The organism is Streptomyces sp. NPDC058665 (genome assembly GCF_042714995.1).
Lineage (GTDB): Bacteria > Actinomycetota > Actinomycetes > Streptomycetales > Streptomycetaceae > Streptomyces.
This window is the reverse complement of the sequence record NZ_JBHXRX010000017.1, coordinates 56489-111794: the sequence shown is the minus strand read 5'-3', so window position 1 is coordinate 111794 and position 55306 is coordinate 56489. Positions and strand designations below refer to the sequence as shown.

Genomic DNA, 55306 nt, shown 5'->3' with positions numbered 1-55306 from the left:
GCACTTCACGCGCGACGGTGGAACCCCGCTGGGATATATGGAAATACCGGTCGAGCCAGGACCGTCCGGCCGGGGGACGCGAGCCTGGGCCCGCGTCATCGGCGGTGGTCCTGGGCTGTACGGACTGCTGGGTCATGGTGCCTACTCCCAAGGTTCACAGGGGCACCCGCGTGAAGACTCCAGATGCGGGATTTGGGATGGTGCGTCGGCTGCACGACCCGGGGGACGGCCCGAGGCGAACTGGGGTTTTCCTGTGGCGGTGCCGTGTGTCAGGTGCCGGTGAGATGCTCCGGCCTGACCGGCGTCCTGTTCAGCTCCAGCCCCGTCGCGTCGCGGATCGCCGCGAGCACGGCGGGGGTCGACGACAGGGTCGGTGCCTCGCCGATGCCACGCAGCCCGTACGGCGCGTGCTCGTCGGCGAGTTCGAGCACGTCGACGGGGATGGTCGGCGTGTCGAGGATGGTGGGGATCAGATAGTCCGTGAAGGACGGGTTGCGGACCTTGGCGGTCTTCGGGTCGACGATGATCTCCTCCATGACGGCCACGCCCAGGCCCTGGGTGGTGCCGCCCTGGATCTGGCCGAGGACCGACAGCGGGTTGAGCGCCTTGCCGACGTCCTGGGCCACGGCCAGCTCGATCACCTTGACCAGGCCCAGCTCCGTGTCCACCTCGACCACCGCGCGGTGCGCGGCGAACGAGTACTGGACATGGCCGTCGCCCTGCCCCGTACGCAGGTCGAAGGGCTCGGTGGGGCGGTGGCGCCATTCGAGTTCGATGTCGACCGACTCGCCCTCCAGGACATCGGCCAGATCGGCCAGGACCTCGCCGCCGTCGGTGACGACCTTGCCGCTTTCGAGCAGCAGCTCGGCCGTGGCCCAGGCGGGGTGGTACGTACCGAACTTGGCGCGGCCGATCTCCAGGACCCGCTCGCGGACGTGCTCGCAGGTGTTCTTGACGGCGCCGCCCGTGACATACGTCTGACGGGACGCGGAGGTCGAACCGGCGGACCCCACACGGGTGTCGGCCGGCTGGATCGTCACCTGTGCGACACCCAGCTCGGTGCGGGCGATCTGCGCGTGGACGGTGACGCCGCCCTGGCCGACCTCCGCCATCGCGGTGTGCACGGTGACGACCGGCTCGCCGCCCACGACCTCCATCCGCACCCGGGCGGTGGAGTAGTCGTCGAAGCCCTCGGAGAAGCCGACGTTCTTGATGCCGACCGCGTAGCCCACACCCCGTACGACGCCTTCGCCGTGCGTGGTGTTGGAGAGACCGCCGGGCAGCGCCCGTACGTCAGCAGCCTCGCCCGCCGTGAGCCACTGCCGCTCCGGCGGCATGGGACGCGCCTTGACGCGGCGCAGCAACTCGGCGACGGGGGCGGGCGAGTCGACGCGCTGGCCCGTGGGCAGGAGCGTGCCCTGCTCCATGGCGTTGAGCCGGCGGAACTCCACCGGATCCATGTCGAGCCGGGCGGCGAGCTTGTCCATCTGCGCCTCGTAGGCGAAGCACGCCTGTACGGCTCCGAAGCCGCGCATCGCCCCGCAGGGCGGGTTGTTGGTGTAGAGCGCCAGTGCCTCGATGTCGACGTCGTCGACGGCGTAGGGGCCGACGGAGAGCGACGAGGCGTTGCCGACGACGGCGGGGGACGCGGAGGCGTACGCGCCGCCGTCCAGCACGATCCGGCACTTCATGTGCGTGAGCTTGCCGTCCTTGGTGGCCCCGTGCTCGTACCAGAGCCTCGCCGGGTGCCGGTGCACATGCCCGAAGAAGGACTCGAAGCGGTTGTAGACGATCTTGACGGGCTTGCCGGTGCGCAGCGCGAGCAGACAGGCGTGGATCTGCATCGACAGGTCCTCGCGGCCCCCGAAGGCGCCGCCGACACCGGAGAGCGTCATCCGGACCTTGTCCTCGGGCAGTCCGAGGACGGGCGCGATCTGGCGCAGGTCCGAGTGGAGCCACTGCGTGGCGACGTACAGATCGACGCCGCCGTCCTCGCCCGGCACGGCGAGGCCGGACTCCGGGCCGAGGAACGCCTGGTCCTGCATGCCGAAGACGTACTCGCCGGAGACGATCACATCCGCGCGCCCGGCCGCCGCGTCTGCGTCGCCGCGCACGATGGGCTGGCGGTGCACGATGTTCGGGTGCGGTACATGGCCGGCGTGGTGGTCGTCGCGGTTCTCGTGGACCAGCGGGGCGCCGTCGGCGGTGGCGGACGCCTCGTCGGTGACGACGGGCAGCTCCGCGTAGTCGATCCGGATCTTGGCGGCGGCGCGGCGCGCGGTCTCGGGGTGGTCGGCGGCGACGAGCGCGACTGGCTCGCCGTGGTGGCGGACCTTGCCGTGGGCGAGTACGGGGGTGTCCTGGAACTCCAGGCCGTACCGCTTCACCCCGGTCGGCAGGTCGTCGTGGGTGAGGACGGCGTACACGCCGGGGGTGGCCAGCGCCTCGGCGGTGTCGATCGAGCGGATCTCGGCGTGCGCGACGGTGCTGCGCAGGGTGTGGCCCCAGAGCATGTCCTCGTGCCACATGTCGGATGAGTACGCGAACTCGCCGGTGACCTTCAGGGTGCCGTCGGGGCGGAGCGTGGACTCGCCGATGCCGCCCCTGGTCGGGGTGCCCTGCGTGATGTCGGTGGGTGTACCGGTGGTTGCCATGGTCAGACCGCCTCGGACTGCCGGGCGGCCGCGAGGCGGACCGCGTCGAGGATCTTCTCGTAGCCGGTGCAGCGGCAGAGGTTGCCGGAGAGCGCCTCGCGGATGTCCGCGTCGGACGGCGAGGGGTTGCGCTCCAGCATCTCGTCGGCGGCGATCAGCAGTCCGGGGGTGCAGAAGCCGCACTGCACGGCGCCGGCGTCGATGAACGCCTCCTGGATGGGCGAGAGTTGGGCGGACTCGCCGCCCGGGTGCGCTTCGGCGCGGTGCTTCGCGTAGTCGGCCAGGCCCTCGACGGTGACCACGTCGCGGCCCTCGGCCTGCCCGGCGGCCACGAGGCACGCACAGACCGGCACACCGTCGAGGCGGACCGTACAGGAGCCGCATTCGCCCTGTTCGCAGGCGTTCTTCGAGCCGGGCAGGCCCATCCGCTCACGCAGGACGTACAGCAGGGACTCGCCCTCCCAGACGTCGTCGGCCTCCTGGGGACGGCCGTTGACCGTGAAGTTCACACGCATCGTTACGCAGCTCCTTCCAGCGTGGTGCCGGTGGCCCGGTACTGCTCCCAGGTCCAGCCGAGCGTGCGGCGGGCCATGATGCCCACCGCGTGACGGCGGTACTTCGCGGTGCCGCGCACGTCGTCGATCGGGTTGCACGCGCCGGACACGAGGCCGGCGAACCGCTTGGCGACCGACGGGGTGATGACCTTGCCGTTCTCCCAGAAACCGCCCTCCTCCAACGCCGCGTTGAGGAACTCCTCGGCGGCGCGGGCCCGCAGCGGGGTGGGCGCGGCGGAGCCGATGCCGGTCTTCACGGTGCGGGTGTCGGGGTGCAGCGCGATGCCGAACGCGCAGACGGCGATGACCATCGCGTTGCGCGTGCCGACCTTGGAGAACTGCTGCGGTCCCGACGCCTTCTTGATGAGGACGGCCCTGATCAGTTCGTCCGGGTCCAGGGCGTTGCGCTTCACGCCCGTGTAGAAGTCCTCGACGGGGATGCGGCGGACGCCCCGTACGGATTCCGCCTCCACCTCGGCGCCCGCCGACAGGAGCGCGGGGTGCGCGTCCCCGGCGGGTGAGGCCGCGCCGAGGTTGCCGCCGACGGATCCCCGGTTGCGGATCTGGGGCGAGCCGACGGTGTGCGAGGCGAGCGCGAGGCCCGGCAGCTCGGTCCGCAGATGTTCCATGATCCTGGTGTACGGGACGGAGGCGCCCAGCCTGACGTGCTTATCGCCGACCTCCCATTCGCTCAGTTCGCCGATGCGGCCCAGGTCCATCAGGTACTCGGGCCTTCGGTGGTCGAAGTTGATCTCGACCATGACGTCGGTGCCACCCGCGATGGGGACGGCGGCGGGGTGCTCGGCCTTGGCGGCGAGCGCCTCCTCCCAGCTCGCGGGGCGAAGGAAGTCCATGAGTGGCTCTCTTGTCCGGTTTGCTCGCGGATATTCACTAGGTCCTGTCCGGGCGATCTTCGCCGGGACAGGACCTAGCTGTTAACGCTGTGTGGCCCAAGTACACCGGCCGTGCCCCGTCCGGTGCAGTCACCGAAACCATGAAGGAGTTGTCTGGGCCGCTTCCGGGTCTTGTAGATTCGAACAAATGGCGACGCGGGGACGAGACAGATCGGCGGCGACGAGATGCGGCTGCGCGCACTGCTGGAGACCGACGCGCTGGGGCTGCGGCTGCTCGGCGGCAGGGACGAGCTCGACCGGACCGTACGGGGGGTGATGACCACCGACCTGCGGGACCCGAGCCGCTATCTGTCGGGCGGTGAGCTGGTCCTGACCGGTCTGGCCTGGCGGCGTACGCCCGAGGACTCAGAGCCCTTCGTACGGCTTCTCGTGGGCGCCGGGGTCGCGGGGCTGGCGGCCGGTGAGGCGGAGCTCGGCGCGATCCCGGACGATCTGGTCGCGGCGTGCCGGGGGCACCGGCTGCCGCTCTTCGTGGTGAACGAGTCCGTGGCGTTCGCGGCGATCACCGAGTACGTGGTGCGGCAGGTCTCCGGTGAGCGCGCCGGTGACCTGGCCGCCGTCGTCGACCGGCACCGCAGACTGATGACGTCGGGTCCGGCCGGCGGCGGGCCCGAGGTCGTGCTGGATCTCCTCGGGACCGACCTGGACCTGCGGGCCTGGGTGCTCTCGCCCACCGGGCGGCGGATCGCGGGCGCGAGCCGGCCGCTGCCCGCCGCGAAGGGCGCGGCGCTGGCGACGGAGCATCTGGCGGCGACGCGCGCGGGGCGGCGGGCGCCGCACCGGGTGGCCGTGGACGGGACGACGTACTCGCTGTTTCCCGTACGGCGGCCGGACCGTGGCAGGGCGACGACGGCGGGCGGCGCGGACGCGGACGTACGCGAGAGTGTCCTGTCCGACTGGCTGCTGGCCGTGGAGGCGGACGCCGGTGAGTGGGCCGCGCCCCGGCTGGATCTGCTCCAGGGCGTCACCCAGCTGATCGCGGTCGAACGGGAGCGGCGGGACGCGGCGCGTACGGTACGGCGCCGGCTGGCCCAGGAGATCGTGGAACTCGTCCAGGCGGGCGCCCCGCCCGCCGAGATCGCGGCGCGGCTGAGGGTCGCGGCGCCGGTGCTGCTGCCGGGGCAGGGGGCGGCCCCGCACTGGCAGATCGTGGTGGCGCGCGTCGACTGGCGGGACGGGAACGGCGGGGAAGGCGCAGGGGGTGCGGACGGCTCGCGGGGCGCGGTCGGATCGGGGGAGGTCGCGCGGTCGCTGCTGGAGGAGATCCTGGTCGATCCGGGGGCGGCGGGCATGGAGTGCGGCGACCGGATCGCGGTGGCGCACACGGACGGCGAGGCGATCGCGCTGCTGCCGACGGCGGCCCCAACCGCCGAGGGCGAGGGCGGCGGGGACGGGGACGCGGCCGGAGCCGGAGCCGGGGACGCGAAGCCGGCGGACGGGGGACTCCGGGCGGACGCGCTGCTGGCCGCCGTACAGGCACCGCTGGCCGCCGGTCTGGCCGACGACGGCCGGCTGACCCTGGGCGTCAGCGCCGCCGTGCACTCGGCCGACGGCCTGCGCGGCGCGCTGGAGGAGGCCCGGCACGCCCGCCGGGTGGCCGCGGCGCGTCCCGGGCGGGTGTGCGCGGCCGGGCACCACGAACTGGCCTCGCACGTACTGCTGCTGCCGTTCGTCCCGGACGACGTACGGCGCGCGTTCACCGCGCGGCTGCTCGACCCGCTGCGGGACTACGACCGCCGCCACCGCGCCGAACTGGTGACGACACTTGAGGCGTTCCTCGACTGCGACGGCTCCTGGACCCGCTGCGCGGCCCGGCTGCATCTGCATGTGAACACGCTGCGGTACCGGGTGGGGCGTATCGAGCAGCTGACGGGGCGCGATCTGTCCCGCCTGGAGGACAAGCTCGACTTCTTCCTGGCGCTCCGGATGAGCTGACGCCGAGCTGTGTGCCGGGCCCCGCTGTGCCGCGCTGTGCCGCGCTGTGCCGCGAACCGCGTCACCCGGTGCCAGGTTGACCGCCGTCACCCGTGGCGGTCACGGCGAGATCCAACTCCTTGACGTGGACAGGCCCATGGGCCGCCCGCGCGGTGAACTCCCCACCGTCAGGCGGCCTGACGGCCTCGCTGGTCAGCCGGGGTACGCGCACCGGCGAAGACCCTTCCGCGGTGCGCTCGCGGGCGGTTCGACGGGACGTCGAACGAGCCCTTGTCGACCCCTTGTTGACCAAGGCATTGTGAATTTTTTCACCTGAGCTATTGGCCCGGCGTGCCGATCCGTGCTGAGATGCGGGAGAACTCAACAGCACAAAGGCGCGCTCGGGGAGGGCAATGTGGCGGATACCGCCATGTCTGGTTCCGGATCCACTACCGGTGACGACCCACTCCAGACCGCGGTATGGCGGCTGCGCTCGCGCGGCTGTTGGACCGACGCGGCCGCCCTGCTCGCGCCCCATCCGGGGGCGGCGCCCTCGCTCCAGCGGGCGTCACTGCTGGTGGAGCGGTGCCTGTTCACCGGTGAGGGCTGGCCCGAGGCCGAGGACGCGCTCCGGGTCGCCGAGGCCACCGCGCGTGAGGACGACGAACGGGGCGGCGCGGCCAGCGAGCGCGGGCATCTCGCGTACGCGGCCACCATCCTCGGAGTGCGCGACCGCGCCGACGAGGCACGTGCGGCGCTCGGCCGGGCCGCCGCGCTGCTGGCGCCGACGGCGCTCGCCCGGCCGCTGCTGGACTTCCGGCGCGGGCTGATCGCCGAACACCTCTCGGACTCCCCGCAGTCGGCCCTGGCCGCCTACCGGCGCGCCCACGCGGGCGCCACCGCGCACGGACAGACCTTGCTGCTCTCCTTCACCTGGCGCCATCTGGCCGGACTCGCCCTGCGCGAGGGCGAGTTGGCAGAGGCGCGGCACGGCTTCGGCGAGTCCCTGCGGATCCGTGAGGAGCTGGGCTATCTGGTCGGTACGGCTCCGGCACTCGCCGCGCTGGCCGACGCCGAACCGGAGCCGGAGGCGACGCGCCTGCGCGCGGAGGCGGGACGGCTGTTCCGGCTGCTCGACGGCGTCCCGACGTGGCTGGCGGCGCAGCTCGCGCCGAGCCCGGCGGCCTGAGAGCCTGTCCGGTGGCCTTCGATCGGATAGTGGACGCGGTCTGGTGCGTGCGATTCCAAGGCGCCGGGATGCCCTTGTAGCGGAGCTACTTGGGCATTTCGGCAACGCGGGAAGCGTGCGTGCCAGGGCGTGGACGCCCGGTCAGAGGCCACCCGACAGGCTCTGAGCCGAGCCTGTCGGAGCCCCGCGGCTCACCGGGGCGTTGTCGGACCCGGCGCAGCCGCGTGGGGGCCTGGCCCCACGCCCGCCGGGTCCAGGTCACCCGCCGCCGGGCTCTTGCGCGCCTGCGGGCCGGCCCTGCGCAACAGCCGCTCCAGCGGGTGCTCCACCCACTGGTACGCCAGCCCCGCCACGGCCAGGCTGATCACGATCGCCAGCAGCCAGAAGCCCGCGGTGGTGGCCAGGGACTCCGTACGGCCGTAGCGGGCGAGCAGGGAGCGGATGACGATCTCGTGCACCAGGTACCAGGCGAAGGACCAGTGCCCCAGCCGTACCGCCCACGGCCCGCCAAGACCCGTCCGGCTGCCCCGCAGGTCCGCCTGGGCCGCCGCGCACACGAGCAGGGCGAAGATCGGCGCGGAGAGCAACTGCGAGGCACTGTACGGGCTGTACCAGAGACTGTCGGGAACGGCCTCGTGCCACGGCACCAGCGCCAGATGCCAGAGCACGACCAGTCCGATCGCCGCCGGAAGCCCGACCGGTGAGCTCCGGCCGCGCTTGACGGCGAGTCCGGCGGCCACACCGATCACGAACTGGAGCATGCGGGTCGGCGGGAAGTAGTCGAGCAGCCATACGCGGGTGGCGCCGGTCTCGATCAGGGCACTGGCGAACCAGACGCCGACGAGCGCGGCGCTCATCGTCACCATCACCCAGAGGCGGCCCCGGCCGGTTCGCAGCAGCGGCAGCATCATGAGCAGCGGGAAGACCAGATAGAACCAGGCCTCGTCGCTGAGCGACCAGGCCGCCGGGTTCGCGCCCTTCTGGATGACCGTGTCGGGGGACCAGGCGTGCACCATGAGCAGCGTGGCGAGCACGGCCTTGGCGGACACCTCCTTGCCGATCGCGATCCAGACGGCGACGGAGGCCGCCGACGTCACCGCGAGCAGGGGCCAGATACGGGCGAAGCGCCGCCACAGGAAGACCTTGGCGGGCACGCGCTGACCGTCGTAGGTCCAGGCGAGCACGAAGCCGGACAGGACGAAGAAGAAGGTGACGCCGCTGCGCCCGTACCAGGTGGCCTGGCTGAGCCCGGGGATCTCGCCGACCTGCCGGGACAGGTGGTAGAGCACCACGATCAACGCGGCCCAGAACCGCAGCCCGGTGAGGGACGGCAGCCGGTCCCGGCCGGAGAGACCTGACCGGTCGGCAGTGGTGGCTGGCTGACGAGCACTGCTGGCGCGCATGACGTCCCGTGGTGTGGATGATGACCGGAAGATGAAGACTGGGTGACGCTACCCGTACACGCGCGCGACGCCAAAGCGGGGACAGGAGGTCAGCCCGCGCCGCCCGTGAAGTGTTCGCGGACCAGCGTGCGCACGGCCGGCAGGTCCCCGGCGATCAGCGCGTCCAGGAGCGCGGAGTGCTCGGCCGCGTCCGCGACGAGCGCGGCCCTGATCGTCCTCGGTGCGCCGGCGAGGGGCCACTGGGCGCGGCGGTGCAGCTCGTCGGCGACCATGACGAGCTGGTGGTTGCCGGAGAGACGCAGGAGCGCGCCGTGGAAGGCGCGGTCGCGCTCCGCGTAGGCGGCGAGATCGCCGCACGCCGCCGCCTCTGTGGTGGCCTCGGCCAGCGGGCGCAGTTCCGCCCAGCGCTCGGCGGCGACGGTACGGGCCAGCCCCAGCATCACCGGGACCTCGATCAGCGCGCGTACCTCGGCCAGCTCGGCGAGGTCGCGGGCGGTGCGCTCGGCGACCCGGAAACCCCGGTTGGGCACGACCTCCACGGCACCTTCGAGTACGAGCTGCTGCATGGCCTCGCGTACGGGGGTCGCCGACACTCCGAAGCGCTCGCCGAGCGCGGGGCCGGAGTAGACCTGGCCGGGCGCCAGCTCGCCGCTGACGAGGGCGGTACGGAGCGCGGCGAGGATCTGGCCGCGTACGGAGTGACGCCGCACCGGGCGGCGCACGGCGGGCTCGGCCGAAGGAGCCGAGCCGTCCTGGCCGGTGCGGGGCGTGTCGTGCCCGTGCTCGTGTCTGTGCTCGCCGCGTGCCTGCTCGGGGACCCGCGGGGGACCGCCGGCCCGGGTCTCGCCCGGCGACGACGCCCGTTCCCGGGGCGCGGAGGGCCTGGCCGCGTCGTCGCGCGCTCTGCTCCGCTCCACGACGACTCCTCCTCCATCCGGCCCGGCTCGCGCATCAGGGGTCCCCGGAGCACCATAGGCGGACGGGGGAACAGTTCACACATCCATCGTGTCGGGTAAGGTAAGCCTCACCTTCAGACGAGCGCGATTCGGTGGTTCCAAGGATGTCTGTGCCCGCTCTGCTGCCCGGTCACCTCTCACCGGTCGCCGACGCCTACCGGCGTCTGACCGAGGTGTTCCCCTCCCTGGGCATCGACGAGCTCCCCGCCGGCGAACGGCCCGCGGCGGACGAGGGCTGGGTCGGCGCCACCGACCTCGCGGCGGGCGGCCCCGCGGTCGACGCCTTCCTCGCCTGGGACGACGCGCAGGTGGTGCGCGACTACGGACAGCGGGCCCGCCCCGATGTCGTCGCGACCTTCGGACTGCACCGGTACTCCTGGCCCGCCTGCCTGTTGATCACCGTGCCGTGGTTCATGAGCCGCCGGGTGCCGAGGGTGCCGGTGGAGAACGTCGCCTTCCAGAGGACGCGGAGCCGGATGGCCGTCCGCGTGGACGAGTTCGCCTGCCTGCCCGGTGACCCGGCCGCCGAACTGCCGGGCGCCCGGGTCGTGGCGGACGAGGAGGCGCTGCGCGCCGAGGTGCGCGACGCGGTGGCCGAGCATCTCGGCCCGGTGCTGGCCGCGTTCGGGCCGCGCATGCGGCGGCGTGACCGCGCGCTGTGGGGCATGGCGACCGACGAGATCGTCGAGGGCCTCTGGTACGTCTCGCATCTTTTGGGCGAGGAGCGTCGGGCGATGTCGGAGCTGGAACTGCTGCTGCCGGGCACGACGAAGCCGTACGTCGGTACGGCGGGCTTCCGTGAACTGCCGGGCCCCGGCGGCGAGTCGCTGCCGACCAGGGACCGGGCGAGCTGCTGCCTCTTCTACACGCTGCGGCCCGATGACACATGCGTGACCTGTCCGCGTACCTGTGACTCCGAGCGCGTCCGCCGGCTGAGCGCGAACAGCAACTGATCGCTCCGGTCTGGTTCGCCGGGCCATTCCACCCGTTCGGGTGGCTTAGTATCGAACGCAACTCGCGCTCCACAGGCATCCGTTCGAGCAGATCGCCCCTATTCGCGCGCCCTCGCGCCTCGTTGGCGTTCTCTTGTCCCGAAACCCCCTGAGCGCGGTCACGGTTCGGCCAATATGGCGCCCGAACCGCCCCACTGCGATGCAAGGGACACCGCATGCGACTGACCGACATATCCAACTGGCTGCTTCCGGGCGTCGTGATGCTCGTCGGAGTCCTGGTGGCGGTGGCAATGGTCACGCGCGGCAAGCGCGCCGGCGTCAAGACCGCGACCGAGGACTCCTGGGAACGCAGCGAGGAGCGCCGCAGACGGAAGGAAGCGGTGTACGGCACCGCCTCCTACGTACTGCTGTTCTGCTGCGCGGCCGTGGCCGCCGCGCTCTCCTTCCACGGGCTCGTCGGCTTCGGCCGGCAAAACCTCAACCTCACGGGCGGCTGGGAGTATCTCGTCCCCTTCGGTCTCGACGGGGCGGCGATGTTCTGCTCCGTACTGGCCGTGCGCGAGGCCAGCCACGGTGACGCGGCTCTCGGCTCGCGGCTGCTGGTGTGGACGTTCGCCGGTGCGGCGGCCTGGTTCAACTGGGTACACGCGCCGCGCGGTCTGGGCCACGACGGAGCGCCGCAGTTCTTCGCGGGCATGTCGCTCTCGGCCGCCGTGCTCTTCGACCGGGCGCTGAAGCAGACCCGCCGCGCCGCGCTGCGCGAACAGGGGCTGGTACCGCGTCCGTTGCCGCAGATCCGGATCGTCCGGTGGCTGCGGGCGCCCCGTGAGACCTTCGGCGCCTGGTCGCTGATGCTGCTCGAAGGCGTACGCACGCTGGACGAGGCGGTCGACGAGGTACGCGAGGACCGCAGGCAGAAGGAGCAGAACAAGCACCGGCGGCGTGAGCAGGAGAAGCTGGGCCGGGCCAGGATCAAGGCGCTCAACCGGCAGCACCGGGCCTGGGGGCGCGGCCGTGGCCGACAGGTCGAACTGCCTGCGGCGGCGGCCGTACCGGCCGTCGGCGGCTCTTCGAGCTCGCCGCCCGCCGTGGGTCCCGCCGCGCCGGAGCCTGTCATACCCGGTCTCCGCGAACCGGACCCGTTCCCCGTACCCTCCCGGCCCTCGCTTCAAGCGGTGAAGGGGTCGGAGGGCCGCACGGTCGACCTGACCGCCGAAGACGACACGATGGCGCTGCCGAGGCTCGACTCCCTGGAGCGCAAGCTCAAGGACCTTGAGCAGCAGTTCGGCTGAGCGTCTTCCCCGGGAACGACACCGTGGGTGCGCACACGACCGGCGTGACGGAGGGCCGTCGCGCCGGTCGGTCGTACGAGCGCCGCGGAAGGCGCCTCAGGCGGCCACCGCCGCCTCGCCGTCCAGCTCGAACCAGACCATCTTGCCCAGCCCCTGCGCCCGCACGCCCCACGCGTCGGCGAGCCCCTCCACCAGGACCAGCCCCCGACCGTGCGTCCCGTCGTCCACGTCGGGCTCGTTGGGTGTCGGCGGCGCGTCGACGAAGTCCCGCACCTCCACCCGTAGCCGCGAATCCGCGACAGTGGCCTTGACGACCGCTCCGTGGTCGGTGTGCACCAGCGCGTTGGTGACCAGTTCGCTCGTCAGCAGCTCGGCCACCTCGGCCGATTCACGCTCCTGCCAGTGGCTCAGCAGCTCGCGCAGCGCGTGTCTGACCTCGGGCACCGCCGTGAGGTCGGCGCCCTCCACTCTTCTGAGCAATTGTTTGCGCAGCAGTCGCGCCTGCTCCCCCGTGCCGTTCATGTCCCCCATCCCCCCATGCCGCTGCTGTCTTGGCGAGCTTCCCCTCGTGAACGCTCTCCCCGAGATGCATGCCCCGCACACCACCGGCCACGCATGACGATCCGGGAACGGTGTCACGGTGAGTGCCCGGTGCTCCTCCTGGGAAGTGAGGGGTTGCGAGATCCGCCGGACACCTGGAGTCTGCCGTTCCGGAAGGCTGAGCCGTAGAACTGAGGAGCCTTGATGCACGACGACCGCACCCTGGTGGAGGGCCGTCTGGAGCGCGCCCTGCGCCAGTTCATCCGCCCCGCGCAGTACGCGGCGAGGACGCCGCTGGCCCTCTCCGTCTGGGAGGTGCCGGGCGAGCCGGTGCCCGTGGGACAGGCTCTCCAGGGCACGTACACGCCGTTCGAGACGGGTACGCCGTGGGGACCGCCCTGGTCGACCAGTTGGTTCCGGCTGGAGGGAATCGTCCCCGACGAGTACGCGGGGCTGCGCGTGGAGGTCGTGATCGACCCCGGCTTCACCGGCGAGGGACCCGGCTTCCAGGCCGAGGGGATGGTGTACGACGCGGCCGGGGTGCCCATCAAGGGGGTGCACCCGCGGAACCGGCACGTCCCGGTCGGTGCCCCGGCCGCGGGCGGCGAGGCGATCCATCTGCTCCTCGAAGCGGCGGCGAACCCGTCGATGCCGGGCGACTTCATGCCCTCGGCCCTCGGAGACGTGCGGACGGCCGGTAACAGCCCGCTGTACACCTTCGCCACCGCCGACATCGCCGTGCTGGACGAGAACGTGTGGCATCTGGTACTCGACATCGAGGTGCTGTCCGAGCTGATGGCGGAGCTGCCCGCCGACCGGTCGCGGCGGCACGAGATCCTGCGCGCCCTGGAGAACATGCTGGACGCGCTCGACCTGCACGACGTGGCGGGCACGGCGGTGGCGGCCCGCGCCGAGCTGGCCGGGGTCCTCTCCCGCCCCGCCTCGCCCAGCGCGCACCGCGTCTCGGCTGCCGGGCACGCGCACATCGACTCGGCCTGGCTGTGGCCGCTGCGCGAGACGGTTCGGAAGGCGTCGCGCACGTTCGCCAATGTCACCGCGCTCGCCGGGGAGTACCCGGAGCTGGTCTTCGCCTGTTCGCAGGCCCAGCAGTACGCGTGGGTCAAGGAGCACCAGCCGCACATCTGGGAGCGGATCAAGAAGGCCGTGGCGGACGGCAACTGGTCGCCGGTGGGCTCGATGTGGGTGGAGTCGGACGCCAACATGCCGGGCGGCGAGGCGCTGGCCCGGCAGCTCGTGCACGGGACACGCTTCTTCCGGGAGGAGCTGGGGGTCGAGACGGAGGAGATCTGGCTGCCGGACTCCTTCGGCTACACGGCCGCCTTCCCCCAACTGGCCAAGCTGGCGGGCGTGAAGTGGTTCCTCACCCAGAAGCTGTCGTGGAACCAGACCAACAAGATGCCGCACCACACGTTCTGGTGGGAGGGCATCGACGGCAGCCGGGTCTTCACGCACTTCCCGCCGGTCGACACCTACAACGCGCAGTTCCACGCGTCCGAACTGGCCCATGCCGAGCGGAACTTCGCCGACAAGGGCCGGGCCTCGCGCTCGCTGGTCCCGTTCGGCTGGGGCGACGGCGGTGGTGGTCCCACCCGCGAGATGCTGGAGAAGGCGCGCCGGCTGAAGTCCCTGGAGGGCTCGCCGCGCGTCGACATCGAGAAGCCCGCCGCGTTCTTCGCCGCCGCCGAGCGGGAGTACGGGGAGAAGGCCCCGGTCTGGTCGGGCGAGCTCTATCTGGAGCTGCACCGGGCGACGTACACGACGCAGGCGAAGACCAAGCAGGGCAACCGCCGCAGTGAACACCTCCTGCGGGAGGCCGAGTTGTGGGCGACGGTCGCCGCGCTGCGGACCGCGTCGTACGCCTATCCGTACGAGGAGCTGGACCGGCTGTGGAAGACGGTGCTCCTGCACCAGTTCCACGACATCCTGCCGGGGTCGTCCATCGCGTGGGTGCACCGTGAGGCCAGGGACACCTACGCCCGGGTCCGCGAGGAGCTGACGGAGATCACGGCGGCGGCCGTCGCGGCGCTCGGTGGTGGCGGCAAGGCGGTGCTCAACACCTCGCCGTACGAGCGTACGGAGATCATCGAGGCCGATACCGCGGATATCCCGGAGGGCGCCGCGGCGCAGGCGCTGAACGGCGAGGGGCGCTCGGCGGTCGCGGTGCGGGTGCCCGCGCTGGGCGCGACGGGGCTGGCCGCCGCCGAACCGGCGGGGGCGGCCCCGGACGTGACGACGCGCTCCGCGGGCTCGGACGTGATCACCCTGGACAACGGGCTGCTGCGGGTCACCGTCGACCGTGACGGCCTGCTCACCTCGGTGACGGATCTGACGTCCGGCCGTGAGGTTCTGGCGCCGGGCAGCCGCGGCAATCTGCTCCAGCTGCACCCGGACCACCCCAACCAGTGGGACGCCTGGGACATCGACCGGCACTACCGCCGTCGGCACACCGACCTCACGGCGGCCGAGTCCGTGCAGTTGGTCGAGCAGGGCCCGCTGCGGGCGACGGTCCGTGTGGTGCGTACGTTCGGCAGGTCGTGGATCGTCCAGGAGATCCGGCTCGCGGCCGGCAGCCGGCGCGTGGACGTCGTCACCGAGGTCGACTGGCAGGAGTCGGAGAAGGTGCTGAAGGCGGCCTTCCCGCTGGACGTGCAGGCCGAACGGTCCACCGCCGAGATCCAGTTCGGGCATGTGCACCGCGCCACGCACGCCAACACCAGCTGGGACGCCGCCCGGTTCGAGATCTGCGCGCACCGCTGGCTGCGGGTCGCCGAGCCCGGCTACGGCGTGGCGGTGGTCAACGACTCGACGTACGGCCACGACGTGACCCGTACCGCGCACGACGAGGGCGTGGGGACGACCGTGCGGCTGACGCTGCTGCGGGCGCCGCACAGCCCCGACCCGGAGACGGACCTGGGGACGCACCGGTTCAGCTACGCGCTGGTGCCCGGCGCCGAGGTGACCGACGCGGTCCGGGAAGGTCTGGCGCTCAATCTGCCGCTGCGGGTCGCCGTCGCGCCGCCGACCGCGCCGCTGGTGGCGGTCGACCACCCGGCGGTCACGGTGGAGTCGGTGAAGCTCGCCGAGGACCGGAGCGGCGATGTGGTCGTACGGCTCTACGAGTCGGCCGGGAACCGCGCGTCGGCGATGCTGCGGACCGGCTTCCCCGTCGTACAGGCGCACGTCACGGATCTGTTGGAGCGTCCACTGCACGAGGCGGGAACGGGTGCGGACGGTCTGCGGGTCGCCCTGCGGCCGTTCCAGATCCTGACGCTGCGGTTCACGCCCGCGTAGGGGCGGGAGGGGTCAGGGCCGCGGCACGTTGCGCAGGTTGGAGCGTGCCATCTGCACCATGCGGCCCACCCCTCCGTCCAGCACGATCTTGCCCGCGGAGAGCGCGAAGCCCTGCACCATGTCCGCGCTGATCTTCGGCGGGATGGACAGGGCGTTCGGGTCGGTGACGACGTCCACCAGGGCCGGGCCCTTGTGCTTGAAGGCCTCCTTGAGCGCGCCCGCGAGCTGTTTGGGCTTCTCGACCCGGACGCCGAACGCCCCGGCGGCGCGGGCCATGGCGGCGAAGTCGGGGTTGTGGTTCGTGGTGCCGTACGACGGCAGGCCGGCCACCAGCATCTCCAGCTCGACCATGCCGAGTGATGAGTTGTCGAACAGGACGATCTTCACGGGCAGTTGGTACTGGACGAGGGTGAGGAAGTCGCCCATCAGCATCGCGAACCCGCCGTCGCCCGACATGGAGACGACCTGGCGCTCCCGGTCCACGAACTGCGCGCCGATGGCCTGCACCATGGCGTTGGCCATCGACCCGTGGCTGAACGAACCGATCACACGGCGGCGGCCGTTGGGCGAGAGATAGCGGGCGGCCCAGACGTTGCACATGCCGGTGTCGACGGTGAACACGGCGTCGTCGTCGGCGACTTCGTCGAGCACGGACGCGACGTACTCGGGGTGGATCGGGACGTGCTTGTCGACCTTGCGCGTGTACGCCTTGACGACGCCTTCGAGCGCGTCGGCGTGCTTCCTGAGCATCTTGTCCAGGAAGCGGCGGTCGTTCTTCACCCGTACCCGTGGCGTCAGGCAGCGCAGCGTCTCGCGTACGTCGCCCCAGACCGCGAGGTCCAACTGGGAGCGGCGGCCGAGGCGTTCGGGCCTGACATCGACCTGGACGATCTTGACGTCGGTGCCGTCGGGCAGGAAGGCGTTGTACGGGAAGTCGGTGCCGAGCAGGATGAGCAGATCGCACTCGTGCGTGGCCTCGTAGGCGGCGCCGTAACCGAGCAGTCCGCTCATGCCGACGTCGAACTTGTTGTCGTACTGGATCCACTCCTTGCCGCGCAGGGCATGGCCGATCGGGGACTTGATCCGCTCCGCGAACTCCATCACCTCGGCGTGCGCCCCGGCCGTGCCGCTGCCGCAGAAGAGCGTGACGCGGTCCGCGTCGTCGATCATGTCGACCAGCTTGTCGATCTCCAGGTCGCCGGGGCGCGCCGTCGGCCGGGAGGTGACGATGGCGTGCTCGATCGCCTTCGTCGGGGCCGGCCGGGAGGCGATGTCGCCGGGCAGGGTCACCACGCTGACACCGCCCCGGCCGACCGCGTGCTGAATGGCCGTCTGGACCAGCCGGGGCATCTGCTGCGGGTTGGTGATCATCTCGTTGTAGTGGCTGCACTCGTCGAACAGCCGCTCGGGATGGGTCTCCTGGAAGTAGCCGAGGCCGATCTCGCCGGTGGGGATGTGCGAGGCGAGCGCGAGGACCGGGGCCATGGAACGGTGCGCGTCGTAAAGGCCGTTGATCAAGTGCAGATTGCCGGGGCCGCAGGAGCCCGCGCAGGCGGCGAGCCTGCCGGTGATCTGGGCCTCGGCGCCGGCCGCGAAGGCCGCCGCCTCCTCGTGCCTGACCTGCACCCAGTCGATGGCCGCGTTGCGCCGGATGGCGTCGACGACGGGGTTGAGGCTGTCGCCGACGACTCCGTACATCCGCCGCACGCCCGCGCGGGCGAGGATGCCGACGAACTGCTCCGCCACGTTCTGCCTGGCCATGGAAGCGCGCCCTTCTGCCGGGGTCCGGGGCCGGGGCCGACCGGTCTCGGCCCCGGGCCCCTGCGGTACCCGCTGTCCATCAACCCACGCCCCGCGCCGTTACGCCTCCCAGACCGCCACGGCCGTACGGTCGTCGGCGTAACCCTTCACCCGCACCCCGACGTCCGCGAGGAACGCGGCGAGTCCCGGCGGCTCTCCGGAGGCCCAGCGGGCGGCCAGTTCGTCGCCGAGGCCCGGTTCACCGCGCAGCGGCTCCGCGAGGCCGACGCTGGTCAGCAGGAGCGTGTCGGCCGGTCGTGCCACCGAGGCGCGGAAGCGGAACGGCTCCGGCGGGGGCGGCACGGGTGCCTCCACGACCGGGCCTGGCGGCTTGGTGATCTCCAGGTCCATCGTGAGGCGGTCACCGTCCGGGGACTGTTCGGCGAGGGCGTCGGCGGGCGCGGAGCCGAAGCCGAGGACCGGTGCGCCCGTGATGTCGGCGGGCTCGGGGAGCAGCGGCTCCAGGTCCTGCCAGGCGCCGTCCCTGAGCCGGAAGAGCCCGCCGCCGCCGACGCCGAAGAAGACGCGGGTGCGGCAGTCGGGGTCGGCGGAGAGCAGCAGACAGCGCAGGCTCGCGGTGTACTCGTCCGGCTCGCGGCCCAACTCGCCCGCGCGGGCGCGCAGTTTGCCGTAGGTGCGGTCGGTGAGCCGGTGCAGACCCGACTTCAGGTCGCCCCGGCGGCCGGCCCTTATGTCATCGGCGAGCCGGCTGTGGCTGCGGCCGACGGCGCCGCCGATCCACCGGCACGCGTCCGCGGCGGCCAGGTGCGCGCCCTCGGTGGCGCGGGCGCCGGTGGCGACGGCGACCAGGACGAGGGCGCTCGGGCCGACGCCGAAGCGGGCGGTGAGCAGGGCGTCTCTGCGGGGCTCGCCCCGATAGCGCGCCGAGTCCCCGCGCATGGAGGCGGCGCGCAGTGTGTACGTGCCGTACCGGGCGCCGTCGAGCACGGTGTCGGGAAGAAGTTGGCCGAGCTCGTCGGCCCGGCTCGCGGGCAGCGCGGTGGGCTCGGCGTCGTAGGTGGGCGGGCTGTCGCCGACATGGCCGGGGCGGGCGGCGGGAGCGGGCGCGGGCGCCTGTGGCGCCGACGGCGGGGGGTCGTGGGCGGCGCGCGGGTCGCGGGGCGGGGGCGTTTCGGCGGCGGGGGCGGGAGGCTTCGGCGCGGACGCGGGCTTGGCCGGCGGTTCGGGTTCAGGGGTCGGCGGGGGCGGCGGATCGACGGCGCCCGGCAGCGGGCGGGCGTCGCTGGGGCTGAACGCCGGTGGCGGCGGCTCCCACGGCGCCCGCTGCCGGGGCGCACGAGGCGGTGGCGGCGCGACGGGCGCGGGTGCGGGAGGCGGGGGCGCGAGCGGGACGTCCGCCACCGTGGGCTGCGGCGGGGGCGGGGGCTCCGGCGCCTGGATCACCGGGTAGGCGCCGCGCGCCTCCCACCAGGCCAGGGGCCGTGAGACGGGACCGCCGCTCAGGGCCCCCACGTCCTCGTCCTCGTCACCCGGATCTTCTTCGTCGGCGACGTCGATCGCGTCGACGGCCTGTCCGTACCGCTCGCCGAGCGTGTCCGCCGCCGAGTCGAAACGGTCGTCGATCGTGTCGTCCCGCGTCTCGGCGGGACCGGTGTCGGGTGCGGACTCGTCGTACAGCCGGCCCCACCAGTCGTCGGCGGCGGCGGGCCGGTCCCCCTGCTGGCTCATGCTCCTATTGTCGACCGCACAGGGCGTCAGAAAACGGGACACCGGGAAAAATAAGAGGCCGGGCGCGATCACACCGGAGCCCCGTCGGCCCAAGTCCGCCGGGCGACCCCACCCCCCACGGGAAGGACGCCCGGCGGACGTTCGGCAGGCCGGCGCGCACCAGGTGCGCCGACCAGGATTCGGGGCCGGAAACCGACCGTACGACGATCCGTACGCCGATTCGAATCGTAGCGACTCGTCGGGGTTCGACGGGAACGTCCGGGTAATCAGCTTATCCGGCATACGAAGGCCGGCCCACCCACCCCGTACCGGGGCATATCCCTGGGGTCTGTGGATCCGGCAATGTCGCCACATTGGCAGAGTGGCGCGTGATGCGGGGATGATGTGCGCGGCGGGTTTACGCCGTGGCCGGTATCCGCCATCGGTGGCCGGGTTTGAGCGCCGGGTTTGAACGTACGTCCGGGGAGGGGTTCCAGGGGTGCTGGGAGCAATAGGTCTCGACGAGAGACAGGAGTCGGCGTATCGCGCCCTGGTGGCGCTGGGCGCCGCCGAGGCCGCCGATCTGGCACATCGGCTCGCGATTCCCGAGCAGGACACGGAGCGCGCGCTGCGCAGGCTGGAGCAGCAGGGGCTGGCCGCGCAGTCGTCGGCCCGGACGGGCCGCTGGGTCGCCGCGCCGCCCGCGGTGGCCCTGGGCGCGCTGCTCACCCAGCAGCGTCACGAGCTGGAGCGGGCCGAGCTGGCGGCCGTACTGCTCGCGGAGGAGTACCGGGCGGAGTCGGCGGGCCCCGCCGTGCACGATCTGGTCGAGGTGGTGACGGGGGCGAGCGCGGTGGCGCACCGTTTCCACCAGTTGCAGCTGGGCGCGACGGAGGAGATCCGCGCGCTGGTCACCGGCAGGCCGGTGGTGGTGTCGGGGGTGGACAACGAGTCCGAGGAGCGGGTGGTGACGCGCGGCGTCCGCTACCGCGTGGTGATCGAGCGGGAAGTGCTCTCGCTGCCCGACGGGATCACGGAGTTGTCGGCGGCTCTCGGCCGCGAGGAACAGGTACGGGTCGTCGACCGGGTGCCGACGAAGCTGATGATCGCCGACGGGACCCTGGCGATGGTGCCGCTGACGGCGGGCGACGCGGAGCCCGCGGCGCTGGTGGTGCACGCCAGCGGCCTGCTGGAGTCGCTGTCTGGGCTCTTCGAGGCGGTCTGGCGCGACGCGCTGCCCCTGCGTCTGGTGCCGGGCGGGGACGGGGCGGGCCGGGACGGGGCGACGGTGACGGAGGACCCGGCCGACGGCCCCGACGAGACCGACCTGGAAGTGCTCTCGCTGCTGCTCGCGGGGATGACGGACGCGAGTGTCGCCAAGCAGCTCGATCTGGGGCTGCGGACGGTACAGCGCCGGGTGAAGGGCCTGATGGAGCTGGCGGGTGTGACGACCCGGCTCCAGCTGGGCTGGCACGCGTACGAGAAGGGCTGGGTGGCACGCGACCCGCGCGGCTGACCGGGAGGTGGATCGCGAGGTGGATCGCGCCCGCGTGCCACTCCCCCGGGGATCCTGCACCCTGGGCAGATGGACGTGTGGCAGCTCGTGCTGGTGGCCCTGGTCATGCTGCTGGGCGTCATCGGTGTGCTGATTCCCGGCGTGCCGGGGCCCGCCATCGTCTGGGCCGCCGTTGTCTGGTGGGCGCTGAGCGACACCTCGGCGACCGCCTGGGCGGTACTGATCGCGTCCACGGCGCTGCTGCTGCTCAGCCAGGCGCTCAGACCCCTCCTGCCGTCCAGACGCACGCGCCGGACGGGGACGCGACGGCGCACGCTGCTGGCCGGCGGGCTCGCGGGGATCGTGGGGTTCTTCGTGCTGCCGGTGGTGGGCGCTGTCGTGGGCTTCGTCGGCGGGATCTACGCGGTGGAGCGCGTACGGCTGGGCAGCCACCGGGACGGCTGGGCGTCGACACGCACGGTGATGCGGACCTCGGGCTACTCGCTGCTGGTCGAGCTGTTCTGCTGTCTGCTGGTGATGGGCACGTGGATCGGCGCGGCGGTCTGGGGCTGACCTCTGGCCGCCGACCGCCGCGCCGGTCCGCCGACGTACCGTCAGCAGATGGGCACGCCCGGGAGCTGGGCCGCCGGGTGGTCGATGTAGATGTTGGAGATGAAGCCGCCCTGGTCACGCAGCTTGCTCCACCAGTTGTTGGTGTACCCCTCGGCGTTCACGGTGTCGCCCTGCTTCTGGCAGAGGACATGGACGCTGGTCGGGCCGGGCAGCCGGGTGATGATCGCGGCGTTCAGCCGGGCGTCGGCGCGGACGCTGACTCCGGTGCCCCAGGTCATGAAGGGCGTACCGCCGCCTCCGCCGCAGCCGTTGTCGCTGGTGAGGTAGTGCTGGTTGTAGCTGCCGGGGTAGGGAAGACCGCCGCCGTTGATGACGATGTTCTGGCCGACGCCGTTGAGCAGCTGCTCGTAGTGCAGATGGGGGCCGGTGGAGTTGCCGCTGGAGCCGGTGGTGCCGATCTGCTGGCCCTGGTTGACGAACTGTCCGCCGGCCACCGAGAAGGAACCGAGGTGGAAGTAGTACGTCGTCCAGCCGCCGCCGTGGTCGATGGAGATGTAGTTGCCCGCGCCGCTCGGCTGGCTGTGCCGGGTCGCGGTGCCGGCGGCCGACGCGAGGGCGGGGGTGCCGTTGGTGGTGCCGCCGTCGGCGCGTACGAAGTCCAGCGCACGGCGGACCTCCGCCGAATGGTGGCTGTAGGTCCACCGCTGGCCGCACGGGTAGGGGGCCTTGAAGTTGGGCGCCGCGGCCACGGCTGCCGTGTCGGAGGCGCCGGCCTCGGCCGCTTCCGCCGCTCCGGCGGGTACCGTCAGCATCCCGACGAGTACGAGGAGCGCACCGGCGAATGTGGTCGATAGGCGTCTGAGACGGGTCACGAATGCTCCCGGGTGTGGGGGTTGCAGACGGTCGGGCGGGGAGCCGCGGACCGCTGCGAGACGCGGCAAAAGTAGCGACGGGCGCTCGTCCTCGACAACGACTGGACGGCGCCTTTCGTCGGAGATGAAATGTCTTGCTCCTGACAAGTCGGCACTCCACCATGGCGGGGCTGACAGTTCCTCACCCCGCCTTGGCCCCCACTAGTGCGCAGGTCTCAGGGCCGCGCACGACAGAGCGGAGAGAAGACCGATGACCTTGATCTCAGGCTGGAGGCGCGGCCGGGCCGCGCTCCTCGGCACCGTGGTCGCCGCGTCGCTGGCCCTCACCGGCCAGCCCGCGAGCGCCGCGCCCTACCCCGGCGGCGGCTCGGACGCCGCTGCCGGCACCGGCGTCATGAACACGGCGTTCTCAAAGGCCGCCGCCGAGTACGACGTACCCCGTGATCTGCTCGTCGCCCTCGGATACGGCGAGACGCACCTCGACGGTCACGGCGGAAGACCCAGTCAGGCGAACGGCTACGGCGTGATGCACCTGGTCAGCCGGCCGAAGCACCAGACGCTTGAGCGGGCCGCGAAGCTCACCGGCGAGTCCGTGGCCGAGCTGAAGAAGGACACGGCCGCCAACATCCGCGGCGCCGCCGCCGTTCTGCGCGCCTTCGCCGACGAGCAGGGCCTGGACGCCACCGACCGCGACTCGCTCGCCGAGTGGTACCCGGTCACCGCGGAGTACGGCGCCGCGGCGAACGACCGGACGGCGCGGCTGTACGCGGACACCGCGTACGACCTGCTGAACAAGGGCCTGCGCGCGCAGGCCGCCGGCAACGAGCAGATCCTCGTCACGGCCCACAAGGTGACGCCCCACCGCGGCAAGTACGCGGGCATCGCCTCCGACTTCGGTGTACTGAGCGACGACTACCCGGCGGCCCTCTGGGTCCCGGCGAGCACGTCGAACTACCAGACCGGCCGTACGTCGGCGATCAACAAGGTGGTCATCCACGTCACCCAGGGCTCGTACGCCGGCTCCATCAGCTGGTTCCAGAACCCGGCCTCCAAGGTCAGCGCGCACTATGTGATCCGCTCGTCGGACGGCCAGGTCACCCAGATGGTCCGCGACGCCAACACCGCCTGGCACGCGCGCTCGGGCAATCCCAGCTCCATCGGGATCGAGCACGAGGGCTTCGTCGCCGACCCGTCCTGGTTCACCGACTCGATGTACCGTTCGTCGGCCGCGCTGACCCGCCATCTCACCGCCAAGTACGGCATCCCGCGTACCCGTACGGGCATCGTCGGGCACAGCGAGGTACCGGGCAACGACCACAGCGACCCCGGGGCCAACTGGAACTGGACCTACTACATGTCGCTCGTCAACGGCGGCACCGGTGACCCGGGCCCCGGTCCCGGCACCTCGTTCCCGACATGGGGCACCGGCGTGAGCATCCGTCAGGAGGCGACGACCACCTCGGCGCAGGTCGCGAGCCTGGCGGGCCCGACATCGGTCAAGGTCCAGTGCCAGAAGCGCGGACAGCTGGTCAACTACCAGGGATACAGCAACGACGCCTGGTCCTACCTGCCGGACCACGGCGGCTACATCTCGAACATCTTCATCGACGTCTCGGACTCGTGGCTGCCGGGCGTGCCCACCTGCTGAGCGTCCCAGCCGTAGCCGATGCACCACCGCCCTCAGGGAGCGGGGCCGTCCAGCAAGGCCTTGCCCAGCTGGGTGCGGTGGTGCATCATCCGGTTGCCGTGCCGGTGCGAGGTGAGCAGACCGGCCTCGCGGAGTACGGAGGCGTGGCGGCTCGCCGTCGAGGGAGCCATCCGCAGCGCCCCCGCCAGACCGGTCGTCGTCATCGGCCGGTCGAGCAGTTCGAGCAGCCGGGCCCGCGAGGCGCCGATCAGCTGGGCCACCGGCCGCGTCGCCTCACCCTGCCGGGAACGCACCAGCCACCCGGGGGCCGGGGAGAGCGGGTGGACCAGCACCGGGGGAAGCTCGTGGTCGACCAGGGCCAGGGGCGTACCGACACAGAAGAAGCCCGGCACCAGGGTCAACGTCTGCCCGGACAGCCGGAGTTCACGGCTGAGCGGATACGGCGTGCGCACGATCCCGTCCTCGCAGCGCCAGCCGGGCATCTCCTCGTAACTGGCCAGCAGCCCCTCCGCTCCCCCGCCCAGCGCCGCCTCGGCGCGGCGCGAACGGTCGGCCGCGGCCTGGGCGCGGATGGCCGGCAGATACGGCACCACGGCGACGGAGTAGTAACGCCGCAGAGTCGAGCCGAGCCAGCGCAGCGCCTCCACATCACCCTCGGAGAGCCGCCGTACGGTGGCCGGGACCGGTCCGGGTCTGCGCGCGTAGAGTCGCGTGAGATCAGCGGCCAGGCGGCGGCGGGGAGTTGACAGCAGACGGTCCACACCGATGTCGAGGTCCAGCTCGCCCCGGCCGGGGGTGAGGAAGTCGGGGAAGTACTCGGCGGCGGGGCAGAGCAGCATCAACTCCCGTACGGCCGAGGCGAGTCCGGCGCGTTCCAGGGCCGTGCGGACCTCGCGCCGCCAGGGCGCGAAGGCCGGCGGGACGTGCTGGTTCTGGAGCAGATGCAGGCTGAGCGCGGCCTCCCACAGAGCGTCCGCTCCGTCCGCCACGCGCAGCCGGTTGAGCTCCCGTCCACGGAGATCGACTCGCAGCACCTTGGACTCCCCCGGAAAGCCTGTGCGGTCAGGCCCGGATTCTAGCCGGGCACGGTGGCCGGCGTGTGAGGCTGGAGTCATGAGCGAATTCAGCGAGGCCGAGCGCCTTTATCTCTCCTCCCAGCGACTGGGGCGGCTGGCCACCGTCGATCCGAAGGGCCAGCCGCAGGCCAACCCGGTGGGCTTCTTCCCGCAGGCGGACGGCACGATCCTGATCGGCGGTTACGCGCTGGGCACCACGAAGAAGTGGCGGAATCTCCAGGCCAACCCCCTGGTGGGGCTGGTCGTCGACGACATCGTGAGCGTCAAACCCTGGAAGGTACGCGGTGTGGACATCCGGGGTGAGGCCGAACTGCTCACCGGGCCACACGAGTTGGGACCGCACTTCAGCGAGGAGCTGATCCGGATCCACCCCCGGAAGATTCACAGCTGGGGGCTGGACGAAACGGTCTGACCGGCTCGGATTCAGGTGCCAGGCGGCGTACGAACGCCAGGGGCGCCATGCCGCCCCGCGAGGCTCGCCGTCCGGCGCCAGGTCCGGCGCCACGTCGGGATCGCCCAGTGTGCGTCGCGCCGCACGACGGCACTCGCGGGATTCGGACACGGCGCTCGGGACGCCGGGGCGATGCCGGACTCCCCGCTCGGAGAGCCCGACCCCGCCCCGGTCACCTAGGGTCCGTCCGGGCGATCTTCGCCCGGTCACCTGCTACGGCTAGGGCGTGTTTGAGAAGTCCCGTCTGGCCCACGACGCCTGGCACGCACGCTCGCCGCGTTGTCGGAGTCATCCAAGTACGTCCAGTACGAGGATGATCCTCCGCCTTGCGATCGCACGCACCAGACGCCGTAGGCCCCGCCCTTGCGGGCGGACGACGCTACTTCTAAAACACGCCCTAGCGGGCGCGCCCGCGCTTGGCCTCACTGGCCGCGCGGCCCTCCGCGACCTTGAGCCGCCAGTCGCGCCGGATCTCGGCCCGCAGCCGGGCGTCCGTCTTGGCGACGATGCGCTGGTTCTCCCGCAGCAGCTTGCGGTAGCTCTCCAGCCGCCGCTCCGGCAGCGAACCGTCGGCCAGCGCGGCGAGCACCGCGCACCCCGGCTCGCTGACGTGGGCGCAGTCGTGGAACCTGCACCCCTCGGCGAGCTCCTCGATCTCGGTGAACACCTGCCCCACGCCCTGCCCGGCGTCCCACAGCCCGACACCCCGAAGCCCCGGGGTGTCGATGAGGACGCCGCCGCCGGGCAGCACGAGGAGATTGCGGGTGGTCGTGGTGTGCCGGCCCTTCCCGTCCGCGTCACGGGTGGCCTGCACCTCCATGACGTCCTCGCCGAGCAGGGCGTTGGCGAGCGTCGACTTCCCGGCGCCCGAGGCGCCGAGCAGCACGCTCGTACTCCCCGATACGACGGCGGACAGCACGTCGACGCCCTCCCCCGTGGCCGCGCTGAGTGCGAGGACCTGCACACCGGGGGCCGTGGTCTCGACGTCGTCGACGAGATACGACAGCCCCGTCGGGTCCGGCACGAGGTCGGCCTTGGTGAGCACCACGACCGGTTGCGCACCGCTCTCCCAGGCCAGGGCCAGGAAGCGTTCGATCCGCCCCAGGTCCAGCTCGACGGCGAGCGATACCGCGATGATCGCGTGATCGACGTTGGCCGCGAGGATCTGGCCCTCGGAGCGCTGGGACGAGGTGGAGCGTACGAAGGCGGTACGACGCGGCAGCAGCGTCCGCACGTACCGCGGATCGCCGCCGCGGTCCACCGCGGCCCAGTCCCCGGTGCACACGACCTTCATCGGGTCGCGCGGCACGACGAACTCGGTGTCGGCCCGCACGGTGCCGTCAGGAGTGACGACATCGCACTGGCCCCGGTCGACCCGCACGACGCGGCCGGGCAGCAGGCCCTGCGCGGCGTACGGGGTGAACTCCGCCTCCCAGCCCTCGTCCCAGCCGTACGGGACGAGCGGATGAGCGGTGGAGGATGCCTCGGAAGAGGCAGCAGAGAAAGACAAGGGGGAACCCTTCACAAGGGCGGCCCCGGCACCCGCGCCGATCAGGCGCGAGAAGAGAGGAAGGTCAGCCGGAGACCACGGAGGTGACATGGACGACTCGCTGATCGCGGGCAAGGCCCAGCACAGAAACAGCCATCGGTACACACCTCCCGGTTCACACGCGCGGCCGACGGGACCGGATCGGCCCTCGGAATATCTGGGAACCTAGCGCGTCTTCCACCGGGCCCGCCACCCATTTACCGCCGGCTCGTTCAACCCGGGCTCCGCGCTCGCCCAGGCCCGCGGGTGAGCCGTGGTGTGATGGTTCCGTGGGCCGCACCGTGGAAGAGAGCAATCGCCGCATGCTGCGGGTGCGCGACGCGATGGACCGTGACTACGCGCAGCCGCTGGACGTCCCTGCCCTGGCCAGGATCGCCCATGTGTCGCAGGCGCATTTCACGCGGACCTTCCGCGCCACGTTCGGCGAGACCCCGCACCGTTATCTCCAGCGCCGTCGGGTCGAGCGCGCGATGTTCCTGCTGCGGGAGACGGACCGCGCCGTGACGGACATCTGCTACGAGGTCGGCTTCAGCAGTCCCGCGACCTTCAGCCGCACCTTCCGCGACATCGTCGGACGGCCGCCGAGGACGTACCGCAAGGAGGTGGCGGCGGCCGTCGCGTACGTACCGTCGTGCTTCACGAAGGCGTGGACGAGGCCGAGCACCGACGCCCGTGTCGACTGAGCAGTTCTGGACAAGTTTTCGCCCCCGTCGGGCCGTAACGTGACGCCCATGTTCAACGCACTCACGATCTCGCAGATTTACGTCCTCGATCAGGACGAGGCACTCGACTTCTACGTCGGCAAGCTCGGGCTGGAGGTCCACACCGACGCCGACCTGGGCTTCATGCGCTGGCTGACCGTCAATGTCCCCGGCGTGCCCGACAGACAGATCCTCCTGGAGAAGCCTGGCCCTCCGGCGATGTCCGAGGAGACCGCGCAGCAGGTCCGTGAACTGGTGACGAAGGGCGCGACGGGCGGCTCGCTCTTCTTCACCACGGACGACTGCCGCGGGACGTACGAGACGCTGAAGGGCCGTGGCGTCGAGTTCACCGACGAGCCCACCGACCGGCCGTACGGCATCGACTGCGGGCTCCGCGACCCGTTCGGCAACAGCATCCGCTTCTCCCAGCCGAAGTCGTAGGCGCCGGGGCCGAGGCGGGGCGCGGGCCGGAACCGGGGTCGCCGAGCGGCTCGGGGCGGCGGCAGGATGGCCGTATGACTGGCAGCGACGCATCCACCGCACAACCGGCCGCCGGGACTCCGGCGGCCCCTGCCCCCTTCACCGCCGACGACTACCGCGCCCGGATGGAGCGCGCGGTGCGGGACGCCACCGCCGCCGGGCTGGCCGGCGTCCTCGTGGCGCCGGGGCCCGACATGGTCTGGCTCACCGGTTACCGGCCGCCCGCCGACACCGAGCGGCTCACCCTGCTCGTCCTCACCCCGGACGCCGGCCCCGTCCTCGTGGTGCCGAAGCTGGAGGCGCCCGACGCCGCGAAGGCGGTCGGCGCGCCCGCGCTGACCCTGCGGGACTGGACCGACGGCGTCGACCCGTACGCCGTGACCGCGCCCGCGCTGACCGCGACCGGGCGCTACGGCATCAGCGACAACACCTGGGCCCTGCACCTCATCGGCCTCCAGGAGGCCCTGCCGGGCTCCTCCTACACGCCGTTGACGAACGCGCTGCCGATGCTGCGCGCGGTCAAGGACGCGCGGGAGGTGGCACGGCTCGCGGCGGCGGGGGCGGCGGCCGACTCCGCGTACGAGGAGATCAAGAAGGTTCCCTTCGCGGGCCGCAGGGAGACCGAGGTCGCCGCGGACCTCGCCGGTCTGCTGCGCGAATTCGGCCATTCCCAGGTCGACTTCACCGTCGTCGGCTCCGGCCCCAACGGCGCCGACCCGCACCACGAGGCCGGTGAACGGGTCATCAAGGGCGGCGACATGGTCGTGCTGGACTTCGGCGGGCTCCGCGAGGGCTACGGCTCCGACACCTCCCGTACCGTCCACGTCGGCGAGCCGACGGAGGAGGAGCGGCGCGTCCACGACGTGGTGCGCGCGGCGCAGCGGGCGGCTTGCGAAGCGGTGCGGCCGGGCATCGCCTGCCAGGAGGTGGACCGGGTGGCACGCGCGGTGATCAACGACGCGGGATACGGCGAGTACTTCATCCACCGCACCGGCCATGGCATCGGCGTCACCACCCACGAGCCGCCCTACATGGTCGAGGGCGAGGAACTGCCGCTCGTACCCGGCATGTGCTTCTCGGTCGAGCCCGGCATCTATCTGCCGGGCCGCTTCGGCGTCCGGATCGAGGACATCGTCACGGTCACGGAGACCGGGGGCCGCCGGCTCAACACGACGGAGCGGGAGCTGGCCGTGGTCGGCTAGGTGGACGCGCAGGGGTACTTGGGACCGGCGTCGTGCGGCCCCAAGTGCCCCCGCCGGTTCAGCAGTTCGGTACGCCGGGGAGCCAGGACTCCACCACGTCGATGAAGATGTTGGAGATGTACCCGCCGAAGGCGGGCAGATAGGCCCAGCCGTCATTGGTGATGCCGTCCACGGTGATCCGCTGACCGTGGACCTGGCACTTGACGCTGACCGTCGTCGGACCGGGCAGCCGCGCCGCCTCGGGCGACGCGGTGGTCGCCTGCTGGCGGACGCGGACGTCCGTGCCCCAGGTGGGGAACGACTTGCCCGTCTGGTCGCCGGTCCAGAGATAGGTGACCGTCACCCAGCCGTTGTCGTTCAGGCCGACGTTGTAGAAGGTGCCGTCGGCGAGGTCGATGCCGGCCGGGTTGAGAACGACGCGTCCTGAACCGTCCCGGCCGCCGTTGTAGCCGCTCTCGTAGGCGGCCTGGGCCTCGGGCAGGCCCTGGGGCAGGTCCTTGAACATCTCCCGGGTCGGGGACGGGTTCCAGTAGTCGTCCTTGGTGTTCCAGGGGCCCACGTCCCACACCGGCGCGGTCTCGCAGCGGGCGGGCCCGCAGACCTGTACGGAGTACTGGCCGCTGCCGTTGGGCGACAGGCCGCGTCGCGAGGGCAGCGCGACGAAGTGGTCGTTCGGCTGGATGACATGGCCGTTGGCGGTCGTCCGGCCGACGAGACCCTCGCGGGTGGCGAAGACCCGGGCGCTGAGCGCGGTCGCGCCGGCGGCGCCCCGGGGCGCCGCACCCTTCTCGGCGGACAGCCGCAGGCTCTTGACGCGCGCCCCGCCCTCCTTGTCCCAGAGGGTGATCCGGGCCTGGACGGTGGTGACGGCGCGGGGCAGCACCGCGGGGCCCCGGTCGGCCGGTATCCACTCGGTCCAGGCGCCCCGCGCGGAGCGGCCGCGCACGTCGACGACCACCTCGGCGCGTGAGTCCGCGGGCGTGTCGGTGACCAGTTCGGCGCTGACCCGGTTGACGGGATCGCCGAGTTCTTCGGGGGCGAGCACCTGGGTGCCGTAGCCTTGGCCGGCCTCGGCCGACGCGGGGCGGAAGGCGGTGCTTCGGACGCTCAACGCACCTTCGGTGTAGCGGACGTTGACGTCGTCGGAGGTGATGCGGGACAGATCCGCCGACCAGGAGGCCGGCGAGGACGCTACGCGCGTGGACTTCTGGCCGTCGGCCGCTCCGGCCGGTGGTGTGGCGACTGCGACGCCTACGCAGGCGAGCAGGGAAAGGGCCGCGGTGATCCGACGCCGGTACATGGGTCTCGCTCGGTCCTTCATGCCGGTCTCCTCGTGTGGGGGATGGAACCCGGCACACGCTAGTGAGGATGTCATGTAACCGACAAGACCCGGAGAGCGCGGGAACCTCAGACGAGAGGGGCAAGGGCATGACCGCGACCGTGACCGGGCGCGTGGTGGGTCAGCGCCGCGTGCGGGTCGGCTTCACCGGCGGTGGCGGCGGGGTCGGAATGGACCAGGGCGGCGGTCAGTTTCGGTACGGCGTGCAGCAGCGCGTGCTCGGCCGCGACCGAGACGTCATGCGCCTGATGTACGGTCAGATCGCCGTCCACCACGACCGCGACCTCGGCGCGCAGCCGATGCCCGATCCAGCGCAGCCGGAGCTCGCCCACCGCCCGTACACCGGGGACGTCCAGCAGGGCCGACTCGGCGGCGTCCACGAGCGCGGGGTCGACGGCGTCCATGACGCGGCGGAACACCTCGCGGGCCGCGTCGCGCAGGACAAGCGCGATGGCGGCGGTGATGAGCAGGCCCACGATCGGGTCGGCGAGCCACCAGCCGATCGCGGCGCCACCCGCGCCCAGCAGGACGGCGAGTGAGGTGAAGCCGTCGGTACGGGCGTGCAGCCCGTCGGCGACAAGAGCGGCCGAGCCGATCTCGCGGCCGACGCGGATGCGGTAGCGGGCGACCCACTCGTTGCCGGCGAAGCCGACCACGGCGGCGACGGCGACGGCCGGCAGATGACTGACCCGCTGCGGGTCGAGCAGCCGGTCGACGGCGGTCCACCCGGCGAAGACGGCCGAGGCGGCGATGGTCAGCACGATGACGATGCCGGCGACGTCCTCGGCGCGCCCGTATCCGTAGGTGAATCCGCGGGTGGCCGCGCGCCGGCCGAGTACGAACGCGACGCCGAGCGGCAGCGCGGTGAGGGCGTCGGCGGCGTTGTGGACGGTGTCACCGAGCAGCGCCACCGAGCCGGACAGGATGACGACCACCACCTGCGCGAGCGCCGTCACACCGAGTACCGCCAGCGAGACCCACAGCGCGCGCATGCCCTTCGCCGACGATTCGAGGGCGGTGTCGATCTTGTCGGCCGATTCGTGGGAGTGGGGGGTGAGGAGATGTCCGGCCTTGTGGCGCAGCCGAGCGAGGGGCCCATGGACGTGCGCGCCTCCGTGAGCGTGCGCGCCTCCGTGCGGGTGAGCGTGTCCGTGCGGGTCGTTCATGGCGGTGACCTTCCGACGCGCGGGCGATGGAACCGGCCGGGGAGGAGCGGCGGGGTGGACAGCGCCGTACTCCGTTCGCCATTATGTGCATATGAACGCACGCATGCAACTATCACCTGCGCATGATGCGCACCCGCCCATCCCGGGCGAGGAGCAGTTCACACTCGCCGCCGAGGTCTTCGCCGTACTCGCCGACCGCACACGGCTGGTCCTGCTGCACGCGCTGGCGGGCGGCGAGGCGGACGTCACGACCCTGACCGAGAGATGCGGCGCGGCCCGCCCAGCCGTCAGCCAGCACCTCGCCAAGCTCCGGCTCGCCGGTCTGGTGGTCACCCGTAAGGAGGGCCGCCGGGTCGTCTACAGCCTCCGCGACGGCCATCTGCGGCGGGTGATCGACGAGGCGCTGAGCCTGGCCGACCACAAGCTCGACGGCCGCCCCTCGCACGACTGAGGTGACGGAGAGACCCCGTACGGCCCCCGAGAAGACACGGAAGAGGCACCTGGGAGGGGAGGCGGATCCCGGCGTGTCGCCATACGCTCGTCCCCATGAGCATCGACCGGCGGGTGCTGCTTCGTGGCATGGGCTGGGCCGCCGCGGCAGGCGCGGGCCTCACCCTGGCCGCCGACGCCGCCGGAAGAGCCGGTGAGGACGGGTCGGCCCCGCCCTCGCGTCCGCGGGCACGCCCGGAACGGCCGCTCCGCTGGTCCAGCGCCGCGCCCGCCGTCGAGCCCCGGACGTTCTGGCAGGAGAAGCCCCCGCCCCGGCGGAAGCCGGAGCGTACCGCCGACGAGGTCAGGGCCGTGTTCATCCACCACACCATCGGCCCCAACGACTACACACGCCCCGAGGTCCCCGGTCTCATCCGTACCTTCGCCGTCGACCACGTGGACAACCGCCAGTGGGACGACATCGGCTACAACTTCCTGGTCGACCGGGGCGGCGTCATCTACGAGGGCCGCGCGGGCGGCATCGAGAACCCCGTCGTCGGCGCGCACACCCTGGGGTTCAACGTCGGCACCGTCGGCATCGCGGCGCTGGGCGACTTCAGCGACGGCGCGACGGTGCCCGAGGCGATGGTCGACTCACTCGCCCGGCTGATCGCGTGGAAACTCGGGCTGTACGGGGTGGATCCGCGCGGTACGACGACGCTGGTGTCGACCAACGACGGCAGCCGGTACAAGAAGGGCACCCGGCAGATCTTCCGTACGGTCTCGGGCCACCGTGACGGCTACTCGACGCGCTGTCCGGGCGGCGCGCTGTACGGGGCGCTCCCCCGGATACGCGAACGCGCGGCCCGCCTCCAGGGCCGCCCGGACAGCCCTTAGGGCCTGTCTTGACGGGGTCGGCCAGGGCGGGTCCTTCGGGTCGGGCCGGGTCAGAGCGCGCGGTGCATGATGTGCAGGCCGACATAGCCCAGTACCGGATGGCGGAAGCCCTCCGGGAGCGTGCCGAGCACCGTGAAGCCGAGTGATTCGTACAGCTTCACCGCGTGCGTGTTGGTCTCCACGACGGCGTTGAACTGCATCGCGCGGAAACCCTCCGTACGCGCCCACTCCAGGCTGTACTCGCACAGCGCGCGGCCCACGCCCCGTCCGGTGTGTTCCGCGTCGACCATGTAGCTGGCGCTCGCGATGTGCGAGCCGTTGCCCAGGTGGTTGGTGTTCATCTTGGCGGTGCCGAGGACCGTGCCCGCGTCGTCCACGGCGACGACGGTACGGTTCGGCGGAGCCAGCAGCCACCACTCGCTCGCGTCCTGCTCACCGAGGTCGGTCGGATACGTGAACGTGTCGCCCGCGGCCACGATCCGGTGGAAGAACGGCCAGATGGCGGCCCAGTCCTCGCGGGTGGCTTCCCTGATCAGCATCCGGCCAGCATGCCGGGGCGTCGGCCGGGGCCGCCAGCGCTTTACCTCTCTCCCCCACGCCGCCCGTATGCCGCCCGGGGCGGCGGGTACACGCGAGTGCATGGTTGAGAAGACGACTGTCCTTGTTCTGGACTGTGCCGAACCGATGGAACTGGCCGAGTTCTACGCCGGTCTGCTCGACGCGGAGATCCGCCCGTGGGGCGACCCCGACTATCTGGAGGTCGTCGGCGACAACGGCGCCCATCTGGCGATCCACCGCGATCACGGTTACGCACCGCCGAGTTGGCCCCGGCCTGAGGACTCCCAGCAGGCGCATCTGCGCATTCTCGTGAGCCGGGGTGATATGGACGAGGCCGAGCGCGAGGCGGTCGGCCTCGGTGCCAGGCCCGTCGCGGCCAGGAACAACAGCGGGCCGCGGGACGCGCGGACCTACTCCGACCCGGCGGGTCACGCCTTCACGCTCGCCGTGTCGCCCGAGCCCGCGCGGCAGCCCGATCCCGTGGGCGGCGGCGCCGAGAGTGGCTCCGGCCCCGGTGACGTATAACGGGACCGTCCTGTCGGTCGCCGCGCGACATCCGCGGCGCGCGTTGAAGGTGGTTGTCGGATGAGGCTCACGGTCCTCGGCGGCGGGGGCTTCCGGCTCCCCCTGGTGTACGGCGCGCTCCTCGGCGACCATGCCGAGGGCCGGGTCACCGATGTCGTCCTGCACGACGTGGACACCGCCCGGCTGACCGCGATCGCCCGCGTGCTCGCCGACCAGGCGGCCGGCGTGCCCGACGCGCCGCGGGTCACCGTCACCACCGATCTGGACGAGGCGATCCGGGGCACCGACTTCGTCTTCTCGGCGATCCGGGTCGGCGGTCTCGAAGGCCGCGCGGCCGACGAACGCGTGGCGCTCGCCGAGGGGGTGCTCGGTCAGGAGACCGTCGGGGCCGGAGGTATCGCCTACGGCCTGCGGACGGTGCCCGTCGCCGTCGAGATCGCGCGCCGGGTCGCCAGGCTCGCGCCCGACGCCTGGGTCATCAACTTCACCAACCCGGCGGGGCTGGTCACCGAGGCGATGGCGCGCCATCTCGGCGACCGGGTGATCGGGATCTGCGACTCCCCCGTGGGGCTCGGCCGCCGCGTCGCGCGCGTGCTGGGCGGCGACCCCGGTACGGCTTTCATCGACTACGTGGGCCTCAACCATCTCGGCTGGCTGCGCGGCCTGCGTATCGACGGCCGCGACCAACTCCCGCGTCTGCTCGCCGATCCCGGACTGCTGGGCTCGATCGAGGAGGGCAAGCTGTTCGGCACGGACTGGCTCCGGTCCCTCGGCTCGATCCCCAACGAGTATCTGCACTACTACTACTTCAACCGCGAGACCGTACGCGCCTACCGCGGGGCCGAGCGCACGCGTGGCGCCTTCCTGCGGGACCAACAGGCCCGTTTCTACGAGGAGATGGACCGGTCCGATACGCCCGCGCTGGAGGCCTGGGACCGTACCCGCGCCGAACGCGAGGCCACCTACATGGCGCACAACCGCGAGTCGGCCGGCGCCGGCGAACGCGCCCCGGAGGACCTGGAGTCGGGCGGGTACGAGAAGGTCGCCCTCGCTCTGATGCGGGCCATCGCCCACGACAGCCGCTCGACGCTGATCCTCAACGTCCGCAACGGCACGACGCTTTCGGTGCTGGACCCCGAGGCCGTCATCGAGGTCCCGTGCCTCGTGGACGCGAACGGCGCCCATCCGGTGTCCGTGGCGCCGCTGCCGTATCACGCCACCGGCCTGGTCTGTGCCGTGAAGGCGGTCGAGCGTGAGGTGCTGGCGGCGGCGGAGAGCGGTTCGCGTACGGCGGCGGTGAAGGCGTTCGCGCTGCATCCGCTCGTCGACTCGGTGACGGTGGCTCGGCGGCTGGTGGACGGCTACGTGGACGTGCACCCGGGCCTGGCGTATCTCCGTTGATCGGGGCGCCGGGGGCTACCCGGCGATCAGCACCGCACCCGACACCGCCGCGAAGACCAGGACCATGATCCGCAGCTTCGCCGCGTCCACCCGGTGGTGTACGAGACGGCTGAGCCGGACGCCGAGCGCGAGGGCCGGCAGGAGCAGCAGCGCGGGCGACGCCTGGCCGGGGCTGCCCTGGCCGGTGGCGAACAGCAGCCCCAGGGAGGCGACTTCGCCGACGAGAAAGCAGACCGCGACCGTCGAGCGCAGCTCGGCCGGTGGCCGGTGCTGGTAGACCAGCGCCAGCGGCGGGCCGCCGACGCCGGTCGCCGTCTCGGTGAGGGCCGTGACGGCGCCGGCGCCGACGTACGCCGTCCGGCCGGGGGTGAACGCGGGTGCCAGCAGGCTGACCAGCGCGGCCAGCACCGTCGCGGCGCCGACGGCCACGCCGAGGTGGCGTTCGGGGACCGCCCACAGCAGCGCCAGTCCGCCGGGGGTGGCCGCGAGACGGGCCGCCGAGATCCAGCGGGCGCCGCGTACGTCGAGACTGGCGCGCTCCCGCCAGGCCACGTACAGATTCAGCGGGATCATCGAGGCCAGCAGGAACACGGGCAGCAGCCCGGGATCGACCATGCCGACGACGGGTGCGACGATGAGGGCGAAGCCGAGGCCGCTCGTTCCCTGGACGAACGCGGCGAGCGCGACCACGGCGGCGAGGAGCGCGATCGTCCCGCCGCCCAGCCCCTGGCTCAGCCCGTCGATCACACCGTTCCCCGGCCGAGTCCCTGACCCGCCGTCACAAGCCGGCGCTCCGTCACTTGCCGTGCAGCAGTATGGGTATCTCCTGCCAGCCGAACGCTATGAACGACGGCACCTGCTTCAACTGGTCGGCCTCGACGGCCAGTCGCATGTCCGGGTAGCGGTCGAAGAGCGCGGGCAGGGCCGTCAGGGCCTCCATGCGGGCGAGCGGCGCGCCGATGCAGCGATGAACGCCGATCCCGAACGACAGGTGCTCGTCCGCGCCCCGGTGGATGTCGAACTCGGCCGCGTCGGGGCCGTACCGCTCGGGGTCGTTGCCCGCGGCGGCGAACGTGGTGACTATGGCGTCGCCCGCCGGGATGGTGACGCCGTCGATCGTGATGTCGGAGACGGCGTAGCGCAGCGGGAGGCTGGCGATCGAGGGGTGGACGCGCAGGACCTCCTCGATGACCGTCTCCCAGCCGACCTCGCCGGCGCGGACGGCGGCGAGCTGGTCGGGGTGGTTCAGGAGGGTCACCACGGCGTTGCCTATGAGGTTGACCGTCGTCTCGAACCCGGCGCCGATGACCAGCAGGAGAGTGTAGAGGAGTTCGTGGTCGGCGAGCCGGTCGCCTTCCTCGTCGCGTACCCGGATCAGCTCCGTGGCCAGGTCGTTGCCCGGGTTCTCCCTCTTGTACGCGATCAGCGCGGGGAGCACGGTGCCGATCTGCCGCTGCACGGAGGCGGCGTGTTCGGGGGACGGGTCGGAGGTGTCGAAGACGTCGTTCATCATCGTGACGGCGGCGTCACGCAAGTCGTCGGGTATCCCTAACAGTTCGCAGATCAGCCGCATGGGCAGCGGCTGGGCGTAGCCGGCCTTCACGTCGACCGGCCCGCCCGGTGCCGCCGAAGCGTCGAGTCCGGCGAGGAGGTCGGCGGTTATCGTCTCGACCAGTCCCCGCATCGCCTCGGTGCGCTTGTGGGTGAAGCTCGGCGAGACGAGCTTGCGCAGCCGGGTGTGTTCGGGGCCGTACGTGCTGAGCATGTTGACCACGCCGACCCAGCCGAGCACCCAGCTCCACTCGGGCTTCCTGTTGACCTCCTCCCACAGCGACCAGTGCAGCCGGGGGTCCTTGCTGACGCGCGGGTCCAGGATGAGGGCGCGCAGCGACGCGAAGCCGGTGGGCGCCCAGGCGGGGATGGAGCCTGGCAGGTCGACGGGAACCACGGAGCCCAGTGCCCGCAGCCGTAAGCTCTCGGCGGGGATGTCCGCGCCGAAGGGATCGAGGGGCACGCGGGTTGTCTCTGTCGTCATGCTCGGTCTCCTGATGTGTCGGGGGTGGCGACGGCGGTGTCCGGCGTACGAGGGGTGAAGCGGACGGGCAGCGCCTTGAGGGAGCGGATGAACGGGCCCGGCCGCCAGGCGAGTTGGTCGCGCGGCATGACGGGCTCCAGGTCGGGCAGCCACTGGGTGATGCGCTCGATGGCCTCGGTGGCGATGAGCAGTGCCTGCTGCTTGACCGGGCACTTGTGCGCGCCCGCGCCCCAGGACAGATGCGAGGCGTCGTGCGGATGGTGCGGCACCTGCGCGTCGTCCTGTTCGGAGAAGTAGCCGAGCGCTCCGTAACTGACGATGACAGGCACCGACTTGCGCACCCAGACGCCGCGGAAGCTGAGCGACTCGCGCGCGTAGAGGATGCCGTAGTTCGCCAACGGGGTCTCGTGGCGGAGCACTTCGACGACCGCGTCCATCACGGGGCGGGAGCCGCTGGTGAGGGTGGAGTAGTACGCCGAGTTGCCGAGAATCCGGGAGAGCGCGTTGGCGAGGAGGTTCGCCGTGGGCTCGTGGCCCGCGGCCATCGTCAGGAAGACCTGCCAGACGACCTCCTCGTAGGTGAGGTCCGCCGGGTGGTCGATGAGCCAACTGGTCAGGTCGTCACCGCGTTTGAGGGTTTTGGCGGTGACGAGCTCGGTGACGTACTTGCCGTACTCCACCTCGCCGGCCGCGGCCTCCTCGCCGCCCTCCATGAGCCGGCCGATGGAGTTGTGGAGCCGGGCGCTCTCGCTGTCGGGCAGCCCGAAGAGGTTGTTGAAGATCAGCGTCATCAGCGGGCGGGCGAAGTCGTCCACGAGGTCCGCGCTGCCCGCCGGGCCGAACCGGCCGACCAGCAGGTCGACGGCGCGGTGCACCCTCTCGCGCAGGTCGTGCGGCTCGACCAGGTCGAAGGCGTCGATGAGCGCGGTGCGGTAACGGGTGTGCGCCGCACCGTCGTTGAAGAGCGGGTTGGGCCGCCACTTCAGCATGCTGAGGATCGGTGAGTCCGGTGCGGCGTCGGCCTCCCACTCCCTGGAGTCGTGCGACCACGTGTCCGGGTCGTGCAGGATGTCCAGCGCGGCCTTGCGGTCGGTGACGATGTACGCGGTCTCGCCGGGGGCGAGTTCGCCCCAGCCGACGGGGCCCTGGGCCTTCAGTGCCTCGTAGCGGCTGTGCGGATCGGCGGCGAAGCCCTCGTCCCAGAGCCGGACCGGCGCCGAGAGGGAGAAGGCCTTCGCGGGGGCGGGGTACGAAGTCACCAGGTCACCGTGTTTCCTTCGGTGGGCGCGGCGCCGCTCCGGACGGCGTCGGCGAGAGCTTCGGCCTCGGTCACGGGCTCGGCGCCGGCGGGTCCGCCGGCGGCCTGGCCTGCTATCAGATGCTGGACCAGCGCGAGCAGGGCGTCGATCGAGGAGTTGGTGTCACGCGCGTCGCACACGACCATCGGGGTGCTCGGCTCCAGGTCGAGCGAAGCGCGCAACTGCTCCACCGTGTACGCGCGCGAGTCGGGAAAGGTGTTGAGCGCGACGGCGTACGGCAGCCCCGACTCCTCGACCAGCCCGAGCACGTCGAAGGAGTCGTCGATACGGCGTGTGTCGACGAGGACGAGCGCGCCGAGCGCACCGTGGGCGATGTCCGCCCACAGCGAGCGGAATCGCTCCTGGCCCGGGGTGCCGAACAGATAGAGCACGATCCCGCCGTCCAGGCTGATCCGCCCGAAGTCGATCGCGACGGTCGTGGTGGTCTTGTCGCGGACGCCCGCGAGGTCGTCCACGGACACCGACGCCTCGGTGAGATGTTCCTCGGTGTGCAGCGGGCGGATCTCGGACACCGAGTCGATCAGCGTGGTCTTGCCGACCCCGAAGGGGCCCGCCACCAGGATCTTCACCAACTCGCGTGTGGTGTCCGGCAGGTGCAACCCGCCGGTGCCGGTGCCTGTGGTGCTACTGCTTGAGGGCGCGGAGGCCATCGGCCACTCTCTTCAACAGGTCGGGCGCGGGCAGGGCGGCCGGGGGTACCGGCGGGCGTACGCTCACCAGCCCCTGGTCAGCCAGCTCGGCGGCGAGTACGCGTACGGCGGAGACCGGCAGTCGCAGCAGGGCCGCGGCTTCCACCAGGGTGAGCGTTCCGCCGTCGAGCACGTCGAACAGCGCGTGCCGCGCGGCGGGCAGTCCGGCCGGGGCGGGCCCGGTCCCGCCGGTCAGCAGCGAAAGCCGCTCCAGTTCGGTGCGGCGCGGCCGAGCCACCCCGCCGGTGGACAGATAGGCGGGAACGAGTGGACGGCCGCTCCTGCGGCCGGTCATGCCGGAGAGCCGCCCTCACCCGCGCGCGGGGCGGCCGTCATCGTCTTCTCACCGAGTCTGGCGACCTGCGAGTGCACGCGGTGGGCGAGCAGGTCGAGCCGTACCTCGGGACCCCCGTACGCGGCGACGCACGTGCCGTGCGAGGTGGGGGCGACCAGGATGTAGCCGTGGTCGGACTCGATGACGATCTGTCGGATGTCGGCGTCGTCCTGGTCGGCGAAGGCGGCGGCGGCCGTACGGCACGCGCCCTGCACAGTGCTGGTGATCGCCGCCGTGCGTTCGGCGGTGGCCTGGCTGAGCGCCTCCGTGTAACCGGAGACGAGACCGTCCCTGGTCAGGAGGACGGCTGCCCGCACATGCGGGATTTCCAGGATCGGATCGAGCACCCACGCCGTTTCGCCGGCGTCGCGGCTTTTCATCGCGGGTCGTTCCCTTCGGGGTCGGCGGTGGATCGTGCCGCTGCGGTGCCGGTCTGGAGCGCGCCGAGCGCCGCTGCGGAGTCTTCGGGGGTACGGGCGGGCGGCGGGGCCTGCCCGGGTACTTGCCGGGCGGCCGGTACAGCCGTCTCGCCGCCGGGGCGGGCGCTGCGGCGTCTGCGCTGCGGCAGGACGTCGTCGGCGGCGCCGGGGGTGGGGGCGGGGGCGGTTTCGGTGTGAGTGTCGTCGGGGCGGGGGGAGTTGGTCCGGGTGGGGGTCTCGGAGGCGGCGGGAGGCGCGGAGTTGGCCGCCCTGCGGGTCCGCAGGGTCCGCGAGGAGACGCCGGTCCTGACGGGCAGCTTCCCGTTCGTCTCCGGATTCGCCCGCGGTTCCGGTGTCTCCGCCGGGTGGGTGGAGCGCGGCGCGGCGGCGGCCGGCGGCCTGAGCACCGGGTCGACATGGCTGAGCAGATGGTTGTTGACGAGCAGCACCGCGCGCACACCGCCGTACGGCGACGGGGTCGACAGGTCGACGGAGAGGTCGAACTGCCGGGTGAGCTGGCCGATCGCGGCGAGCCCCATCCTCGGCGGGTCGCCGAGGTCGGAGAGCAGGATCGGTTCGCTGCCCGCCACCATCCGCTGTGCGTAGGCGCGTTCGTCGGCGGACATGCCGACCCCGGCGTCGTCGATGGTGACGGAGACCCCGTGGTGGGCGCGTTCCAGGTTCACCGTGACGTCGGTGTCCCGGGAGGAGTGCCGCAGCGCGTTGTCGAGGAGTTCGGCGACGATGATCGCGACCGGCTCTACGGCGTGCGAGACGAGCCCGGTGCCCGCCTCCAGATGGTTGTTGACGCGGACGCGGTGGTATCCGACGAGGCGCGACTGGCCGCCGGACACCGCGTCCACCAGGTGCGACTCCTCGCGGGCCAGGCCCACCCAGGCGCCGCACACCACGGCGGCTACCTGCGCACGCCGCAGCGACTGCTCGTTCTCGTGGTCGAGTTCGAACAGGGTCTGAGCCAACTCGGGTTCGTCGTACTGCTGTTGCAGTCCTCGGAGCACATCCTGGAGCCGGTAGAGACCGGCCTGGATCTCCCGGGTGGTGCCGCGCATGCCCGCGCGCGCCGCGGCGTCGAGCCGCTTGCGCTCCTGGGTCATGACGCCCAGCAGGCCGTCGAGCATCCCTTCCAGCCCGGCGCCGGGCCGGGTGCGGGCGAATTCGGAGCTGAGCGGTCCTGGCACCTGGGCGTGCGGGTGCGCCGCCCGGGTCGCCACCGCTGGGATGCGCTTCTCGGTGAGATGCGCGATCTCGGCGGTGAGGTCGTCGGACACGCGCCCTGCCTTGGCCCGCTCGTTCTCCAGCCGGTCCCGCAGATCGGTGATCTCGTCGCGAAGTCCGGACCGGTCACGGCGGGAGCGGAGGAGTACCCCTCCCAGGACGAGAGCCAGCAGAGTTCCGGCGGCCAGGCCAACCGCGGCCGGAACGGTTATCTCGATCATCGGACGGACCTCAGGAGGATCGGGGACGTCGGGAGGGTCCGGAAGGACCCGTGAGGCGGACCCGCACAGTACACACCGTCATCGGGCGTGATCGCACCGCATTCCTGTGAAGATCCATGGGGAATCGGCTCCACAGGGGCCGCCACCACCCGAAGTCTCTTTAATGGGAAGGGCGTTCGTACTCCGCGCGGAGTAACGGCGGACTCCCGGCGGAGCTTCAGCGGTGACGTGCACCCGCAGCGGCGTGGCGGTGGGATCTACCGGTGACCCGACGCCGACGCGCGGTCAGGGCGCGGCGGTCTCTGGCCGGCCGACCCTGATGACCAGTTCCGGGCGGTCCCACATCACCGCGGGCGGGTTCGCCGCGACCGTACCGACGCGTTCGGCGCCCACGCTCCGGTAGAAGCCCTCGGCGGGCGGGTGCGACACCACACGTACGGCGGTGACACCGGCGGCGCGCGCCTCCCCCTTCATGTGCTCGACGAGCCCCCGCCCGACACCGAGGCCCTGCGCGGCGTCGGCGACGAACATCAGGTCCAGCTCGGGCGGGACGAGCAGCAGGGCGTAGAAGCCGAGCAGGCGGTCGTCGGGGCCGGCGGCGAGGAAGACCCGATGCGTCTCGATGTAGTCGGGTCCGACGCGGTAGCCGGCGATCATGGGCGCGTACGGCCCCTCGTAGGCGCTGGACGCCCGGATGAGCCGGGTCAGCCGCTTGGCGTCGCGCGCGGTGGCCCGCCGGACGGTGGCGGCGGGGGCGGAGCTGGCCGCCCCCCGGCCCCGGGGCCGGGCCGCCGCCGGACCGGTCGCGGTAATGCGCGAGATCATGGCCGGAGTATTACGCACGGGTGAGACGGCCGGGACGGCGGGCCTCCGCCCGGCAAGATCCACACGACAGACCCCGGCCCCGCTTGTACGGTCGGGAAGAGTGCCAGGACCCGGCCGGACGAGAGGAAGCAGCCATGCTCGGCAGAAGCAAGGCGTTCAGCGGTTTCGCCGTGGACGACATCCCGCGGGCCCGTGTCTTCTACGAGGAGACGCTGGGCCTGAGCGTCACGGAGGCGAACGGCATGCTGCGGCTGCGCCTCGGGGGTGGGGCGGAGGTGCTCGTCTACCCGAAGCCGGACCATGTCCCCGCCACGTACACGATCCTCAACTTCCCCGTCGAGGACATCGAGCAGGCCGTGGACGAGCTGGTCCGGCGGGGCGTGAGCTTCGAGCGCTACCCCGGTATGGAGGCCGACGACCGGGGCATCTTCCGGGTCGACGGCCCGTACATCGCGTGGTTCACCGACCCCGCGGGCAACACGCTCTCCGTACTCCAGGACCGCCCGGAGTGAGTCGGCGGGGACAGTCTTGACCTCAAGCCTGGTTCAGCTTCTACGTTCGTGGTCACCGGCAGACAGCCGGACGAGGAGGCAGTCCCCATGGCCACGAACACCGTTCCCGAGCACTACCGCTACTCCGTGATCGCCCATGTGATGGTCGACGGCGCGGACGCGGCGATCGACTTCTACAGCAGGGCTTTCGGCGCCGAGGAGCTGTTCCGTATCGACGGTCCGGAGGGGCGCGTCGTGCATGCCGAGGTCGGCGTCGAAGGGTCGGTCTTCATGCTGGGCGACGCGGAGGGGCCGCTCTTCGGGGCGCCGACCGCGCTCGGCGGCGCCACCGTGGGGCTGCATGTCTTCGTCGCCGATGTCGACGCGCTGGCGCGGCGGGCCGTCGCGGCCGGGGCGGAACTGCTCCAGCCACCGGCCGACCAGTTCCACGGCGACCGCACCGCGATGCTGCGGGACCCCTTCGGACATGTCTGGGTCTTCCTCACACACCTGGAGGACCTGACACCGGAGGAGATCACCCGCCGGGCGAGCGGACTGTTCACCGAGGAGTGATCTGCCGCGCGCCTTCGGGGCCGGGTCCGGCCCGGCCCCAGGACCCAACTCCTGGAGAAGTTCCGCCCTGCACACGGAGGCCCGCTCCGCAAGAGCTGAGGGCTGGCCGAATGCGGACGGACGGGATGACGCCAACTCCCCTCCATACGAACGTATTCGGCCATCGCGCGGCTCTTCGGATACCGCTCGTACGCCCCATTTCGCCGCACCGGCAACAGCTGCGGCACGCGGCCCGGCGGCGCAGGCCACCCCGTGGGCAGGGCAGTTGACGCGCTCGTACGACGTGCCGAACCGCCGCGCAAACCGTGTGTGTTCGTGACGTGACCCGTCGCGGCGTCTCGGCGCGGGGGCTCAAACCCGTTGTCTCGCAGGCACTTTCGGCCCGCGCCGTACGCCGCGTCGCCGTGCCCCGCCGCTTTGCAGCAAAGCACGGCACGGGTGGGCGGGATGCCATTTCGAAGGCCCCGCGGAGGGGGTGGGGGCGAGGTCGCGTGGTGCGGACGGGCGGGGTCCGGAAGTCGGCCTTGTGTACGAAGCTTGCCCCGTCAACGATTCCATCCGTGCGGATCGAACAGGTCCGCGGTCGGCAACGGCCGGCCACGGACCGGCGCACGAACAACGGCCCACACCCCACGGGGCCGTGCTTTCCCCCCACCGATGGAGGATTTCGTGACCTTCAAGCGTTTCTCCCCCCTCAACGGCGTGTCCAGACGCGCTCGCCTGCTCGCCGTGACGTCCGGTCTGGTGACCGCCGTCGCGCTCGCGGCTCCGTCCGCGGTCGCCGCGCCCGCCCCCGAGGCCAAGGTGACGGCCGCCGTGCTCGCCGACGCCAGTTCGGCCGTCCTCGGCGCGGACGTGGCCGGTACCGCCTGGTACACCGACCAGGCCAGCGGCAAGATCGTCGTGACCGCCGACACCTCCGTCTCGGCCGCCGAGCTGGCCGAGGTCAAGTCGGCCCTCGCGGACACCGACGCCGGTGTGACGATCAAGCGCACGCCCGGCACCTTCAGCAAGCTGATCGCCGGCGGCGAGGCCATCACCACCGGTGGCGCCCGCTGCTCGCTCGGCTTCAACGTGACCAACGGCAGCACGAACTACGCGCTGACCGCCGGTCACTGCACCAACATCGGCAGCAGCTGGTCCATCGGCACGACCGCCGGTTCCAGCTTCCCGGGCAACGACTACGGGATCATCCAGCACTCGAACGCGGGTGCGGCCGACGGCAGGGTCTACCTGTACAACGGCAGCTACCAGGAGATCAACGGCGCGGCCGACCCCTCCGTCGGTCAGTCCGTCACCCGGAGCGGCAGCACGACCGGTGTGCACAGCGGCACGGTCACGGGCCTCAACGCGACCGTGAACTACGGCGCCGACGGCATCGTCTCCGGCCTCATCCAGACCAACGTCTGCGCCGAGCCCGGCGACAGCGGCGGCGCGCTCTTCTCCGGCACCACGGCGCACGGCCTGACCTCCGGCGGCAGCGGCAACTGCTCCTCCGGCGGCACCACGTTCTTCCAGCCCGTCACCGAGGCGCTCAGCGCCTACGGTGTGTCGATCATCTGAGGCCTCCGGGCCTCCGAACTCCCCGAGGCGTCCAGGGACTTCGAGGGTGACGATCCTCTGAGTCCCTGAAGGACGCAGGGACGACCCTGTCCCCGGCGGGCCGCGCACCAGGCGCGGCCCGCCGTCGCACGTCCGCGCCCGGAACGTGTCCGGGGTGCGCCCGGGGCGTGTCCGATTCGTTCAAGACCGGCCGGCCGCCCTCGGCCTACCTTCGGCGCATGACTCCACGATTTGATCTGATCGGCATCGTCGTCTCCGACATGGCGGCCTCTCTCGCCTTCTACCGCAGGCTCGGTCTGGACATCCCCGCCGACGCGGACTCCGCTCCCCATGTGGAGGCCGCCCTGCCCGGCGGAACACGTATCGCGTGGGACACCGAGGAGGTCGTACGCTCCTTCGACCCCGGCTGGACCCCGCCGTCGAGCGGTGACCGGGTGGGCCTCTGCTTCCTCTGCGACAGTCCCGCCGAGGTCGACTCCGTCTACGACGCGCTGGTCGGCGCCGGGTACCGGGGCCACCTCAAGCCGTGGGACGCGACCTGGGGCCAGCGTTACGCGGTGGTGCTCGACCCGGACGGCTGCGGCGTCTCGCTCTTCGCCAACGCCTCGTAGGCACCGAGCGTGAGACCGGCCAGATCGCGCGTCTCCCTGGCGAGATGCGCCTGGTCGGCGCAGCCCGCGGCGACGGCGGCCTCCGCGTACGGCACCGAGGCCCGTACGAGCGCGAGCGCGCGCTGGAGCCGCAGAACGCGCGCCAGGGTCTTGGGGCCGTAACCGAAGGCGTCGAGGGAGCGGCGGTGCAGCCGGCGGGTGCCGAGACCGGCCATGTCGGCGACGGAGGCGACCGTGTGCCCCGCGTCGAGCCCGGCGACGACGGCCCGCAGCAGCGGATCGGGCGGCCCGGCGAGCGCCATCCGGCGCAGCGCCACCGATTCGAGCGCGGCGGCGGGGTCGGCGGCGGTGCCGATGCGCTCGGCGATCTCGCGTGCCTCGGCGCCGGGCCACAGGTCGGCGAGATCCACGCGCCGGTCACGCAGCTCGTACGCCGGTACGCCCAGGAGCGCGGGCGCGATGCCGGGCGCGAAGCGGACTCCTACGCACGCTCTGCCGCCGGTCCCGTCTGCCGGCAGGTCCGGCTGGTACGCGTGGGTGTCGGGTCCGGCGACCCCCAGCCGGCCGCCGATCCAGAGCAGATCCATACAGCCGTCGGGCAGGACCGGGTAGACGGGGTCACCACCCCGTACCCGCGCTGTCCGCGTCCACACGACGACTCCGCCGGCGCGCGACGCCCGTTCCCTGTACACACTTCCAGGCTAGGGCCTGCCGTTCGGATCTTGCCGGGCTCGCGGTCCCTGATCCGGCCTGATCCGAAAGCCAGGGACTAAGGCTTCTGCTCCCGGTCGCGGCCGGCGTGGAAGCGGGACTTCAGGTCGTCCGGTGGCAGGAAGCGGGACCATCGCTCCGGGAACTCCGACGGCATGTCCGGATCGGGGCCGTACTCGCTCTCGTCCGTCTCCCCCGACAGCGCCTCCACACGCGCCACCAGCTCCGCCGCCTGCGCGGCCCGGAGGCGGTCGTTGGCGGCGCGGGCCGCCGCCGTGGCGACGGACGGCCAGACCCGGTCGATGGCGGCGTTGACGGCCGCGCCCACGAGGACCGCGAACGCCGAGATGCCGATCCACAGAAGGACCGCGATCGGGGCGGCGAGCGATCCGTAGATCGTGGGGCCCTCGACCGTACTGGTGAGATAGATCCGCAGCAGGAAGCTGCCGAAGACCCACATGCCGAGGGCCACGAGCGCGCCCGGCACGTCCTCTATCCACGGCGACCGCGCGGGCACGGACACGTGGTAGAGCGTCGTCAGGAACGCGACGGAGAGCAGGATCACCACCGGCCAGTACAGGACGATGGCGACGTCCGTCCCCCACGGGATGATGTCGACCACCCTGTCCGGCCCCACCACCGCCAGCGGCAGCACGACGGCGCCGATGAGCAGCGCCACGATGTAGAGCAGGAAGGCGAGCAGCCGGGTGGCGACGATGCCGCGCCTGCCGTCGAGTCCGTACATCACGGTGATCGTGTCGATGAAGACGTTCACCGCCATGGAGCCCGACCAGAGCGCGATCGCGAAACCGATGGAGATGAGGTCGGGGCGTCCGCCGTGCGTGACGTCCGACAGCAGCGGTTTCGCGATCTGGTCGACCCCCCGGTCCGAGAGGACCGTGCCGACGGCGGTGAGGATGTTCTCCTCGATCGAGGCGACGGTGGTGGTGTTGGTCCAGTCGTCTATGTATCCGAGCAGGCCGAGCAGACCCATCATCAGCGGCGGCAGGGAGAGCAGCGTGAAGAAGGCCGCCTCCGCCGCGAGACCGAGGATTCTGTACTCGATGCACGAGTTGACCGTGTCTTTCAGCAGCAGCCAGGCCATCTTCCGCTTCGAGACGTTGCGGTAGAGGGCTCGGACCCGGCGGAGCCGGCGGAGTCGGCCCGATGGCCGCTCGGGTGTTTCGTTTGCTGCCTGCACCTCCTTACCGTAGCGGCATGACAGCCACCACCCACACAGTGACCAACCAGGTTCCGCCCCTGGTGGGATACGACGTCTTCAGCGGCGACCGGGCCCTCGCGGAAGGTCTGGAGCGGCACGCCACGCCCGAAGTCCTCCACCAGGCGCGGTCGGAGCTGTCCGCGCTCGGTCTGCTGGCCGGTTCCGCGCGGGCGCAGGAGTGGGGGACGCGGGCCAACGAGAACCCGCCGAAGCTGCGTACGCACGACCGGTACGGGAACAGGATCGACGAGGTCGAGTTCCATCCGGACTGGCACCAACTCCTGGACTCCGCCGTGTCGGCGGGGCTGACGGACGCCTGGGGGCGCCCCGACGGGCATCTGCGCCGGGCCGCCGGGTTCTACGTCTGGACGCAGGCGGAGGCCGGGAACGGCTGCCCGGTGTCCATGACGCACGCGGCGGTGCCCGCGCTGCGGACGGAGCCGGAACTGGCCGCCGAGTGGGAGCCCAGGCTCACCTCGCACCGGTACGAGCCCGGTCTGCGGCCCGCCGCGGAGAAGGCCGGCGCGCTGTTCGGGATGGGCATGACCGAGAAGCAGGGCGGCAGCGACGTACGGGCCAACACGACGGCCGCGAAGCCGCTGGACGCGGCCGGCGAGTATCTGCTGACGGGGCACAAGTGGTTCTGCTCCGCGCCGATGTGCGACGGCTTCCTGGTGCTGGCCCAGGCGCCGGCCGGGCTGACGTGTTTCCTCGTGCCCAGGGTGCTGCCGGACGGGACGCGCAACGTGTTCCTGATCCAGCGGCTGAAGGACAAGCTGGGCAACCGGTCGAACGCGTCGAGCGAGGTCGAGTTCGACGGCACGTGGGCTCGTCGGGTCGGCGAGGAGGGGCGCGGGGTGCGCACCATCATCGAGATGGTGGCGGCGACGCGGGTGGACTGCGTACTGGGCTCGGCGGCGCTGATGCGCCAGTCGGTGGCGCAGGCCGTCCACCACGCCGCGCACCGCAGCGCGTTCGGCGATGTGCTGATCGACAAGCCGCTGATGCGCAACGTACTGGCCGATCTGGCGCTGGAGTCGGAGGCGGCGACGACGCTGGCACTGCGGCTGGCGGCGGCTCAGGACGCCGTGCAGAGCACGGGTTCGGAGGCGGAGCGGGCGTTTCTGCGGCTCGCGGTGCCGACGGCCAAGTACTGGGTGACCAAGCGCTGTACGCCGGTGGCGGCCGAAGCCCTTGAGTGTCTGGGCGGCAACGGTTACGTGGAGGAGTCGGGGATGCCCCGGCTGCTGCGTGAGTCGCCGCTGAACTCGATCTGGGAGGGCTCGGGCAACGTCCAGGCACTCGACGTGCTGCGGGCGCTCCAGCGTGAGCCGGATGCGCTGAACGCGTTCCTCCAGGAGGTCGGCGAGGCGCGTGGCGCGGACCACCGGCTGGACGGGGCGATCAAGGACCTGCTGACCGAACTCGCCGATCTGGACGGTGTCGAGGCCCGCGCCCGGCGGCTGGTGGAGCGGATGGCGCTGGTGCTCCAGGGCTCGCTGCTGGTGCGGTGGGCACCCCCCGCGGTCGCGGACGCGTTCTGCGCGTCACGGCTCGGCGGTGACTGGGGTACGGCCTTCGGTACGCTGCCGCACAGCCTGGACCTGGAGTCGGTGGTGACGCGGGCGCGGGCGGTCTGACGCGCCGTCGGCCGGCCTCGGCGGGCGCCGGCGTCCGGGAACAGACCGGACGCGGACACGCGTTGAGGCCGAGGGTGGTGCTGCGCCGACACGGCACCACCCACGACTTGATGTCACTTTCACGTATGTCGCGGCTGTTTGCCAGAGTTGCAAGTGGTTGCAGAAAATCAGAACGATCGCGTAATCGACAGACGCGCCGTACGTGGCGGGGGGCCCGATGAAGGACACACCGCTCGACCTGTCACGGCTGGCGACGATGGACGGCGGGCAGGCGACGCGGCTGCTCCAGCGGATCCGGGAGGCGTCGCTGGCCGGTGACCGGCCGCCGGTGGCGCCCCGGCCCGTCATCGGGGCGTCGTGGCAGCGGATGCGGCGGCTGGGAGTGGACCCGGACCGGCAGGCCGGGCGGGTGGTGCTGGCGGCGGAAGAACTCGAACACCGGCGTCGTACGTCGGCACTCGCGGAGGTGATCCGTGGCGTCACCGGCGGGCTGACCGACGTCGCCGATGCGACGCTCCAGATCCTGGTCGTCTCGGACGACCAGGGCCGGGTGCTGTGGCGCGAGGGGAACCCGAGGGTGAGCCGGCGGGCCGACAGCATCAGCCTCGCGGAGGGCGCGGCCTGGGCCGAGCAGGTCACCGGGACCAACGCCATCGGTACGGCGCTGGCCGCCAGGGCGCCCGTCCAGGTCCACGCGGCCGAGCACTTCGTGCACACCCTGGCGCACTGGACCTGCGCGGCGGCGCCCGTGCACGACCCGCGTGACGGACGGCTGCTGGGCGCCATCGACGTGAGCGGCCCCGCGGTGGGTTTCCACCCGACGACGCTGGCGCTGGTCACCTCGGTCGCCAGGCTCGCCGAGAGCGAGCTGCGGGAGCGGCACCAGCGGGCCGTGGAGCGGCTGCGCTCGGTGGCGGCGCCGATCCTGTGCCGGGTGGGCGGGCGGGCCATGGCCGTCGACACACACGGCTGGACGGCGGCCGTCACGGGAATGGCGCCGGTGGACCGGCTGCCGCTGCCCAAGTCGCTCAGGCCGGGGCGGCTCTGGCTGCCGTCGCTCGGTAGGTGCACCGCCGAACCGCTGCCGGGCGGCTGGCTGCTGACCGTGGAGGAGGAGCCGCCGCCGGAGACGCCGAGCAAGGTGGTGCTGGATCTCAGCCGGCCCCGGCGCTGGTCCCTGACGGTGACGGGGGCCGCGGGCAGCTGGGCGCAGGAGCTGACGCCGCGCCACGCGGAGCTGCTCTACGTCCTGGCGGTGCACCGGGACGGCCGGAGCGCGGCGGAGCTGGCGGCGGACGTCTTCGGGGACCCGACGCGCACGGTGACGGTGCGGGCCGAGATGTCGCGGGTGCGCCGTCATCTGGCGGGGGTGCTGGCCCACCGGCCGTACCGCTTCAGCGAGGAGGTCGAGGTGGAGGTCGTACGGCCGGAGCACCCGGCGGATCTGCTGCCGCACTCAACGGCCCCGGCGGTGACGGGCGGCCGTCTGTTCGGGCTGGACCCCGCGTAGCGGAAGGGCGCGCGGGCGGGGGGTGCGGACCGACGGTGTCCTCCGGGCGGGGGCGCGGTTTGGACGGTGCGGGGGCGCGTGATTCCCTGGCGGTCATGAGCATCACTGTGACCACGTGGTCCCTGGAGCAGACCTCCCCCGCCGATCTGCGGCCGGCCGCGGAGCCCGATGGCGATGTGCGGATCATCCGGTCGGAGGTCCCCTCGGCGGAGTTCAGCCGGTTCCTCTACACGGCCGTCGGCGGTGACATCCGCTGGACCGACCGGCTGGCCCTGTCGTACGAGGAGTGGCACGAGGCCGTGTCCCGGCCGGGTGTCGAGACCTGGGTGGCCTACGAGAAGGGCACCCCAGCCGGGTACGTGGAGCTGGCGGCGCAGGAGGACGGCACGGTCGAGATCGTGTACTTCGGGCTCCTCCCGGCCTTCCGTGGCCGCCGTATCGGCGGGCATCTGCTGTCGTACGCCGTGGCCCGCGCGTGGGACATGGCGGAGCGCCGGCCGGGGCGTACGCCGACGAAGCGGGTCTGGCTGCACACCTGCTCGAAGGACGGGCAGTACGCCATGGACAACTATCTCCGGCGTGGCTTCACCCTCTTCGACACGAAGGTGGCCGAGGAGCCCGACGTGGCTGCGCCGGGGCCGTGGGCCGGGGCCGAAGCGACGTCCCCGACCGCACCCCACCCCACACCCCATCTCGCATAGCGGGACAGTCTCGTCCACATCATGGATAGTGGTGGACTGGCCTCAGATCCGCGTGCCAGGCTTCCCCCATGTCTACAGCTGGAATCGCCTTGGTGAGTCGGCGGCACGTCGATCTCGGCCGCATGTCCAGCGCCATCTGTCGCGCGAGCTGATCAGCACAGCCCCGCCACGCCCCACCCGCACCCCCCTTCGCTCGAATCCCACTGCGCACCGCTGCGCCCGTAGCCACGTGTGCAGGTCAGAGCCGTCTCCGTAGTCCCGAAGGACGTATGCCGCCATGGCCGCCACCCCTGAGAAACCCGCCGCAGCCACGCCCCGCCGCAAGGTGAGCCGTCACCGCGGCGAGGGCCAGTGGGCCGTGGGGCATTTCACTCCCCTCAACGCCAACGAGCAGGCGAAGAAGGACGACGACGGTCTCAATGTGCGGACACGCATTGAGACGATCTACTCGAAGGCCGGGTTCGACTCGATCGACCCGGCCGACCTGCGGGGGCGTATGCGCTGGTGGGGGCTTTACACCCAGCGCAAGCCCGGGATCGACGGCGGCAAGACCGCGATCCTGGAGCCGGAGGAGCTGGACGACCGGTACTTCATGCTGCGGGTCAGGATCGACGGCGGCCGGCTGACCACCGAGCAGCTGCGCGTCATCGGCCAGATCTCGCACGAGTTCGGCCGGGACACCGCCGACATCACCGACCGGCAGAACATCCAGCTGCACTGGATCCGGATCGAGGACGTCCCCGAGATCTGGCGCCGTCTTGAGGACGTCGGTCTGTCGACCACCGAGGCGTGCGGCGACACGCCCCGCGTGATCCTCGGCTCCCCGGTCGCCGGAGTGGCCGCGAACGAGATCATCGACGGCACCCCGGCCATCGACGAGATCAACGACCGGTTCATCGGCACCAAGGAGTTCTCGAACCTCCCGCGCAAATTCAAGACGGCCGTCTCAGGATCGCCGCTGCTCGATGTCGCGCACGAGATCAACGACATCGCCTTCGTCGGTGTCGAGCACCCTGAGCACGGCCCCGGCTTCGACTTGTGGGTCGGCGGCGGGCTTTCGACCAACCCCAAGATCGGGCAGCGGCTCGGCGCCTGGGTCCCGCTGGACGAGGTCGCCGACGTATGGGCCGGCGTCATCGGGATCTTCCGCGACTACGGCTACCGCCGGCTGCGTACCCGCGCCCGGCTGAAGTTCCTCCTCGCCGACTGGGGCACCGAGAAGTTCCGGCGGATCCTTGAGGACGAGTATCTGAAGCGCGCGCTCGTCGACGGCCCCGCCCCCGAGCGGCCCGTCGAGGAATGGCGCGACCACGTCGGTGTGCACCGCCAGAAGGACGGCCGCTTCTACGTCGGCTTCGCGCCGCGCGTCGGCCGGGTGGACGGCCCGACCCTGAAGAAGATCGCCGACCTCGCCGAGGAGCACGGCTCCGGCCGCGTACGGACCACCGTCGAGCAGAAGATGATCGTCCTCGATGTCGCCGAGGAGCGGGTCGACTCGCTCGTCGCGGGCCTGGAATCGCTTGACCTGCGGGTCAAGCCTTCGCCCTTCCGGCGCGGCACGATGGCCTGCACCGGCATCGAGTTCTGCAAGCTGGCGATCGTCGAGACCAAGGCGCGCGGCGCCTCGCTGATCGACGAACTGGAAGCCCGTATCCCCGACTTCGACCAGCCGATCACCATCAACGTCAACGGCTGCCCCAACGCCTGCGCGCGGATCCAGGTCGCGGACATCGGCCTCAAGGGCCAGCTCATGCTGGACCGGGACGGCAATCAGGTCGAGGGCTACCAGGTGCACCTGGGCGGCGCGCTCGGTCTCGACCCCTCCTTCGGCCGCAAGGTCCGCGGTCTGAAGGTCACCGCCGCCGAACTCCCCGACTACGTCGAGCGGGTGCTGACGCGCTTCCAGAAGGAGCGCGAGAGCGACGAGCGTTTCGCCACCTGGGCGGCCCGCGCCTCCGAGGAGGCGCTGTCGTGAGCGAGCGCGCCGCCCCGTTCTACTGCCCCTACTGCGGCGACGAGGACCTGCGCCCGAACGAACAGGGCCACGGCGCCTGGGAATGCGGGGCCTGCAACCGGGCTTTCCAACTGAAGTTCCTCGGGCTGCTGACCCGTGGGCTGACGACGGACGACGGAGGGGAACGGATATGAGGACTCTTGACGAGACCGACGACCGGAAGGCCGCCGATCTCCAGGCACTCGCCGAACGCGCGGGCCGCGAACTCGAAGACGCCTCCGCCCTGGAGATCCTGACCTGGGCCACCACCACCTTCGGCGCCCGCTTCTGCGTCACCTCCTCCATGGAGGACGCCGTGGTCGCCCATCTCGCCTCGCGCGCCCTGCCCGGCGTCGACGTGGTCTTCCTCGACACCGGCTACCACTTCCCCGAGACGATCGGCACCCGCGACGCCGTCGCCGCCGTGATGGACGTCAACGTCATCACGCTCACCCCGCGCCGTACGGTGGCCGAACAGGACGCCGAGCACGGCCCGAAGCTGCACGACCGCGACCCCGACCTGTGCTGCGCCCTGCGCAAGGTCAAGCCCCTCGAAGAGGGCCTGACGGCGTACGACGCCTGGGCGACGGGGCTGCGCCGCGACGAGTCGCCGACCCGCGCGAACACCCCGGTCGTCGGCTGGGACGCCAGGCGCGGCAAGGTCAAGGTCTCGCCGATCGCCCGCTGGACGCAGGAGGACGTGGAGGCGTACGTCGCCGAGCACGGCGTCCTCACCAACCCCCTGCTCCAGGACGGTTACGCCTCCGTGGGCTGCGAGCCCTGCACCCGCCGGGTGCTGGCGGGCGAGGACGCCCGCGCCGGCCGCTGGGCGGGCAACTCCAAGACCGAATGCGGGCTGCACTGATGGGCCGCACCGAACAGGGCGCCACGATCTGGCTCACCGGGCTGCCCAGCGCGGGCAAGACCACCATCGCCGTCGAACTGGCGGGCCGGCTGCGCTCGGAGGGCCACCGGGTGGAGGTCCTGGACGGCGACGAGATCCGCGAGTTCCTCTCCGCCGGGCTCGGGTTCAGCCGCGAGGACCGGCACACCAACGTGCAGCGAATCGGCTTCGTCGCCGAACTGCTGGCGTCGAACGGCGTCAAGGCGCTGGTGCCGGTGATCGCGCCGTACACCGACAGCCGCGAGGCCGTCCGCAAGCGTCACCAGGGCGAGGGGACCGCGTATCTGGAGGTGCATGTCGCGACTCCGGTCGAGGTGTGCTCCGTCAGGGACGTGAAGGGGCTGTACGCGAAGCAGGCGGCCGGCGAGATCAGCGGTCTCACCGGCGTCGACGACCCCTACGAGGCGCCCGAGGAGCCCGATCTGCGGATCGAGTCGCACACGCAGTCCGTGCAGGAGTCCGCGGCGGCGCTCCACGCGCTGCTCACCGAGAGGGGTCTGGCCTGATGGCGACCAGCGTGGCATCCGTCACCGACGGGACCGGGGGCGGCGAGGGTGAGGGCACCGGCGGCAGCGAGGCGCCGTACGCCCTGAGCCATCTGGACGCCCTGGAGTCGGAGGGTGTGCACATCTTCCGTGAGGTGGCGGGCGAGTTCGAGCGGCCGGTGATCCTCTTCTCCGGCGGCAAGGACTCCATCGTCATGCTGCATCTGGCGCTGAAGGCGTTCGCGCCCGCGCCGGTGCCCTTCACGCTGCTGCACGTCGACACGGGGCACAACTTCCCAGAGGTGCTGGCCTA

The 55306-nt window shown here is 71.8% G+C and carries 54 protein-coding genes (2 of these 54 cut by a window edge); 29 read left to right on the top strand and 25 right to left on the bottom strand.

Annotation, left to right across the window (positions count from 1 at the left end; all coding sequences use genetic code 11):
- From ACFWV8_RS13750 to ACFWV8_RS13735, 4 genes are all read right to left on the bottom strand, one after another.
- On the bottom strand, nucleotides 1–136 hold the 5' portion of the coding sequence (locus ACFWV8_RS13750) for an NCS2 family permease (RefSeq protein ID WP_384200697.1). Its footprint begins 1325 nt before the window's first position; the window shows 136 of its 1461 coding nt (coding positions 1–136); it begins with the start codon at nucleotides 134–136; its stop codon lies beyond the left edge, outside the window.
- Nucleotides 137–269: 133 nt separating this feature from the next.
- Entirely contained in the window at nucleotides 270–2654 is a 2385-nt protein-coding gene (locus ACFWV8_RS13745; RefSeq protein ID WP_384200695.1) for a xanthine dehydrogenase family protein molybdopterin-binding subunit, read from the bottom strand.
- A gap of 2 nt (nucleotides 2655–2656) precedes the next feature.
- Nucleotides 2657–3169, bottom strand: a complete 513-nt coding sequence (locus tag ACFWV8_RS13740) for a (2Fe-2S)-binding protein (RefSeq protein WP_384200693.1) — start codon at nucleotides 3167–3169, stop codon at nucleotides 2657–2659.
- 2 nt (nucleotides 3170–3171) lie between these two features.
- Nucleotides 3172–4062 (bottom strand): FAD binding domain-containing protein, encoded by an 891-nt coding sequence (locus tag ACFWV8_RS13735; RefSeq protein WP_384200691.1) that lies wholly within the window; start codon nucleotides 4060–4062, stop codon nucleotides 3172–3174.
- Nucleotides 4063–4287: 225 nt separating this feature from the next.
- Between ACFWV8_RS13735 and ACFWV8_RS13730 the strand changes: the two genes are divergently transcribed.
- Both ACFWV8_RS13730 and ACFWV8_RS13725 read left to right on the top strand, forming a co-directional pair.
- Nucleotides 4288–6057, top strand: a complete 1770-nt coding sequence (locus ACFWV8_RS13730) for a PucR family transcriptional regulator (protein ID WP_384200689.1) — start codon at nucleotides 4288–4290, stop codon at nucleotides 6055–6057.
- A gap of 409 nt (nucleotides 6058–6466) precedes the next feature.
- A complete protein-coding gene (locus ACFWV8_RS13725) occupies nucleotides 6467–7225 on the top strand; it encodes a hypothetical protein (protein ID WP_329379610.1) in 759 nt (252 codons plus the stop codon).
- A 191-nt stretch (nucleotides 7226–7416) separates the two neighbouring features.
- Here ACFWV8_RS13725 and ACFWV8_RS13720 read toward each other — a convergent pair whose 3' ends face one another.
- Nucleotides 7417–8628, bottom strand: coding sequence for an acyltransferase family protein (locus ACFWV8_RS13720; RefSeq protein ID WP_384200687.1), 1212 nt, complete (start codon nucleotides 8626–8628; stop codon nucleotides 7417–7419).
- Nucleotides 8629–8717: 89 nt separating this feature from the next.
- Nucleotides 8718–9545, bottom strand: coding sequence for a GntR family transcriptional regulator (locus ACFWV8_RS13715; protein WP_384200685.1), 828 nt, complete (start codon nucleotides 9543–9545; stop codon nucleotides 8718–8720).
- A gap of 143 nt (nucleotides 9546–9688) precedes the next feature.
- On the opposite strand from ACFWV8_RS13715, the gene ACFWV8_RS13710 reads away from it, so the two are divergent.
- Both ACFWV8_RS13710 and ACFWV8_RS13705 read left to right on the top strand, forming a co-directional pair.
- Entirely contained in the window at nucleotides 9689–10537 is an 849-nt protein-coding gene (locus tag ACFWV8_RS13710) for a (2Fe-2S)-binding protein (protein WP_384200683.1), read from the top strand.
- A 215-nt stretch (nucleotides 10538–10752) separates the two neighbouring features.
- Entirely contained in the window at nucleotides 10753–11829 is a 1077-nt protein-coding gene (locus ACFWV8_RS13705; RefSeq protein ID WP_329379622.1) for a DUF2637 domain-containing protein, read from the top strand.
- A gap of 96 nt (nucleotides 11830–11925) precedes the next feature.
- Here the strand turns inward: ACFWV8_RS13705 and ACFWV8_RS13700 are convergent, their stop codons facing one another.
- The gene (locus ACFWV8_RS13700) at nucleotides 11926–12351 is read right to left on the bottom strand and encodes an ATP-binding protein (RefSeq protein WP_384200681.1); all 426 of its coding nucleotides are present in this window, start codon (nucleotides 12349–12351) and stop codon (nucleotides 11926–11928) included.
- 222 nt (nucleotides 12352–12573) lie between these two features.
- Between ACFWV8_RS13700 and ACFWV8_RS13695 the strand changes: the two genes are divergently transcribed.
- On the top strand, nucleotides 12574–15681 hold the full coding sequence (locus ACFWV8_RS13695; RefSeq protein WP_384200679.1) for an alpha-mannosidase: 3108 nt from the start codon (nucleotides 12574–12576) through the stop codon (nucleotides 15679–15681).
- A gap of 12 nt (nucleotides 15682–15693) precedes the next feature.
- Here the strand turns inward: ACFWV8_RS13695 and ACFWV8_RS13690 are convergent, their stop codons facing one another.
- Together ACFWV8_RS13690 and ACFWV8_RS13685 are read right to left on the bottom strand one after the other, a co-directional pair.
- Nucleotides 15694–17442, bottom strand: coding sequence for a pyruvate dehydrogenase (locus tag ACFWV8_RS13690; protein ID WP_384200677.1), 1749 nt, complete (start codon nucleotides 17440–17442; stop codon nucleotides 15694–15696).
- A gap of 99 nt (nucleotides 17443–17541) precedes the next feature.
- On the bottom strand, nucleotides 17542–19170 hold the full coding sequence (locus ACFWV8_RS13685) for a protein phosphatase 2C domain-containing protein (protein ID WP_384200675.1): 1629 nt from the start codon (nucleotides 19168–19170) through the stop codon (nucleotides 17542–17544).
- Between the two features lie 478 nt (nucleotides 19171–19648).
- On the opposite strand from ACFWV8_RS13685, the gene ACFWV8_RS13680 reads away from it, so the two are divergent.
- Together ACFWV8_RS13680 and ACFWV8_RS13675 are read left to right on the top strand one after the other, a co-directional pair.
- On the top strand, nucleotides 19649–20665 hold the full coding sequence (locus ACFWV8_RS13680; protein WP_384200673.1) for a helix-turn-helix domain-containing protein: 1017 nt from the start codon (nucleotides 19649–19651) through the stop codon (nucleotides 20663–20665).
- Nucleotides 20666–20734: 69 nt separating this feature from the next.
- Entirely contained in the window at nucleotides 20735–21217 is a 483-nt protein-coding gene (locus ACFWV8_RS13675) for a DUF456 domain-containing protein (RefSeq protein WP_329379640.1), read from the top strand.
- A gap of 41 nt (nucleotides 21218–21258) precedes the next feature.
- On the opposite strand, the gene ACFWV8_RS13670 is transcribed toward ACFWV8_RS13675, so the two are convergent.
- Nucleotides 21259–22089, bottom strand: coding sequence for a M23 family metallopeptidase (locus ACFWV8_RS13670; RefSeq protein WP_384200671.1), 831 nt, complete (start codon nucleotides 22087–22089; stop codon nucleotides 21259–21261).
- A gap of 250 nt (nucleotides 22090–22339) precedes the next feature.
- Here ACFWV8_RS13670 and ACFWV8_RS13665 point away from each other — a divergent pair, with 250 nt between their 5' ends.
- The gene (locus tag ACFWV8_RS13665; RefSeq protein ID WP_384200669.1) at nucleotides 22340–23737 is read left to right on the top strand and encodes an N-acetylmuramoyl-L-alanine amidase; all 1398 of its coding nucleotides are present in this window, start codon (nucleotides 22340–22342) and stop codon (nucleotides 23735–23737) included.
- Nucleotides 23738–23769: 32 nt separating this feature from the next.
- Here ACFWV8_RS13665 and ACFWV8_RS13660 read toward each other — a convergent pair whose 3' ends face one another.
- Nucleotides 23770–24771 (bottom strand): ArsR/SmtB family transcription factor, encoded by a 1002-nt coding sequence (locus ACFWV8_RS13660; RefSeq protein WP_384200667.1) that lies wholly within the window; start codon nucleotides 24769–24771, stop codon nucleotides 23770–23772.
- Nucleotides 24772–24850: 79 nt separating this feature from the next.
- On the opposite strand from ACFWV8_RS13660, the gene ACFWV8_RS13655 reads away from it, so the two are divergent.
- Nucleotides 24851–25225 (top strand): PPOX class F420-dependent oxidoreductase, encoded by a 375-nt coding sequence (locus ACFWV8_RS13655; protein ID WP_329379648.1) that lies wholly within the window; start codon nucleotides 24851–24853, stop codon nucleotides 25223–25225.
- Between the two features lie 436 nt (nucleotides 25226–25661).
- Here ACFWV8_RS13655 and rsgA read toward each other — a convergent pair whose 3' ends face one another.
- Nucleotides 25662–26774, bottom strand: a complete 1113-nt coding sequence (gene rsgA, locus ACFWV8_RS13650) for a ribosome small subunit-dependent GTPase A (RefSeq protein WP_384200665.1) — start codon at nucleotides 26772–26774, stop codon at nucleotides 25662–25664.
- A 308-nt stretch (nucleotides 26775–27082) separates the two neighbouring features.
- Here rsgA and ACFWV8_RS13645 point away from each other — a divergent pair, with 308 nt between their 5' ends.
- The 3 genes from ACFWV8_RS13645 (at nucleotide 27083) to ACFWV8_RS13635 (ending at nucleotide 29196) form a co-directional block, all read left to right on the top strand.
- Nucleotides 27083–27496: a helix-turn-helix domain-containing protein gene (locus ACFWV8_RS13645; protein WP_384200663.1), complete on the top strand. Its 414-nt coding sequence runs from the start codon at nucleotides 27083–27085 to the stop codon at nucleotides 27494–27496.
- Between the two features lie 48 nt (nucleotides 27497–27544).
- Nucleotides 27545–27955, top strand: a complete 411-nt coding sequence (locus tag ACFWV8_RS13640; protein WP_329379662.1) for a VOC family protein — start codon at nucleotides 27545–27547, stop codon at nucleotides 27953–27955.
- A gap of 74 nt (nucleotides 27956–28029) precedes the next feature.
- Entirely contained in the window at nucleotides 28030–29196 is a 1167-nt protein-coding gene (locus ACFWV8_RS13635) for an aminopeptidase P family protein (RefSeq protein WP_384200661.1), read from the top strand.
- A 58-nt stretch (nucleotides 29197–29254) separates the two neighbouring features.
- Here the strand turns inward: ACFWV8_RS13635 and ACFWV8_RS13630 are convergent, their stop codons facing one another.
- Both ACFWV8_RS13630 and ACFWV8_RS13625 read right to left on the bottom strand, forming a co-directional pair.
- Nucleotides 29255–30517 carry a hypothetical protein gene (locus ACFWV8_RS13630; protein ID WP_384200659.1) on the bottom strand — a complete coding sequence of 421 codons (1263 nt, stop codon included), beginning with the start codon at nucleotides 30515–30517 and terminating at the stop codon, nucleotides 29255–29257.
- Nucleotides 30518–30603: 86 nt separating this feature from the next.
- The gene (locus tag ACFWV8_RS13625) at nucleotides 30604–31701 is read right to left on the bottom strand and encodes a cation diffusion facilitator family transporter (protein ID WP_384200657.1); all 1098 of its coding nucleotides are present in this window, start codon (nucleotides 31699–31701) and stop codon (nucleotides 30604–30606) included.
- 103 nt (nucleotides 31702–31804) lie between these two features.
- Between ACFWV8_RS13625 and ACFWV8_RS13620 the strand changes: the two genes are divergently transcribed.
- Nucleotides 31805–32152: a metalloregulator ArsR/SmtB family transcription factor gene (locus ACFWV8_RS13620; protein ID WP_329379673.1), complete on the top strand. Its 348-nt coding sequence runs from the start codon at nucleotides 31805–31807 to the stop codon at nucleotides 32150–32152.
- A 95-nt stretch (nucleotides 32153–32247) separates the two neighbouring features.
- A complete protein-coding gene (locus ACFWV8_RS13615) occupies nucleotides 32248–33027 on the top strand; it encodes a peptidoglycan recognition protein (RefSeq protein ID WP_384200654.1) in 780 nt (259 codons plus the stop codon).
- A gap of 50 nt (nucleotides 33028–33077) precedes the next feature.
- Here the strand turns inward: ACFWV8_RS13615 and ACFWV8_RS13610 are convergent, their stop codons facing one another.
- Nucleotides 33078–33566, bottom strand: a complete 489-nt coding sequence (locus ACFWV8_RS13610) for a GNAT family N-acetyltransferase (protein WP_384200652.1) — start codon at nucleotides 33564–33566, stop codon at nucleotides 33078–33080.
- Nucleotides 33567–33666: 100 nt separating this feature from the next.
- Here ACFWV8_RS13610 and ACFWV8_RS13605 point away from each other — a divergent pair, with 100 nt between their 5' ends.
- The gene (locus tag ACFWV8_RS13605; protein WP_384200650.1) at nucleotides 33667–34110 is read left to right on the top strand and encodes a VOC family protein; all 444 of its coding nucleotides are present in this window, start codon (nucleotides 33667–33669) and stop codon (nucleotides 34108–34110) included.
- Between the two features lie 60 nt (nucleotides 34111–34170).
- The gene (locus tag ACFWV8_RS13600; RefSeq protein ID WP_384200648.1) at nucleotides 34171–35511 is read left to right on the top strand and encodes a 6-phospho-beta-glucosidase; all 1341 of its coding nucleotides are present in this window, start codon (nucleotides 34171–34173) and stop codon (nucleotides 35509–35511) included.
- 15 nt (nucleotides 35512–35526) lie between these two features.
- On the opposite strand, the gene ACFWV8_RS13595 is transcribed toward ACFWV8_RS13600, so the two are convergent.
- The 8 genes from ACFWV8_RS13595 to ACFWV8_RS13560 form a co-directional block, all read right to left on the bottom strand.
- Nucleotides 35527–36234, bottom strand: coding sequence for a sulfite exporter TauE/SafE family protein (locus tag ACFWV8_RS13595; RefSeq protein ID WP_384200753.1), 708 nt, complete (start codon nucleotides 36232–36234; stop codon nucleotides 35527–35529).
- A gap of 73 nt (nucleotides 36235–36307) precedes the next feature.
- Nucleotides 36308–37546 (bottom strand): cytochrome P450, encoded by a 1239-nt coding sequence (locus ACFWV8_RS13590; RefSeq protein WP_384200646.1) that lies wholly within the window; start codon nucleotides 37544–37546, stop codon nucleotides 36308–36310.
- Nucleotides 37543–38805, bottom strand: coding sequence for a cytochrome P450 (locus ACFWV8_RS13585; protein ID WP_384200645.1), 1263 nt, complete (start codon nucleotides 38803–38805; stop codon nucleotides 37543–37545). The genes ACFWV8_RS13590 and ACFWV8_RS13585 overlap by 4 nt, the downstream gene beginning before the upstream one ends.
- Nucleotides 38802–39515 carry an ATP/GTP-binding protein gene (locus tag ACFWV8_RS13580; RefSeq protein WP_384200643.1) on the bottom strand — a complete coding sequence of 238 codons (714 nt, stop codon included), beginning with the start codon at nucleotides 39513–39515 and terminating at the stop codon, nucleotides 38802–38804. Before ACFWV8_RS13580 ends, ACFWV8_RS13585 begins: the two co-directional genes overlap by 4 nt.
- On the bottom strand, nucleotides 39490–39849 hold the full coding sequence (locus tag ACFWV8_RS13575; protein WP_384200641.1) for a DUF742 domain-containing protein: 360 nt from the start codon (nucleotides 39847–39849) through the stop codon (nucleotides 39490–39492). Before ACFWV8_RS13575 ends, ACFWV8_RS13580 begins: the two co-directional genes overlap by 26 nt.
- Complete coding sequence (locus ACFWV8_RS13570) at nucleotides 39846–40268, bottom strand: roadblock/LC7 domain-containing protein (RefSeq protein WP_329379691.1); 423 nt, start codon at nucleotides 40266–40268, stop codon at nucleotides 39846–39848. Before ACFWV8_RS13570 ends, ACFWV8_RS13575 begins: the two co-directional genes overlap by 4 nt.
- The gene (locus ACFWV8_RS13565; RefSeq protein WP_384200639.1) at nucleotides 40265–41764 is read right to left on the bottom strand and encodes an ATP-binding protein; all 1500 of its coding nucleotides are present in this window, start codon (nucleotides 41762–41764) and stop codon (nucleotides 40265–40267) included. The genes ACFWV8_RS13570 and ACFWV8_RS13565 overlap by 4 nt, the downstream gene beginning before the upstream one ends.
- Before the next feature lie 285 nt (nucleotides 41765–42049).
- A complete protein-coding gene (locus ACFWV8_RS13560; protein ID WP_384200637.1) occupies nucleotides 42050–42589 on the bottom strand; it encodes a GNAT family N-acetyltransferase in 540 nt (179 codons plus the stop codon).
- Between the two features lie 134 nt (nucleotides 42590–42723).
- Between ACFWV8_RS13560 and ACFWV8_RS13555 the strand changes: the two genes are divergently transcribed.
- From ACFWV8_RS13555 to ACFWV8_RS13540, 4 genes are all read left to right on the top strand, one after another.
- Complete coding sequence (locus tag ACFWV8_RS13555; RefSeq protein WP_384200635.1) at nucleotides 42724–43101, top strand: VOC family protein; 378 nt, start codon at nucleotides 42724–42726, stop codon at nucleotides 43099–43101.
- 87 nt (nucleotides 43102–43188) lie between these two features.
- Entirely contained in the window at nucleotides 43189–43653 is a 465-nt protein-coding gene (locus ACFWV8_RS13550) for a VOC family protein (RefSeq protein ID WP_384200634.1), read from the top strand.
- 669 nt (nucleotides 43654–44322) lie between these two features.
- Nucleotides 44323–45216 (top strand): S1 family peptidase, encoded by an 894-nt coding sequence (locus tag ACFWV8_RS13545; RefSeq protein WP_384200632.1) that lies wholly within the window; start codon nucleotides 44323–44325, stop codon nucleotides 45214–45216.
- 167 nt (nucleotides 45217–45383) lie between these two features.
- Nucleotides 45384–45827, top strand: coding sequence for a VOC family protein (locus ACFWV8_RS13540; protein ID WP_384200630.1), 444 nt, complete (start codon nucleotides 45384–45386; stop codon nucleotides 45825–45827).
- Here ACFWV8_RS13540 and ACFWV8_RS13535 read toward each other — a convergent pair.
- Together ACFWV8_RS13535 and ACFWV8_RS13530 are read right to left on the bottom strand one after the other, a co-directional pair.
- Nucleotides 45767–46519 (bottom strand): helix-turn-helix domain-containing protein, encoded by a 753-nt coding sequence (locus ACFWV8_RS13535; RefSeq protein ID WP_384200628.1) that lies wholly within the window; start codon nucleotides 46517–46519, stop codon nucleotides 45767–45769. The genes ACFWV8_RS13540 and ACFWV8_RS13535 overlap by 61 nt on opposite strands.
- A 77-nt stretch (nucleotides 46520–46596) precedes the next feature.
- Nucleotides 46597–47739 carry a YihY/virulence factor BrkB family protein gene (locus ACFWV8_RS13530; RefSeq protein WP_329379713.1) on the bottom strand — a complete coding sequence of 381 codons (1143 nt, stop codon included), beginning with the start codon at nucleotides 47737–47739 and terminating at the stop codon, nucleotides 46597–46599.
- A 17-nt stretch (nucleotides 47740–47756) separates the two neighbouring features.
- On the opposite strand from ACFWV8_RS13530, the gene ACFWV8_RS13525 reads away from it, so the two are divergent.
- The 9 genes from ACFWV8_RS13525 to cysD all read left to right on the top strand — a co-directional run.
- Nucleotides 47757–49400 carry an acyl-CoA dehydrogenase family protein gene (locus ACFWV8_RS13525; protein WP_384200626.1) on the top strand — a complete coding sequence of 548 codons (1644 nt, stop codon included), beginning with the start codon at nucleotides 47757–47759 and terminating at the stop codon, nucleotides 49398–49400.
- A gap of 217 nt (nucleotides 49401–49617) precedes the next feature.
- A complete protein-coding gene (locus tag ACFWV8_RS13520) occupies nucleotides 49618–50910 on the top strand; it encodes a GAF domain-containing protein (RefSeq protein WP_384200624.1) in 1293 nt (430 codons plus the stop codon).
- Nucleotides 50911–51005: 95 nt separating this feature from the next.
- Nucleotides 51006–51611 carry a GNAT family N-acetyltransferase gene (locus ACFWV8_RS13515; protein WP_384200622.1) on the top strand — a complete coding sequence of 202 codons (606 nt, stop codon included), beginning with the start codon at nucleotides 51006–51008 and terminating at the stop codon, nucleotides 51609–51611.
- 68 nt (nucleotides 51612–51679) lie between these two features.
- On the top strand, nucleotides 51680–51763 hold the full coding sequence (locus ACFWV8_RS13510; RefSeq protein ID WP_356584885.1) for a putative leader peptide: 84 nt from the start codon (nucleotides 51680–51682) through the stop codon (nucleotides 51761–51763).
- A 125-nt stretch (nucleotides 51764–51888) separates the two neighbouring features.
- Complete coding sequence (locus tag ACFWV8_RS13505) at nucleotides 51889–53586, top strand: nitrite/sulfite reductase (RefSeq protein WP_384200620.1); 1698 nt, start codon at nucleotides 51889–51891, stop codon at nucleotides 53584–53586.
- Nucleotides 53583–53759, top strand: coding sequence for a hypothetical protein (locus tag ACFWV8_RS13500; protein ID WP_189106622.1), 177 nt, complete (start codon nucleotides 53583–53585; stop codon nucleotides 53757–53759). Before ACFWV8_RS13505 ends, ACFWV8_RS13500 begins: the two co-directional genes overlap by 4 nt.
- Nucleotides 53756–54469 (top strand): phosphoadenylyl-sulfate reductase, encoded by a 714-nt coding sequence (locus ACFWV8_RS13495; RefSeq protein WP_384200618.1) that lies wholly within the window; start codon nucleotides 53756–53758, stop codon nucleotides 54467–54469. The genes ACFWV8_RS13500 and ACFWV8_RS13495 overlap by 4 nt, the downstream gene beginning before the upstream one ends.
- The gene (gene cysC, locus ACFWV8_RS13490; RefSeq protein WP_329392206.1) at nucleotides 54469–55014 is read left to right on the top strand and encodes an adenylyl-sulfate kinase; all 546 of its coding nucleotides are present in this window, start codon (nucleotides 54469–54471) and stop codon (nucleotides 55012–55014) included. The genes ACFWV8_RS13495 and cysC overlap by 1 nt, the downstream gene beginning before the upstream one ends.
- A protein-coding gene (gene cysD / locus ACFWV8_RS13485; RefSeq protein WP_384200616.1) for a sulfate adenylyltransferase subunit CysD crosses the window boundary here: on the top strand, nucleotides 55014–55306 show its start. 679 nt of this gene lie beyond the right edge of the window; the window shows 293 of its 972 coding nt (coding positions 1–293); it begins with the start codon at nucleotides 55014–55016; the stop codon falls past the right edge of the window. Before cysC ends, cysD begins: the two co-directional genes overlap by 1 nt.

Excerpts from the sequence above, each read along its gene's own strand:
- ACFWV8_RS13745 (WP_384200695.1), bottom strand. The coding sequence starts at position 2,654 with ATGGCAACCACCGGTACACCCACCGACATCACGCAGGGCACCCCGACC.
- ACFWV8_RS13740 (WP_384200693.1), bottom strand. The coding sequence starts at position 3,169 with ATGCGTGTGAACTTCACGGTCAACGGCCGTCCCCAGGAGGCCGACGAC.
- ACFWV8_RS13735 (WP_384200691.1), bottom strand. The coding sequence starts at position 4,062 with ATGGACTTCCTTCGCCCCGCGAGCTGGGAGGAGGCGCTCGCCGCCAAG.
- ACFWV8_RS13730 (WP_384200689.1), top strand. The coding sequence starts at position 4,288 with ATGCGGCTGCGCGCACTGCTGGAGACCGACGCGCTGGGGCTGCGGCTG.
- ACFWV8_RS13725 (WP_329379610.1), top strand. The coding sequence starts at position 6,467 with ATGTCTGGTTCCGGATCCACTACCGGTGACGACCCACTCCAGACCGCG.
- ACFWV8_RS13720 (WP_384200687.1), bottom strand. The coding sequence starts at position 8,628 with ATGCGCGCCAGCAGTGCTCGTCAGCCAGCCACCACTGCCGACCGGTCA.
- ACFWV8_RS13710 (WP_384200683.1), top strand. The coding sequence starts at position 9,689 with ATGTCTGTGCCCGCTCTGCTGCCCGGTCACCTCTCACCGGTCGCCGAC.
- ACFWV8_RS13705 (WP_329379622.1), top strand. The coding sequence starts at position 10,753 with ATGCGACTGACCGACATATCCAACTGGCTGCTTCCGGGCGTCGTGATG.
- ACFWV8_RS13700 (WP_384200681.1), bottom strand. The coding sequence starts at position 12,351 with ATGAACGGCACGGGGGAGCAGGCGCGACTGCTGCGCAAACAATTGCTC.
- ACFWV8_RS13695 (WP_384200679.1), top strand. The coding sequence starts at position 12,574 with ATGCACGACGACCGCACCCTGGTGGAGGGCCGTCTGGAGCGCGCCCTG.
- ACFWV8_RS13690 (WP_384200677.1), bottom strand. The coding sequence starts at position 17,442 with ATGGCCAGGCAGAACGTGGCGGAGCAGTTCGTCGGCATCCTCGCCCGC.
- ACFWV8_RS13685 (WP_384200675.1), bottom strand. The coding sequence starts at position 19,170 with ATGAGCCAGCAGGGGGACCGGCCCGCCGCCGCCGACGACTGGTGGGGC.
- ACFWV8_RS13675 (WP_329379640.1), top strand. The coding sequence starts at position 20,735 with ATGGACGTGTGGCAGCTCGTGCTGGTGGCCCTGGTCATGCTGCTGGGC.
- ACFWV8_RS13665 (WP_384200669.1), top strand. The coding sequence starts at position 22,340 with ATGACCTTGATCTCAGGCTGGAGGCGCGGCCGGGCCGCGCTCCTCGGC.
- ACFWV8_RS13655 (WP_329379648.1), top strand. The coding sequence starts at position 24,851 with ATGAGCGAATTCAGCGAGGCCGAGCGCCTTTATCTCTCCTCCCAGCGA.
- ACFWV8_RS13640 (WP_329379662.1), top strand. The coding sequence starts at position 27,545 with ATGTTCAACGCACTCACGATCTCGCAGATTTACGTCCTCGATCAGGAC.
- ACFWV8_RS13635 (WP_384200661.1), top strand. The coding sequence starts at position 28,030 with ATGACTGGCAGCGACGCATCCACCGCACAACCGGCCGCCGGGACTCCG.
- ACFWV8_RS13630 (WP_384200659.1), bottom strand. The coding sequence starts at position 30,517 with ATGAAGGACCGAGCGAGACCCATGTACCGGCGTCGGATCACCGCGGCC.
- ACFWV8_RS13625 (WP_384200657.1), bottom strand. The coding sequence starts at position 31,701 with ATGAACGACCCGCACGGACACGCTCACCCGCACGGAGGCGCGCACGCT.
- ACFWV8_RS13620 (WP_329379673.1), top strand. The coding sequence starts at position 31,805 with ATGCAACTATCACCTGCGCATGATGCGCACCCGCCCATCCCGGGCGAG.
- ACFWV8_RS13615 (WP_384200654.1), top strand. The coding sequence starts at position 32,248 with ATGAGCATCGACCGGCGGGTGCTGCTTCGTGGCATGGGCTGGGCCGCC.
- ACFWV8_RS13610 (WP_384200652.1), bottom strand. The coding sequence starts at position 33,566 with ATGCTGATCAGGGAAGCCACCCGCGAGGACTGGGCCGCCATCTGGCCG.
- ACFWV8_RS13605 (WP_384200650.1), top strand. The coding sequence starts at position 33,667 with ATGGTTGAGAAGACGACTGTCCTTGTTCTGGACTGTGCCGAACCGATG.
- ACFWV8_RS13600 (WP_384200648.1), top strand. The coding sequence starts at position 34,171 with ATGAGGCTCACGGTCCTCGGCGGCGGGGGCTTCCGGCTCCCCCTGGTG.
- ACFWV8_RS13590 (WP_384200646.1), bottom strand. The coding sequence starts at position 37,546 with ATGACGACAGAGACAACCCGCGTGCCCCTCGATCCCTTCGGCGCGGAC.
- ACFWV8_RS13580 (WP_384200643.1), bottom strand. The coding sequence starts at position 39,515 with ATGGCCTCCGCGCCCTCAAGCAGTAGCACCACAGGCACCGGCACCGGC.
- ACFWV8_RS13575 (WP_384200641.1), bottom strand. The coding sequence starts at position 39,849 with ATGACCGGCCGCAGGAGCGGCCGTCCACTCGTTCCCGCCTATCTGTCC.
- ACFWV8_RS13570 (WP_329379691.1), bottom strand. The coding sequence starts at position 40,268 with ATGAAAAGCCGCGACGCCGGCGAAACGGCGTGGGTGCTCGATCCGATC.
- ACFWV8_RS13565 (WP_384200639.1), bottom strand. The coding sequence starts at position 41,764 with ATGATCGAGATAACCGTTCCGGCCGCGGTTGGCCTGGCCGCCGGAACT.
- ACFWV8_RS13560 (WP_384200637.1), bottom strand. The coding sequence starts at position 42,589 with ATGATCTCGCGCATTACCGCGACCGGTCCGGCGGCGGCCCGGCCCCGG.
- ACFWV8_RS13555 (WP_384200635.1), top strand. The coding sequence starts at position 42,724 with ATGCTCGGCAGAAGCAAGGCGTTCAGCGGTTTCGCCGTGGACGACATC.
- ACFWV8_RS13550 (WP_384200634.1), top strand. The coding sequence starts at position 43,189 with ATGGCCACGAACACCGTTCCCGAGCACTACCGCTACTCCGTGATCGCC.
- ACFWV8_RS13525 (WP_384200626.1), top strand. The coding sequence starts at position 47,757 with ATGACAGCCACCACCCACACAGTGACCAACCAGGTTCCGCCCCTGGTG.
- ACFWV8_RS13520 (WP_384200624.1), top strand. The coding sequence starts at position 49,618 with ATGAAGGACACACCGCTCGACCTGTCACGGCTGGCGACGATGGACGGC.
- ACFWV8_RS13515 (WP_384200622.1), top strand. The coding sequence starts at position 51,006 with ATGAGCATCACTGTGACCACGTGGTCCCTGGAGCAGACCTCCCCCGCC.
- ACFWV8_RS13510 (WP_356584885.1), top strand. The coding sequence starts at position 51,680 with ATGTCTACAGCTGGAATCGCCTTGGTGAGTCGGCGGCACGTCGATCTC.
- ACFWV8_RS13505 (WP_384200620.1), top strand. The coding sequence starts at position 51,889 with ATGGCCGCCACCCCTGAGAAACCCGCCGCAGCCACGCCCCGCCGCAAG.
- ACFWV8_RS13495 (WP_384200618.1), top strand. The coding sequence starts at position 53,756 with ATGAGGACTCTTGACGAGACCGACGACCGGAAGGCCGCCGATCTCCAG.
- cysC (WP_329392206.1), top strand. The coding sequence starts at position 54,469 with ATGGGCCGCACCGAACAGGGCGCCACGATCTGGCTCACCGGGCTGCCC.